52 protein-coding genes (1 of these 52 running past the window's edge) are annotated in these 55,700 nt (G+C 73.0%); 21 read left to right on the top strand and 31 right to left on the bottom strand.

The genetic code is table 11. From position 1 onward, the window contains the following. Positions 1-303, bottom strand: partial view of a 4Fe-4S single cluster domain-containing protein gene (locus tag ABZZ04_RS00260; protein ID WP_356929946.1) — the 5' end (the start) only. 402 nt of this gene lie to the left of the window's left edge; the window shows 303 of its 705 coding nt (coding positions 1-303); its start codon is at positions 301-303; the stop codon falls past the left edge of the window. Positions 304-776: 473 nt separating this feature from the next. Between ABZZ04_RS00260 and ABZZ04_RS00255 the strand changes: the two genes are divergently transcribed. The 3 genes from ABZZ04_RS00255 to ABZZ04_RS00245 are packed head-to-tail and all read left to right on the top strand — an operon-like array spanning position 777 to position 4,136. After that, a complete protein-coding gene (locus ABZZ04_RS00255) occupies positions 777-1,499 on the top strand; it encodes a hypothetical protein (protein WP_356929945.1) in 723 nt (240 codons plus the stop codon). Next, the gene (locus ABZZ04_RS00250) at positions 1,496-2,437 is read left to right on the top strand and encodes a hypothetical protein (protein WP_356929944.1); all 942 of its coding nucleotides are present in this window, start codon (positions 1,496-1,498) and stop codon (positions 2,435-2,437) included. Before ABZZ04_RS00255 ends, ABZZ04_RS00250 begins: the two co-directional genes overlap by 4 nt. Beyond that, a complete protein-coding gene (locus tag ABZZ04_RS00245; RefSeq protein WP_356929943.1) occupies positions 2,412-4,136 on the top strand; it encodes a hypothetical protein in 1,725 nt (574 codons plus the stop codon). Before ABZZ04_RS00250 ends, ABZZ04_RS00245 begins: the two co-directional genes overlap by 26 nt. A gap of 78 nt (positions 4,137-4,214) precedes the next feature. Here the strand turns inward: ABZZ04_RS00245 and ABZZ04_RS00240 are convergent, their stop codons facing one another. The 3 genes from ABZZ04_RS00240 to ABZZ04_RS00230 form a co-directional block, all read right to left on the bottom strand. Then, positions 4,215-4,640: a universal stress protein gene (locus ABZZ04_RS00240; RefSeq protein WP_148831992.1), complete on the bottom strand. Its 426-nt coding sequence runs from the start codon at positions 4,638-4,640 to the stop codon at positions 4,215-4,217. Positions 4,641-4,856: 216 nt separating this feature from the next. Then, positions 4,857-5,528 carry an FMN reductase gene (locus tag ABZZ04_RS00235; RefSeq protein WP_356929942.1) on the bottom strand — a complete coding sequence of 224 codons (672 nt, stop codon included), beginning with the start codon at positions 5,526-5,528 and terminating at the stop codon, positions 4,857-4,859. Between the two features lie 5 nt (positions 5,529-5,533). Next, positions 5,534-6,625 carry an LLM class flavin-dependent oxidoreductase gene (locus ABZZ04_RS00230; protein WP_356929941.1) on the bottom strand — a complete coding sequence of 364 codons (1,092 nt, stop codon included), beginning with the start codon at positions 6,623-6,625 and terminating at the stop codon, positions 5,534-5,536. A 175-nt stretch (positions 6,626-6,800) separates the two neighbouring features. On the opposite strand from ABZZ04_RS00230, the gene ABZZ04_RS00225 reads away from it, so the two are divergent. The 4 genes from ABZZ04_RS00225 to trpS all read left to right on the top strand — a co-directional run bounded on the left by ABZZ04_RS00225 (position 6,801) and on the right by trpS (position 10,477). After that, the gene (locus tag ABZZ04_RS00225; protein ID WP_283852667.1) at positions 6,801-6,941 is read left to right on the top strand and encodes a DUF6126 family protein; all 141 of its coding nucleotides are present in this window, start codon (positions 6,801-6,803) and stop codon (positions 6,939-6,941) included. A gap of 23 nt (positions 6,942-6,964) precedes the next feature. Continuing rightward, on the top strand, positions 6,965-8,623 hold the full coding sequence (locus tag ABZZ04_RS00220) for a hypothetical protein (RefSeq protein WP_356929940.1): 1,659 nt from the start codon (positions 6,965-6,967) through the stop codon (positions 8,621-8,623). Positions 8,624-8,741: 118 nt separating this feature from the next. Next, positions 8,742-9,152, top strand: coding sequence for a VOC family protein (locus ABZZ04_RS00215; RefSeq protein WP_356929939.1), 411 nt, complete (start codon positions 8,742-8,744; stop codon positions 9,150-9,152). 239 nt (positions 9,153-9,391) lie between these two features. Continuing rightward, positions 9,392-10,477: a tryptophan--tRNA ligase gene (trpS, locus tag ABZZ04_RS00210; RefSeq protein ID WP_356929938.1), complete on the top strand. Its 1,086-nt coding sequence runs from the start codon at positions 9,392-9,394 to the stop codon at positions 10,475-10,477. A 31-nt stretch (positions 10,478-10,508) separates the two neighbouring features. Here trpS and ABZZ04_RS00205 read toward each other — a convergent pair whose 3' ends face one another. The 5 genes from ABZZ04_RS00205 to ABZZ04_RS00185 all read right to left on the bottom strand — a co-directional run bounded on the left by ABZZ04_RS00205 (position 10,509) and on the right by ABZZ04_RS00185 (position 21,660). After that, complete coding sequence (locus tag ABZZ04_RS00205; RefSeq protein WP_356929937.1) at positions 10,509-11,132, bottom strand: 3'-5' exonuclease; 624 nt, start codon at positions 11,130-11,132, stop codon at positions 10,509-10,511. Positions 11,133-11,273: 141 nt separating this feature from the next. Next, entirely contained in the window at positions 11,274-13,271 is a 1,998-nt protein-coding gene (locus ABZZ04_RS00200) for an NAD-binding protein (protein WP_356929936.1), read from the bottom strand. Between the two features lie 98 nt (positions 13,272-13,369). After that, positions 13,370-18,436, bottom strand: coding sequence for a DNA repair ATPase (locus tag ABZZ04_RS00195; RefSeq protein ID WP_356929935.1), 5,067 nt, complete (start codon positions 18,434-18,436; stop codon positions 13,370-13,372). Between the two features lie 198 nt (positions 18,437-18,634). Then, complete coding sequence (locus ABZZ04_RS00190; protein WP_356929934.1) at positions 18,635-20,827, bottom strand: flotillin family protein; 2,193 nt, start codon at positions 20,825-20,827, stop codon at positions 18,635-18,637. A 128-nt stretch (positions 20,828-20,955) separates the two neighbouring features. After that, entirely contained in the window at positions 20,956-21,660 is a 705-nt protein-coding gene (locus tag ABZZ04_RS00185) for a hypothetical protein (protein WP_356929933.1), read from the bottom strand. Positions 21,661-21,943: 283 nt separating this feature from the next. Here ABZZ04_RS00185 and ABZZ04_RS00180 point away from each other — a divergent pair, with 283 nt between their 5' ends. After that, a complete protein-coding gene (locus tag ABZZ04_RS00180) occupies positions 21,944-23,014 on the top strand; it encodes a helix-turn-helix domain-containing protein (RefSeq protein WP_356929932.1) in 1,071 nt (356 codons plus the stop codon). A 194-nt stretch (positions 23,015-23,208) separates the two neighbouring features. Here the strand turns inward: ABZZ04_RS00180 and ABZZ04_RS00175 are convergent, their stop codons facing one another. From ABZZ04_RS00175 to ABZZ04_RS00165, 3 genes are all read right to left on the bottom strand, one after another. After that, on the bottom strand, positions 23,209-24,387 hold the full coding sequence (locus ABZZ04_RS00175; RefSeq protein ID WP_356929931.1) for a GDSL-type esterase/lipase family protein: 1,179 nt from the start codon (positions 24,385-24,387) through the stop codon (positions 23,209-23,211). 157 nt (positions 24,388-24,544) lie between these two features. Then, entirely contained in the window at positions 24,545-25,114 is a 570-nt protein-coding gene (locus tag ABZZ04_RS00170; RefSeq protein WP_356929930.1) for a WHG domain-containing protein, read from the bottom strand. 409 nt (positions 25,115-25,523) lie between these two features. Then, positions 25,524-25,979, bottom strand: a complete 456-nt coding sequence (locus tag ABZZ04_RS00165; RefSeq protein ID WP_148832043.1) for a TerB family tellurite resistance protein — start codon at positions 25,977-25,979, stop codon at positions 25,524-25,526. A gap of 339 nt (positions 25,980-26,318) precedes the next feature. On the opposite strand from ABZZ04_RS00165, the gene ABZZ04_RS00160 reads away from it, so the two are divergent. Beyond that, a complete protein-coding gene (locus ABZZ04_RS00160; protein ID WP_356930236.1) occupies positions 26,319-26,771 on the top strand; it encodes a BlaI/MecI/CopY family transcriptional regulator in 453 nt (150 codons plus the stop codon). A gap of 7 nt (positions 26,772-26,778) precedes the next feature. Continuing rightward, entirely contained in the window at positions 26,779-27,729 is a 951-nt protein-coding gene (locus ABZZ04_RS00155) for a M56 family metallopeptidase (RefSeq protein ID WP_356929929.1), read from the top strand. 126 nt (positions 27,730-27,855) lie between these two features. On the opposite strand, the gene ABZZ04_RS00150 is transcribed toward ABZZ04_RS00155, so the two are convergent. The 5 genes from ABZZ04_RS00150 to ABZZ04_RS00130 all read right to left on the bottom strand — a co-directional run bounded on the left by ABZZ04_RS00150 (position 27,856) and on the right by ABZZ04_RS00130 (position 32,688). Continuing rightward, the gene (locus ABZZ04_RS00150; RefSeq protein WP_356929928.1) at positions 27,856-29,178 is read right to left on the bottom strand and encodes a cation:proton antiporter; all 1,323 of its coding nucleotides are present in this window, start codon (positions 29,176-29,178) and stop codon (positions 27,856-27,858) included. A gap of 2 nt (positions 29,179-29,180) precedes the next feature. Continuing rightward, positions 29,181-29,651, bottom strand: coding sequence for a TrkA C-terminal domain-containing protein (locus ABZZ04_RS00145; RefSeq protein ID WP_148832046.1), 471 nt, complete (start codon positions 29,649-29,651; stop codon positions 29,181-29,183). Between the two features lie 302 nt (positions 29,652-29,953). Beyond that, positions 29,954-31,411 (bottom strand): SPFH domain-containing protein, encoded by a 1,458-nt coding sequence (locus ABZZ04_RS00140; RefSeq protein ID WP_356930235.1) that lies wholly within the window; start codon positions 31,409-31,411, stop codon positions 29,954-29,956. A 157-nt stretch (positions 31,412-31,568) separates the two neighbouring features. Then, positions 31,569-32,078, bottom strand: coding sequence for an NfeD family protein (locus tag ABZZ04_RS00135; RefSeq protein ID WP_356929927.1), 510 nt, complete (start codon positions 32,076-32,078; stop codon positions 31,569-31,571). Between the two features lie 124 nt (positions 32,079-32,202). Further along, entirely contained in the window at positions 32,203-32,688 is a 486-nt protein-coding gene (locus ABZZ04_RS00130; RefSeq protein ID WP_356929926.1) for a peroxiredoxin, read from the bottom strand. A gap of 222 nt (positions 32,689-32,910) precedes the next feature. Here ABZZ04_RS00130 and ABZZ04_RS00125 point away from each other — a divergent pair, with 222 nt between their 5' ends. The 3 genes from ABZZ04_RS00125 to ABZZ04_RS00115 all read left to right on the top strand — a co-directional run bounded on the left by ABZZ04_RS00125 (position 32,911) and on the right by ABZZ04_RS00115 (position 35,934). Further along, positions 32,911-33,702, top strand: a complete 792-nt coding sequence (locus ABZZ04_RS00125; protein ID WP_356929925.1) for an alpha/beta hydrolase — start codon at positions 32,911-32,913, stop codon at positions 33,700-33,702. A gap of 94 nt (positions 33,703-33,796) precedes the next feature. After that, the gene (locus ABZZ04_RS00120; RefSeq protein WP_148832057.1) at positions 33,797-34,069 is read left to right on the top strand and encodes a DUF1876 domain-containing protein; all 273 of its coding nucleotides are present in this window, start codon (positions 33,797-33,799) and stop codon (positions 34,067-34,069) included. A gap of 164 nt (positions 34,070-34,233) precedes the next feature. Further along, on the top strand, positions 34,234-35,934 hold the full coding sequence (locus ABZZ04_RS00115) for a SpoIIE family protein phosphatase (protein WP_356929924.1): 1,701 nt from the start codon (positions 34,234-34,236) through the stop codon (positions 35,932-35,934). Positions 35,935-36,044: 110 nt separating this feature from the next. On the opposite strand, the gene ABZZ04_RS00110 is transcribed toward ABZZ04_RS00115, so the two are convergent. The 5 genes from ABZZ04_RS00110 to ABZZ04_RS00090 form a co-directional block, all read right to left on the bottom strand. Further along, on the bottom strand, positions 36,045-36,893 hold the full coding sequence (locus ABZZ04_RS00110; RefSeq protein ID WP_356929923.1) for a GNAT family N-acetyltransferase: 849 nt from the start codon (positions 36,891-36,893) through the stop codon (positions 36,045-36,047). A gap of 47 nt (positions 36,894-36,940) precedes the next feature. Continuing rightward, complete coding sequence (locus ABZZ04_RS00105; protein WP_356929922.1) at positions 36,941-38,275, bottom strand: MAB_1171c family putative transporter; 1,335 nt, start codon at positions 38,273-38,275, stop codon at positions 36,941-36,943. Positions 38,276-38,315: 40 nt separating this feature from the next. Next, positions 38,316-38,918, bottom strand: coding sequence for a toxin (locus tag ABZZ04_RS00100; RefSeq protein WP_356929921.1), 603 nt, complete (start codon positions 38,916-38,918; stop codon positions 38,316-38,318). A 9-nt stretch (positions 38,919-38,927) separates the two neighbouring features. Continuing rightward, positions 38,928-39,386, bottom strand: coding sequence for a hypothetical protein (locus ABZZ04_RS00095; protein ID WP_356929920.1), 459 nt, complete (start codon positions 39,384-39,386; stop codon positions 38,928-38,930). Between the two features lie 628 nt (positions 39,387-40,014). Further along, positions 40,015-40,902 carry an aminoglycoside phosphotransferase family protein gene (locus tag ABZZ04_RS00090; protein ID WP_356930234.1) on the bottom strand — a complete coding sequence of 296 codons (888 nt, stop codon included), beginning with the start codon at positions 40,900-40,902 and terminating at the stop codon, positions 40,015-40,017. 167 nt (positions 40,903-41,069) lie between these two features. On the opposite strand from ABZZ04_RS00090, the gene ABZZ04_RS00085 reads away from it, so the two are divergent. Together ABZZ04_RS00085 and ABZZ04_RS00080 are read left to right on the top strand one after the other, a co-directional pair. Next, a complete protein-coding gene (locus ABZZ04_RS00085) occupies positions 41,070-41,633 on the top strand; it encodes a VOC family protein (RefSeq protein ID WP_356929919.1) in 564 nt (187 codons plus the stop codon). Next, complete coding sequence (locus ABZZ04_RS00080; protein WP_356929918.1) at positions 41,617-42,453, top strand: MerR family transcriptional regulator; 837 nt, start codon at positions 41,617-41,619, stop codon at positions 42,451-42,453. Before ABZZ04_RS00085 ends, ABZZ04_RS00080 begins: the two co-directional genes overlap by 17 nt. A gap of 23 nt (positions 42,454-42,476) precedes the next feature. Here the strand turns inward: ABZZ04_RS00080 and ABZZ04_RS00075 are convergent, their stop codons facing one another. Next, positions 42,477-42,962, bottom strand: a complete 486-nt coding sequence (locus ABZZ04_RS00075) for an SgcJ/EcaC family oxidoreductase (protein WP_356929917.1) — start codon at positions 42,960-42,962, stop codon at positions 42,477-42,479. 20 nt (positions 42,963-42,982) lie between these two features. Then, entirely contained in the window at positions 42,983-43,495 is a 513-nt protein-coding gene (locus ABZZ04_RS00070; protein WP_356929916.1) for a hypothetical protein, read from the bottom strand. A gap of 109 nt (positions 43,496-43,604) precedes the next feature. Here ABZZ04_RS00070 and ABZZ04_RS00065 point away from each other — a divergent pair, with 109 nt between their 5' ends. Both ABZZ04_RS00065 and ABZZ04_RS00060 read left to right on the top strand, forming a co-directional pair. Beyond that, positions 43,605-44,069 (top strand): MarR family transcriptional regulator, encoded by a 465-nt coding sequence (locus ABZZ04_RS00065; protein WP_356929915.1) that lies wholly within the window; start codon positions 43,605-43,607, stop codon positions 44,067-44,069. A 177-nt stretch (positions 44,070-44,246) separates the two neighbouring features. Then, positions 44,247-44,825 carry a hypothetical protein gene (locus tag ABZZ04_RS00060; protein WP_356929914.1) on the top strand — a complete coding sequence of 193 codons (579 nt, stop codon included), beginning with the start codon at positions 44,247-44,249 and terminating at the stop codon, positions 44,823-44,825. A gap of 52 nt (positions 44,826-44,877) precedes the next feature. Here ABZZ04_RS00060 and ABZZ04_RS00055 read toward each other — a convergent pair whose 3' ends face one another. Both ABZZ04_RS00055 and ABZZ04_RS00050 read right to left on the bottom strand, forming a co-directional pair. After that, positions 44,878-45,786 (bottom strand): alpha/beta hydrolase, encoded by a 909-nt coding sequence (locus tag ABZZ04_RS00055; RefSeq protein WP_356929913.1) that lies wholly within the window; start codon positions 45,784-45,786, stop codon positions 44,878-44,880. Then, on the bottom strand, positions 45,783-46,457 hold the full coding sequence (locus ABZZ04_RS00050; RefSeq protein ID WP_356929912.1) for a TetR/AcrR family transcriptional regulator: 675 nt from the start codon (positions 46,455-46,457) through the stop codon (positions 45,783-45,785). Before ABZZ04_RS00050 ends, ABZZ04_RS00055 begins: the two co-directional genes overlap by 4 nt. 46 nt (positions 46,458-46,503) lie before the next feature. Between ABZZ04_RS00050 and ABZZ04_RS00045 the strand changes: the two genes are divergently transcribed. Continuing rightward, positions 46,504-47,916 carry an amidase gene (locus tag ABZZ04_RS00045; protein WP_356929911.1) on the top strand — a complete coding sequence of 471 codons (1,413 nt, stop codon included), beginning with the start codon at positions 46,504-46,506 and terminating at the stop codon, positions 47,914-47,916. A 49-nt stretch (positions 47,917-47,965) separates the two neighbouring features. On the opposite strand, the gene ABZZ04_RS00040 is transcribed toward ABZZ04_RS00045, so the two are convergent. Then, complete coding sequence (locus ABZZ04_RS00040) at positions 47,966-49,009, bottom strand: SGNH/GDSL hydrolase family protein (protein WP_356929910.1); 1,044 nt, start codon at positions 49,007-49,009, stop codon at positions 47,966-47,968. A gap of 294 nt (positions 49,010-49,303) precedes the next feature. Further along, on the bottom strand, positions 49,304-49,654 hold the full coding sequence (locus tag ABZZ04_RS00035; protein WP_356929909.1) for a winged helix-turn-helix transcriptional regulator: 351 nt from the start codon (positions 49,652-49,654) through the stop codon (positions 49,304-49,306). Between the two features lie 65 nt (positions 49,655-49,719). Here ABZZ04_RS00035 and ABZZ04_RS00030 point away from each other — a divergent pair, with 65 nt between their 5' ends. Then, positions 49,720-50,625: an NAD(P)-binding domain-containing protein gene (locus ABZZ04_RS00030; protein WP_356929908.1), complete on the top strand. Its 906-nt coding sequence runs from the start codon at positions 49,720-49,722 to the stop codon at positions 50,623-50,625. 14 nt (positions 50,626-50,639) lie between these two features. Here the strand turns inward: ABZZ04_RS00030 and ABZZ04_RS00025 are convergent, their stop codons facing one another. Further along, positions 50,640-51,284: a hypothetical protein gene (locus ABZZ04_RS00025; protein WP_356929907.1), complete on the bottom strand. Its 645-nt coding sequence runs from the start codon at positions 51,282-51,284 to the stop codon at positions 50,640-50,642. 325 nt (positions 51,285-51,609) lie between these two features. Here ABZZ04_RS00025 and ABZZ04_RS00020 point away from each other — a divergent pair, with 325 nt between their 5' ends. Then, positions 51,610-52,242: a hypothetical protein gene (locus tag ABZZ04_RS00020; protein WP_356929906.1), complete on the top strand. Its 633-nt coding sequence runs from the start codon at positions 51,610-51,612 to the stop codon at positions 52,240-52,242. Between the two features lie 136 nt (positions 52,243-52,378). On the opposite strand, the gene ABZZ04_RS00015 is transcribed toward ABZZ04_RS00020, so the two are convergent. Continuing rightward, the gene (locus ABZZ04_RS00015; RefSeq protein ID WP_356929905.1) at positions 52,379-52,852 is read right to left on the bottom strand and encodes a hypothetical protein; all 474 of its coding nucleotides are present in this window, start codon (positions 52,850-52,852) and stop codon (positions 52,379-52,381) included. A gap of 375 nt (positions 52,853-53,227) precedes the next feature. Here ABZZ04_RS00015 and ABZZ04_RS00010 point away from each other — a divergent pair, with 375 nt between their 5' ends. Continuing rightward, on the top strand, positions 53,228-53,734 hold the full coding sequence (locus ABZZ04_RS00010) for a DUF6624 domain-containing protein (RefSeq protein ID WP_356929904.1): 507 nt from the start codon (positions 53,228-53,230) through the stop codon (positions 53,732-53,734). A gap of 534 nt (positions 53,735-54,268) precedes the next feature. Here the strand turns inward: ABZZ04_RS00010 and ABZZ04_RS00005 are convergent. Beyond that, positions 54,269-54,952: an alpha/beta hydrolase gene (locus ABZZ04_RS00005; protein ID WP_356929903.1), complete on the bottom strand. Its 684-nt coding sequence runs from the start codon at positions 54,950-54,952 to the stop codon at positions 54,269-54,271. Between the last annotated feature and the right edge of the window lie 748 nt (positions 54,953-55,700).

Genomic DNA, 55,700 nt, shown 5'->3' with positions numbered 1-55,700 from the left:
GCCGGGGCGGGTCAGTCCGGACCTCAACCGGGCGGCGCCCCGGAGCAGTTCGGCCAGGGCCGCGGGCTGGGCGAGCGGTTCGCCGCCGCTCACCGTCAGACCCGCGGCGCCCCGGCCCAGTGCGTCCCGCCACAGCTCCAACAGCCGTTCCACGTCCATGGGTTCACCGCCCCGCGGGTCCCAGGTGTGCCGCGACATGCAGCCGGGGCACGCCAGCGGGCAGCCCTGAAACCAGATGCCGAGGCGCCTGCCCGGTCCCAGCGTCTCCAGCGGGAAGTGCGTCCCGCCGACCTCGACCCGCATCGGCCCTCCCCCTTCCCGCCGGGCCGCCCGCCCCGGCGCCGCCGAGCGGGCCCGGGAACGCCGGCGGATGCCGTCGGACGCCGGCGGGCACCCGGCGGATGCCGCCGGGCGCCGTCGGCGTCCCCCGTCAACGAGTATCCGGCGGACGGGCCGGGCGCGGCCCATTTCTCCCGGTTGTTCTCCGGGCGTTTCCGGGTGCCGTCCGGTCGTTTTCCGGGCCTGTTCCGGATGCATTCCGGGAAATGCCCGCCGGGCCGAATGCGCAGGTGAAAGGCCGGTAATTTCTATTGTCCGGCCGGTTGCGGTCCGTTCTCCCGATCCTGCCCCGGGCCCTTCCGGCGATGCGCCGGAAGGGGCGGAACGGCGGGGGCCGCGGCCGGGTCGTGCCGTTCGGAAGGGGCCGCCGCAGCGGTCCCGGACGGAGAAAAGGGCGGTTGCCGGGAGGTGATCGCGCGGGGGAAGGGGATTCCGCCATGAGAGCCGACACGAATGGTTTCATCAGTTCGGCCCGGTATGTCTGGAGCAACCGGGTCACGGCAATTCACGACCGACATCAGGGCCGCAGGGACGCGCCCGGTCTCCGGGACCGGATCGCCGCGCTGCCGCACCCGGACGACCTGCCGCACGACGTCACCGACCAGTTCCCGGAGCTGCTGACCCCGCACGTGCAGGGCATCCGGGCGAGCGCGTCGCGCGGGGCCGACCGACTGCGCTCGCGGCTGCTGCACGACGAGCGCGAACTGTGCGCGCGGATCCACTCCGAGTCGGTGCGGGTGGCCGCCCGGTACGAGGAGCTGCGGGATCCCGCGCCGGCCGCCCTCGCCCGGTACGGCGAACTCATCGGTGTGTGGCGGGCCTCGGCGGGGGTGTGCCGCTCCCGGGCCGCGGTTCTGACCCACGAGGCGAACCAGCGGCTCGCCCGTTACTGGACGGCCGTCCTGACGAGTGTTCATCCGCTGCCGGAGGAAGGGGAGTTCCCTTCCTGCGGTCCGCACTGGCTGCCCGGCCGCGTCGCTCTCGACGAGTCCTGGCAGCACACCGACGACTGGCTGCGGGGGGACGGCGGGCTGCTGCCCTCCCCGGCCGCGGACCGGGCCGGCCACCCGGTGACCCGCGCACTGGCCGTCCTCGACGCGGAGCCCGTGCGGGGGACCGGGAACGGCACCCCGGCGGGGGCGGGACGGGGGCACGGATGACCCGCCCGGACCCGGCCGCCGCCCCGGCGCGTGCCGCACGGCGTCCGGTGACCGCCGCCCCGGCGCGTGCCGCACGGCGTCCGGTGGCCGCCGACGCCTTCCAGGAGACCGCGAACCACCGCACGAACACGGAGAGAGCCATGAACGTGCCCCATCCGCCCGGTCGTCCGCACGTCGTCGCCGTGCCGCCGCGCCGGTCCGGCCGCTTCCGGCGCACCGCCCGCGCCCTGGCACTCGCGGCGTCGCTCGCGGTGTCGCTCGCGGCCGTCACCGGCTGCACCGCCTCCGCCGAGGCCCTCCGCACGCCGTGCGGGCTGGTCATCGACGGATCGGGCTCCGGGGCGGCCGGCGGCCGGGGCTTCGACGCCGAGGCCAAGCTCAAGTCCACGCTGGTCCCCTTCCTGACCGACCGGAGCTGCGGCACCCTCGCGTTCGCCCCGGTGACCCGTTCCTCGCAGACCTCCTCCTGCCGGGTCGGGGACGTGGACCTCGACCCGCCGGCCGACGAGACCACCGACCGCGACAGCCTGCGCAGGTCGACGCGGGTCGTGGCGATCAAGAGCGCGCTCACCATGCTCGAGTGCGCCCGTACCCAGGGCGGTTCGGACGTGCTCGGCGCCCTGGCGCGGATCGGTGGGGCCATGCCGTCCGGCAAGGAGGCGCCGAGCCTGCTGGTGGTGAGCGACTTCGAGCAGGCCGACAAGGAGTTCACGCTCCGGGTGGGCGAGATCGCGACGGACGAGAGCCGTGAACGGGCCGTCGACACCCTGCTCGGCGCCAGGGGCGTGCCGGGGATCGCCGGGATGGACGTCTACCCCGTCGGCTACGGCATGCGCCACGACGCCAGGCCGAGCGAGTACCGGCCGTTCGACGCGTTCTGGACCGAGATCCTGAGCAGGAGGGCGAAGGCGCATGTCCACGACGACTACCGGAAGTGACCCCGAGGAGCCGCGCCGACGGCGGGCCAGGGTTCCGGGGCCGCTGCGCGGGAGGGACGGGCGCCGGGGCGCGGACCGCCGGGTCACGGCACCGGACGAGGGGCCCGAGCGCCGCCCGCTGGTCCTGACGGACCGGGAGCAGCGGCGGCTGATCGAGCAGGCCCGCAAACGCGGGGCCAAGGAGGCGGTGAGCAGGAAGCGGCTCCTGGTGCGCGGCCGGACCGTCCGGTCGGGGGCGTTCGACCCCTGGGTGCTGGGCAGTGCGGGCCTGGCGTCCTACTTCGCCGAACTCGCCTCCGTGCGCGACACGCTCCGGGCGCAGCTGTGGGAGCAGGCGGCGGACCGGGAGAAGCTGGAGCTGCTGCGGGACGCGCGCGCCAGGTCGGACGTGGAGGCGGCCGAGGTGGAGAGCCGCCTGCAGGACGACCTGCTGCGGGAGGCCGACGAGCAGGTCCGGTCCTCCTGGCGCGAGCTGAACCGGCTCGCGGCCCGTGCGGTGCGGTGGGACCGGTTCCGCGACGGGGTCCGGGAGCAGATCGAACGCCGCTGGATCAGGGCCCGGTTCCCGGACGCGGAGTTCCCCGGCGACGACGAGGGGGCCGCCCGCCCGGCGGGGGAACCGGCCGGGGCCCGCCCCGGGGAGGACCCCGCCTGGCGGGACGGGCACGATCCCGCGGCCGGACCCGCGCCCGCGCCGGTTCCGGACGACGGCGCGGCCGACGACGACTGGCAGTCGCTCGACCCCGCCGGGGACACGGACCCCGGCCGACCCGTCCACGGCCGGGGCCCCGCCCCGGTCGGGGAGCGGGGGCCGGAGCTCCTCGGCGGCACGGTCCCGCCGCCCGGCCGGGAACCGGGCTGGGAGGGCATGCCGAACCGTCCGGGCCTGCCCGCGTGGCTGATCTGGGCGATGCTCCTGGTCATCGCGGCGGTCGAGATACCGATCTACTGGGTCGCCTTCCAGCCCTTCCACGGCACGGGCAGCAATGAGAGCGACTTCCTGTCCGGCACCCTGGCGATCTCCACCGCCGTGCTGATGGTGCTGCTGCCGCACCTGGCGGGGCGGACCCTGCGCAACCGTGCGGCGACCGGTTCCCTCAAGGCCGCCGCCCTTCCGGCCCTGGCCCTGCTGGGGGTCTGGGGGTTCTCCGGCTGGACCCTGGGCGATCTGCGGGCCAGGCTGGTGCTCAGGCGCCCCGACTCCATCGAGACGCCGGCGGACGTCAAGGACTTCGAAGGCGCGGGGGACCTCGCCCAGTCGCCGACGCTGGCGGACAGCCTCCATCTGTCCGCGGACACCATCACCTGGATGTTCGTGGCGCTGCTCTTCCTGTCCGGGGGCGTCGGCTTCCTGCTGGGGCTGCTCAAGGAGCACCCGTACCTGGACGCGTACCGCTCGGCCCTGGAACGCCGGGCCGATCGGGTCAGGCGGCGGGAGGAGGCCCGGATCGCCGTGGACCGCGCCCGCTCGCTCACGCAGACGGCACAGGAGCGTGCGGCCCGGCGCAGGGAGGCGGTGGACGCCCGGGTGCGGGCCACCGAGGAGCTGTACGAGGCGGCGGCCCACGCCTTCCTGGAGGGGGTGGTGGAGCGGTCGAGCGATCCCGCGGTGACCGAGGCGGCGATGCAGCTCTCCCGGACCTGGCCCCTGCTGCCGACGCCCTCCTCGCCACCGCCCTCGGTCAGCCGGAACGCGTGAGCACGGGCCCGCCGGGCGGGTACGGGGAAGGGGGCCGCCCGCCGGGCGGCCCCCTTCCCTCACATCACACGGGTCGTGTCACGCGTCGCGCACGACCGTCACCGGGCAGGTCGCGTGCTGGGTGACGTGCAGGCTGACCGAGCCGAGCAGGGTCGCCTTGAAGCCGCTGTAGCCGCGCGCGCCGACGACCAGCAGGTTCGCGCCCTTCGAGCGGTCCAGCAGGGCCTGGGCCGGGTTGCCGATCACAATGATCTTGCTGATCGCCGCCGCGCCCTCGGCACCCAGGGCCTCCTCCAGCGCCTCGTTGAGGGACACGGTCGCCAGGGCCTGCGGGTCGAAGTCCTCCGGCATGCCCGGCATCATCGACGCCCAGCTCGTCGCGGGGTACTCCCAGCTGTTGACGGCCTCCACCGTGTCACCGGTCAGCTCCGCCTGGCGCACGGCCCAGTGCAGTGCCTTGATCGACGACTCGGAGCCGTCAACGCCCACCACGATCCTGCCCATCACTGCCTCCAGCTCGGTTCGGCTCAGTGCGCAGAGGCGTCGTACGGAAAGAAAGTCGTACGACGCATCTTTCGCCCCAACTCTAATCAAACCGGGCAGAGCTGCCGGTGGTGGGGTCCCCGTGGCCGGGCCGGTCGGGTTACCGGCCCGGCCACGGGGGTGTCGGCCGGGCCGGGCCGGGCGGGGGGGGGCACGGCCCGGCCACGGGGGGTGCGGTCAGTCCAGGCGGAGGTCGGCGAGCTGCTGCTCGAAGGGCACGACCTCGTCGTCGAGCCCGAGCGTCCGCGACGCCCCGGACCGGGCCCGGCCGCCCGTGATCATGGCCGCGAGCTCGTTGCCCGCCCGCCGGATGCGGGACGGCAGGCCGTCGGTGTACTCGTCGCCGGACGATCCCCAGTCCTCCGACGCCGCGTACACGGACGTCGGGGCGACGGTGGCCCGCAGGTAGGCGAAGAGCGGGCGCATCGCGTGCTCCAGGACCAGCGAGTGGCGGGCGGTGCCGCCGGTCGCCGCGACGACGACGGGCCTGCCGGTCAGCGCCGTGTTGTCGATCAGGTCGAAGAACGACTTGAACAGTCCGCTGTACGAGGCGGTGAAGACGGGCGAGACGGCGATCAGGCCGTCCGCCTGCGTCACCTCCTTGATCGCCTCGTCCAGGGCGGCCGGCGGGAAGCCGGTGACCAGGTGGTTGGCGATGTCGACGGCCAGGTCGCGCAGCTCGATCACGCGGACCTCGACGGCGCGGTCCTGCTCGGTCAGCAGCCGCTCGCGGGCGGCGCCGGCCAGCCGCTCGGCCAGCAGCCGGGTCGAGGAGGGGCTGCTCAGGCCCGCCGACACGGCGACGATCCGCAGCGGCTCGGTGGCGAACGCGGTGGGCTCGGTGGACACGGTGGTCAGACCTCCTTCGTGGCGGTGCGGGCGGCGACGACGGCCGGGTGTACGGGGGCGGCGTCCGGGACCCCGGCCGGCCGCAGGTTGGCGAACTCCTTGCGCAGCACCGGGACGACCTCCTCGCCCAGGATGTCGAGCTGCTCCAGGACCGTCTTCAGCGGCAGTCCCGCGTGGTCCATCAGGAACAGCTGGCGCTGGTAGTCGCCGACGGCGTCCCGGAAGGACAGGGTCCGCTCGATGACCTCCTGCGGGGAGCCGACGGTCAGCGGCGTCTGCCGGGAGAAGTCCTCCAGGGAGGGGCCGTGGCCGTAGACCGGCGCGTTGTCGAAGTACGGGCGGAACTCCCGTACCGCGTCCTGCGAGTTCTTCCGCATGAACACCTGGCCGCCGAGGCCGACGATGGCCTGCTCGGCGGTGCCGTGCCCGTAGTGGGCGTAGCGCTGCCGGTACAGGTTCACCATCTTCTTCGTGTGCTCGATGGGCCAGAAGATGTTGTTGTGGAAGAAGCCGTCGCCGTAGTACGCGGCCTGCTCGGCGATCTCCGGCGAGCGGATCGAGCCGTGCCAGACGAACGGCGGGACGCCGTCCAGCGGGCGCGGGGTCGCGGTGAAGGACTGCAGCGGCGTGCGGAACTTGCCCTCCCAGTCGACGACGTCCTCGCGCCACAGCTTGTGCAGCAGGGCGTAGTTCTCGATGGCGAGCGGGATGCCCTGACGGATGTCCTTGCCGAACCAGGGGTAGACCGGTCCGGTGTTGCCGCGGCCCATCATCAGGTCGACGCGGCCGTCCGCGAGGTGCTGGAGCGTCGCGTAGTCCTCGGCGATCTTCACCGGGTCGTTGGTGGTGATCAGCGTGGTGGACGTGGAGAGGATCAGCTTCTCGGTGCGGGCGGCGATGTAGCCGAGCGTGGTGGTCGGGGAGGACGGGACGAACGGCGGGTTGTGGTGCTCGCCGGTCGCGAAGACGTCCAGGCCGACCTCCTCGGCCTTCTGTGCGATGGCGAGAGTGGCCTTGATCCGCTCGTTCTCGGTCGGGGTCCTGCCGGTCGTCGGGTCGGTGGTGACGTCTCCGACGGTGAAGATGCCGAACTCCATGGCCCGCCTCCAGAAACCTAGTTTGGTTGAACGTTGAACTATGTGGACACACCCTACAACGGAGTGCCCCCCTGACCTATTCCACGGTCCGTGGAGGGGTTCCGCCCCCGCGCGTACCCTGGTCGGTACGCGCGGGCCGAGGAGACCGGACCCGGGCCCGGACGGAGGCGGCACTGTGGGCGAGAGCAGCGGCGGGAGCGAGCGCTGGAAGGAGCGCGGCGTCGCGCTGCGCGTCTTCGTCTACGTCTTCGCCACGCACCTTTTCGCGGGCTTCGTCTGGATCCTGTTCTACGTCGGCGAGCACGCCAAGAAGTGAGGCGGGCGGAACGGGGCGGGGACGTGGACGGCGCCGATACGGAAGGCACCTGCACGGACGGTATCTGCACGGACGGTACCTGTACGGACGACACCGGTACGGGCGGCGCCCGCGCGCGGGACACCGGCGCGGACGGTGCCGCGGGGGCGCGCCTGGACGCGCTGCTCGCGGCGGACGACATCTGGAGCGCCCTGTTCGCGCTGGCCGAGGAGGCGCCGGCCGGGCTGCCCGACGCGATCGGGGTCCGCTACGGCCGGGCGTCGAAGACCGAGCGGCGGTACCTCTCCTGGCTGCTCGGGGCCCTCGGCGAGCAGGCCGTACCGGTGTTCCTGCGCCTGCTGGGCACGATCGGCGGGGACGACGCACGGGAACTGCTGGGCACGGCGGTGCAGCGGCGGCTGGGACTCCCGTCGGCCGAACTGCACCGGCTCGCCGGGGAGCTCGGCGCGATGGAACCCCTGGTCGACGCGATGGGACTGTCCGGGGACCCCGGCTTCGTGCCGTTCCTCGACGGGCTGCTGGACGACGAGCGCCTGCGCGGACGCGCGGCCCTGGCGCTGGGACGGCTCGGGGCGCGGGAGCGGACGGTGGCGATCGCCCGGCGCCTGCCCGGTCTGACGGGCCTGGAGCACGGCGCCTTCGTCGTGGCCCTGGAGCTGCTGGGCGACCCCGCGGCGATCCCCCACCTCCTGCGGGAGCTGGCGGAGGGCCGGGTCCCGGGCTGGGACGCGCACCACGCCCTGGTCGCCCTGACCGGCCAGGACCCGCTGCTCCCCCTGACTCCCCCGGACGGCGACCACGACGAGGCCCTGCGCCGCGCCTGGGCGCAGCGGTCGCCGGAGCGCCGCCGCGCCCCGTCGATCGGCCCCCTCGCCCTCGACTCGCCGCGCCGTGCGCGCTTCACGCTCGACGACGGCCGGGGCCGCGTCCGGATCGACTACGACCCGCCCGCCCCCGGCTCCTCCTGGCCCCGCTGGGACAAGTCGCTGCGGATCGACGGGGAGCGGGTCTACCACGTCGGTTCGGACTGCGGCACCTGCGAGACGACCCTGTGCCTGCTCGGCTGGCCGCCCCGGACGGCCCGGACGGGCGCGGACCGCCTGCGCGCCGCGCTGGCCGACGTGGACGACCTGGGCGCCGGTGTCCTCGACGCGGTGGCCCCGATCGTCGAGGAGCTCCCGTCCGGCCACTACCGCGCCCACCTGCTCGACCTCGACCTGGAGCGGGTGACCGACCCGGCCGCCTCCTGGACGACCCGGCGCCACGGGCTGCGGGCGGACGACGAGCGGTACGGCGGGGACCCCTCCGAGGACTGGCCGGGCGCCGGCCACTTCCAGCTGCGCGACCGCGTCCCCGGCGAGGTCCCGACGTACGGGGTGCTGCTCCCGTCCCAGCCCCTGGACGCGCTCGACGCGGACACGGTGGCCCGGCACGCCTCGGCGATCGCGGCGGGCCGCCGCCCCACCGCCCTGGCCCTGGGCTGGGTCGAGGACAACTACGTCGAGGCCGAGTACCCCGAGCGCTTCCTGGTCGCCGCCGTCCTGGACGGCCACCACCGGCTCGCCGCCCACGCGGCGGCCGGCGTGCCCGCCAGGGTCCTGCTCCTGGCCAGGGCGGAGGACAACCGGGGCCCGGACGGGGACTGGAGCAAGGCGTTCGACGAGGTGCTGGGACGGTTGTAGGACGGCCGGCGCAGGAGCGGGTCCGCCCCGGGCCCGATGCGACCCGGCACCACGCCCGTCTACGCTGCGGTCGCCGGTACGCAGAAGGGCGCACCGCCGACCGCAGAGGAGCCCCGCCGTGCCGTTCGCCGGACAGGCCCACGTCCGCATCGCCAGGCCGTCGCGGGACCTGGCCGCCGCCGAACGCTTCTGGGCGGACGGCCTCGGGCTCACGGTCCTGTTCCGCGCCGAGGCGGGCCGGGCCCCCGGCACGCACGACCTCCTGATGGTCGGTCACCCCGACGCGTCCTGGCACCTCGAACTCGTCCACGGCGGCGACCACCCCGTCGAGCCGCGCCCCACCGACGAGGACCTGCTCGTCCTGTACCTCGACGGACCGGTGCCGGAGGAGACGGTGGAACGCCTGCTGGCCCACGGCGGCACCCGCGTCCCCTCGCCGAACCCGTACTGGAACGAGTGGGGCGTCACCGTCGAGGACCCGGACGGCTACCGGCTCGTCCTCTGCCGACGCGGCTGGTCCAACGCCTGACGGCGCCACCGGGCGACGAAAGACCGGTGTCCCGCGCCGTCGGGCGGGTTACGCTTTGCCCATGACTTCTGCACCGTGCCGGAACTGGTGGCGCTCCTTCTAGGAGCGGCCGCCTCCCCTCTGCACGGAATCAGGGCCGTTCGAAACGGACGGCCCTTTTCTCTGCCCTCGTACGGGTGCGGATGCCGATCCCGGCGGGCCGTCCTCCACGCAACCAGCACCGCGAGGAGACAGACCCCATGAACACCGCCCCCGCCCCCGCCCCCGCCGTCGAGTCCGTGTCCGCCGCCGCCGGGTCCGCCCGGCGGCGCAGCGCCGAGCTGGAGGAGGAGATCCGGCGGGCCCCGGACCGGTTCCGGGTGATGACCGGGGACCGGCCCACCGGGCCGCTGCACCTCGGGCACTACTTCGGCACCCTCCACAACCGCGTCCGGCTCCAGGACCTCGGGGTGGACGTCTTCGTGATCATCGCCGACTACCAGGTGCTCACCGACCGGGACGTCGCCGACCGGCTCACCGGGCACATGGAGGCGATGCTGCTGGACTACCTGGCCGTCGGCATCGACCCGGAGCGCTCGACGGTCTTCAACCACAGCGCAGTGCCCGCGCTGAACCAGCTGATGCTGCCCTTCCTCAGCCTCGTCTCCGTCGCCGAGCTGAACCGCAACCCCACCGTCAAGGACGAGATCGCGCACTCCCGGCAGTCCACGGTCAGCGGGCTGATGTTCACCTACCCCGTGCACCAGGCCGCCGACATCCTGTTCTGCAAGGGGAACCTGGTGCCGGTCGGGCAGGACCAGCTGCCGCACCTCGAAGTGACCCGGACCGTCGCCCGCCGCTTCAACGAGCGGTACGGGGCGGTGTTCCCCGAACCGGACGCGCTGCTCTCCGCCGCGCCGCTGCTCCTGGGCACCGACGGCACCAAGATGAGCAAGAGCCGGGGCAACTCCGTCGCGCTCGGCGCCACCGCCGACGAGACGGCCCGGCTGATCAAGGGGGCGAGGACGGACGCCGAGCGGCACATCACGTACGAACCGGAGACCCGGCCCGGGGTGTCGTCGCTCGTGCTGCTGGCGGCGCTCTGCCTGGACCGCGACCCGCACGCGGTGGCGGAGGAGATCGGCGGGGGCGGCGCGGCGGCCCTCAAGCGGACGGTGACCGAGGCCGTCAACACCAGGATGGCGCCGATCCGGGCCCGGCGGGCCGAGTACGCGCGGGACATGGGGTACGTGCGGTCGGTGCTCCGGGCCGGGAACGAGCGTGCCCGCGAGATCGCCGGGGCGACGCTGGACGAGGTGCGCGGGGCCATGGGCGGCGTGCTCTGATCCGGGGCGTGCCGCACGGGTGGCCCGGTCGTCAGGCGGTGGGCTCCCCCGGCCAGGCGTCCCGGGCCGCGAGGTCCAGGATCAGGGCCGCGATGTTCCAGGCGTCGTCCGCGCCGCTGTGGTGACGGCCCTCCAGGGGGAGGCCCGCGATCTCCAGGGCCCGTGCCATGCCGGGGCGCTTGCGCAGGCCGTGGGCGGCGGTGAAGGGGATCTTGGCGTTGGTGTGGCGGTGGCCGAACGGATACCGGGTGCCGGTGGCCCGGCACTGGCGGGTGAACTGGTTGCGGTCGTAGTCGCCCCAGCTCGCCCAGGGCCGGGACCCCGCGTGGTGCTCGGCCGCCAGCAGCCGGCATGCCTCCGCGAAGGAGATTCCCGTGTCCACCTCCGCCTGGGTGAGGCCGGTCAGTTCGGTGCAGAAGTCGCCGACCGTGGACCGGGCGGGCCGGACCAGGATGCGGTGGCGGGCGACCCTTCCCGGGATTCCCGGCTTCCTCGACCCCTTCCGCACGGGGGAGGCCCCGGCCGCCGCGCCCAGGTCGACGACGGTGAGCCCGATCTCGATGATCTCGCTGACCGCGCCGGGCGGCGGCTGCCCGTCCCAGCAGGTCGCCTCGATGTCGATCACGTTGAGGAGGTCGGGGGCGTCGGTGTCCATGGGGGGAGGGTAGGGGGACGGGCGGACGCCGGGCACCCGGATTTCCGCCGCCCGCCCGGCCTTCCGGCCTTCCGGCCGCCCGGTTTTCGCGGGCCCGGCTCGTCCCCGGCCCGTTCCCGGCCCGTCCTCGGCAGGGCCTCGTCACGGCCTCGTCGGTGCCACCGGGCGGCGTCGGCGGAGCAGTTCGGCCAGGCCGCGGCGGGTCGCGGCGATCACCACGCGGTCCTGGGGGCGCAGCACGTACCCGGGGTGCAGGTCCCAGACCAGGCCGGACGGGCGGTCCGGGTGGCCGGGGGAGGGTGTGGCCAGGTCCGGGAGGCGGTCCTCGGGCGGGGTGGCGTCCAGGGCGAGGACCCGCCAGGCACCGGCCCGGAACGCCTGCTCCACCGTGCGGCCCTCCAGTTGCGAATGGCCCGCCACCTCGATCGCCGCGAACAGCATCACCTTCCGCTCGACCGGGATCGCGCCCAGGATCTGGCGCCCCATCATGGCGACCGCGAAGGACGGGGCGGCCAGGTGGGAGACGGACCGGGACCGGGTCACGGCCTGCGGGTGGGCGGTGCGCAGGGTGCGGTAGACGGCGGTGGCGAACTCGTCGTCGTACAGGCGCAGCGCCACGCGCAGGTCGTGCTTGACCGAGCGGGCGTACAGCGCGGCCTCCAGATTGGTGATGTCGGCGCTGGTCAGGGCGAGGAGCGCGCGGGCGCGCTGGATCTTCGCCGCCTCCAGGACGCCCTCCTGGGTGACGTCGCCCAGGACCACCGGCACGTGCAGCCGCCGGGCCACGGGGATGCCGCGCGCGTCCGGGTCGTCCTCCACGCACACCACCGGGATGTTGAGCTCGCGCAGCCGGACGAGGACCCTGGTGCCGATCTTGCCGAGGCCGAGCAGCACCACGTGGTTGGACAGGCCGCGCGGCGGGCGGCGCAGGGAGGACGCAGTGCGGATCGAGCCGAACGCCTCCAGCACGCCCGCCACGAGCAGCGGCAGCAGCATCAACCCGGCGATCCCGGACAGGATTTGGATGAGCTGGCGGGCCGTCGGTTCGCCGACCGCCGGGTCGCCCATCGCGAACAGGTCGAGCAGCGTGAGGTACGCGGCGTGCAGCGGGTCGTCGCCGGTGGAGAGCGTCGAGGCGACGGCGAGGCCCACCACGGCCAGGCCGACGCCCAGCGCCGACCAGCGCAGCCGCCGTGAGAAGACCTGGCTCAGCGGCGCCCCCCGGCCGCCCATCCGGGACGGCGGCCCGGACGGGCCCGCCTGGCTGACCGCCTCCAGGACCACCGTGCCCCGGTCCGTCGCGGCGGACAACTGCCGCTCGTCCGGAAGGAGTTGGGGCCCCTCGGCGCCGCTGCTGTCGGAGCCCTCGGCGCCCGCCGGGTCATGGGTGGTGGAGGAGAGCAGCGCGAGGGTGCACAGCCCGGGGTCGGCGATCTGCCCCTCGCCGGGCGGGGTGCGTTCGGCGGCGCGCAGCAGCAGGCCCTCCGCCTGGATGACCTTGCTGGAGCCGGTGAGGACGGTCGCGGCGAGGGCGGGGGCCGCGGTGTCGGCGTCGGACAGGACGGTGGTGGAGGCGTCCAGGGCGGCCCGGTCCAGGCCGGGCACGGCGAGGGCGGCGGCCTGGTCGAGCAGGGCCTCCAGGTGCTGGCCCAGCTTGCGGTTGTAGAGCCGGATGACCAGCCGGAGGCGGGGGTTGATGCGGCGTGCGGTCAGCGCGGCGCGGATGTTGCGCTCGTCGTCCTCGTAGACCAGCGCCAGCGCGGCGGCCGATCCGACACCGGCCTCCTCCAGCGCCTCGTCGGACGGCTCCGCCGCCTCCGTGATGCGGACGGCCTCGACACCGGCGTTGGTGTCGTCGCCGAGGGCGTCGGCCCCGCCCCCGCCGGTGCCGCCGGTCCGGTTCATCGCCGAGGACATCCGGCCGAACAGCGCCGCCGCCAGGGTCCGTCCGGTCAGCGGCAGTTCGGGCCTGCGGTCGTCGCGGCCGGGCGGCAGGACGAGGGTGACCCGCTCCCCGTACACGTAGCGCAGCTCGACGGCGAGCCGCCGGGCCAGCGCGTCGTCGCCGCAGACGACCATGTGTCCGCTGAACGGGGAACGTTGGGGCTGCTGGGGAAGCTGGGGCACGTGTCCCAGCATGCCTTGCTCCTCTCCTCCGTGGGTGGCCGGTGAGTGTCGGACCAGGGCCTTTCGTTCGGACGAGCCGGCATGATCCGGACGAAAGGCATCGGCAGCCGTCAGCGGTTCTCCGGCGGCGGTTCGGCATGCGGCGCCGCGTGCCGGGGCTGCGGGTTGGTGAGCAGATGGCGCGGGTCGGCGACCCGGACGATGGCCGACTCGACCGCCGCGATCCGGTCCGCGAGCAGGCCCAGCGCGGCGACGGCCCGGGTCATGGGGTCGCCGTCCGGCCCGCCGAGCGCCTGCGCGCGCACGTAGGAGGCGGTGATCTCCGCCCAGCGCGCGGACTGCCCGGCGGTGAGCCGGCCGCGCAGCGCGGCCAGTTTGAGCAGGTTCGACTCGGCGCCCGAGGTCAGTGTCTGGGCCTCGCCCGCGTAGTGGTCGTCGATGACTGCGTCGAGCTCCGCCGCGTTCATCACCGGCACGATCCGCGCCGCGATCTTGTTCATGTCGCGGTAGGAGCCCTGGAGCCGGAACGGCGGTTCGGTGCGCGTCGCGTCCGTCTGCGCCGCCGACGCGATGTACGCGGCGTTCACGGCCAGCACCGTCTCCCGGGCGGTCAGCAGATGGCGCAGGACGGCGACGATCCGTTCCACGTCGGCGGGCGGGTAGGGGTGTTCGAGCCGGTCCGCGCGAGCCGAGGAGTCGTCGGAGGCCAGCCGTACGAGCAGGGCGAGGTCCTCGCGGGAGCGCCCGGCGAGCGGGGCGAGCACCGGGTTGGCGGTCAGCGCGTTCTCCACGAAGCTCAGCGCGAAGACGTCCTCGCGCCCGCTCAGCACCTCGCCGAGGTTCCAGACGTCGGCCCGGTTGGCGAGCATGTCGGGGATGCGGAACCTGGCCCCCGACTCCGTGTACGGGTTGCCCGCCATGCACACCGCGAACCGCTTGCCCCGCAGGTCGTGGCTGCGCGGTTCGCCGTCCCTGACGCCCTCGATGCGGCGGGTGGCGTCGCAGAGCGGGATGAACTTCTGGAGCAGTTCGGGCGAGGTGTGCTGGATGTCGTCGAGGTAGAGCAGGGTGTTGTTGCCGGACTCCAGCGCGAAGTTGATCTTCTCGATCTCCTGGCGGGCGGTCGCGGTGCGGGCCTGGGCCGGGTCGAGCGAGGTCACGTCGTGGCCGAGGTTGGGCCCGCTGATCTTGACGAGGACCAGGCCGAGCCGGTCGGCGACGTACTCCATCAGCGTCGTCTTGCCGTAGCCGGGCGGCGAGACGAGCAGCAGCAGGCCCTGCGAGTCGGTGCGCCGGTCCGCGTCCGCGGTGCCGATCTGCTTGGCGAGGCTGTCGCCGATCAGCGGCAGGTACACCTCGTCCAGCAGCCGGTTGCGGACGAACGCCGACATGACGCGCGGCCGGAGGTCGTCCAGCCGCAGCCGGGACCGCTCGGCGTCCACCAGGGCGGTGCGCCGGCGCTGGTAGGCCCGGAAACCGGGGACGACCCGGGCGCGGAACCCGTCCGTGCGGGCGAGGAGTTCGTCGATGCGGACGGTCAGCGTGCCCCGGTCGATGCGCGGGTGGGTGCCGAGCAGGCCGTCCACCCGCTCGGTGAGCGGGGCCTCGCACTCGTACCGTTCGAGCACCGGTTCCGGGCAGAGCTCCACGGCGACCGACTCGGCCAAATCCCCCGCGTCGAGTCGGGTACCGCTCGCAGCGGCGTACGAGGTGAGCCAGCCCTCGACAAGTTGACGGCGGGCGTGGAGGTCGTCACCCAGCGCGGCCAGGTCCTCGTCGTAGGCCGAAGTGCCGGTCGTACGACGGAACTTGTCGAGAAACACGCGGACGGTGGCGCTGGTGACGAAACCGGCGGGGCCGCTTGTCAATTCTTCGAAGAGGTATTCGGCGACGGCCACCGGGTCGACCGTCCCGGCGCTCTCGGGTCCGGTCCCGTCGGACGCGATGCCGTCGTGCGTGGTGCCGTCGGTCCCGGTGTCGTCGCCCCAAGTGGCAGGTGCGGTCCAGGAGTTGTCGTCACGGATGGCGGCCGCCCACTCCCGCTGGAGGGCGGCGACGGCCGGGGCGAGGCCGAAAGTGTCGCGGGCGCGGGCGAGCGAGACCGCCCGCCGGGTCCACGAGCCGCGCCGGGCCTCGTCCGTGCCGTACGCCCAGAAGAGTTGCGCCGCCGCGCGCACGGCGGGCGGCCGGCGCAGCAGACCGGCCGCGGGGTGCAGCCGCAGCAGGGCGGCGAGGATCGCGGCGGCGTCCTCGTCGTGGACCCCGCGCTGATGGCCCTCGTCGTACGCGGCTGCGGCCGACTCCCTCACCAGCGCGGCGAGTTCGTCCGGGGACAGGGCGGCCAGGGCGTCCGCGCCCCGCTCGGCCAGGAGCCGGGCCGCCAGGTGCTCGCCCCGGTAGACGTGCGGGGACTCGGAGGGGAGGGTCTGCTCCCAGTACGGGCGGGTCTCCTCGAACCCGGGGTCGGTGACCGGCGCCCGGTAGTCGGTGCCGGTGAGCGCGAACGCGAGCCGGTCCCCGTGCGGGACGAGCGTGAGGTCGAAGGGCTGGGTGTTCACCGCGAACCGGTGCCGGCCCAGCCGGATCGTGGCGCCGCCGTCCGTGTACAGCTCGCTGCGGTCGCGCAGCGCCCGGCCGGCCTCCTGGCGGGCGGCCAGCAGCTGCCCGTCGAGTTCCTCCGCGCGCACCGGGTCGCCGAGTTCCCGCAGCTCGTCCGCGGTGCGGCGGACCTTGGCGACCATCGGGTCGGAGGCGAAGTAGGTGTGGACGGCGTCCGGGTCGGGCAGGGCCGACACCCGCCGGGAGACCGTCTCCAGGATGCGGGCCGCGGAGTCGGCCAGCCGTTCCGCCCGCCGGGCGCGGGCGTCCTGCAGGGTCTGCTTGCGGGCCGAGAACGCCTCGTGGACCTCGGTCCGCCGGTCGGCCAGCTCGGTGAGGAAGTCGTCGAACTCGGCGAACCGCGACTCCAGGTCCTCCAGCCGCACCAGCAGCCGGGCGAGCTGGTCGTCGCAGGCGTCCGGGGTGTCGGCGGCGGCGATCGCCCCCGTGACGGCCTGCCCGAGCAGCGCGAACTCGGCGGCGAACTCGGCGCGGCCCTCGCGGTCGAGCAGTTCGCGGCGGCGCGCGTCGAGCGTGGCGCGGGCCCGGTTGACCCCGCCGAGGACCTCCGCGATCCGCTCCAGGATGGAGGTCCGGACCGTGGCGTCGCCGATGTCGAGCCCGGCGACGACGTCCGTGACGGTGCCGAGCCCCTCCGTCGTCCGCGTCAGCCGGTCGCCGAGCGCCGCCGCGTCCGCGACGGTGGCGAGCGCGGACGCCTCGGCGGTGAGGCGGGCGATGTCCTCGTGGTAGCCGGCGAACGCGTCGTCCCGGGAGAGGAAGGAGACGGCGCGCCGGGCCACCGCCTCGATGTCGGCGGCGGTGTCGGCGGAGAGCTCCGCGACGCGTTCGGTGTCCGCGTACCGCATCTCGGCGAGGGTTGCCACGTGGCCGTGGGCGCGGCGCAGTTCGGTGAGCCGGTCCACCCACTCGGCGGCGGTGCGCGGGACCTCGCCGCGGCTGCGGCGGACGAGCGCGGTGATGTTCTCGGTGGCCTCGGCCAGTGCGTCGGCGGCCTGCCGGGTCAGCTCCCGCACCGTCTCGAACTCGGTCAGCACCTGCTCGGCGGTGGACCTGAGTTCGGCCAACGGGTCGGCGAGCGTGCCGAGTTCGGGGTCGGTGAGCCAGTGGTAGCGGTCGGTGGCGCGGACGCAGTCCGCGACCAGCCGGGCGTACACGGCGGCGGTCGGGGTGGTCTCGGTGGCGCCGTGGGCGAGGGCCAGGCAGTCGGAGATGCCACGCACCAGATCGGCGTTGCCGACCCGGGCCAGCGGCCCGTCGGAGGCGGGGCGGGAGGCGGCGTGGGTGTCGGAGACGTACGGGGTGTGCCAGCGCTGCACCTGGTGGACCCGGGCCGGTTCGTCGGCCGTGGGGGTGGTGCGCAGCAGGACGAGCGTGCCGTCGTCGAGCAGGGCGTGGCCGCGGCCCTGGAGCGGGGTGGCGACCTCCTGCCGGATCAGGTTGTACGGCAGGAGCAGGCTGCGGCCGTCGTCGGGGGAGCGGAAGACGTACAGGACGTCCTCGCCGTTCGGGGAGCGGACGGCGCCCTCGAAGAGCGGGGCGGAGAGCGGCTCGGCGATGTCGAAGGTCTTGGCGGTGCCGGTGGTGAGGTAGTAGCCGCCGGGGAAGATGATCCCCTGGTCCTCCGGCAGCCGGTGGCAGGCCGGGCCGATGCCGTCCAGCCGCAGCACGGTGCCGAGCAGCGAGTTGAAGACCAGGTGCCGCCAGGACTCCTCGTTGTACGGGCGGACCCGGAGCAGGACCAGCGGGCCGATCGTGGCGTGCTCCACCTCGGCGTCGGCGAGGGACTGGAGGGGTTCGGTGACCGGTTCCTCGTAGATGCCGTGCGGGGTGTCGGTGTCGTTCTCCGTCTTGACGGTGAGGGTGCCGCCGAGCGTGTCGACGAACAGCACGGCCCGCGAGCCGTCGCCGTCGCCGCCCACCGCGATGTGCGGGTGCCGGCCCGCCACGTGCGACTCGCGGCCCGCGACGGTCCAGGTGAAGTCGTGCGACGGCGGGAAGACGTGGTCGCGGTCGCCGCGCGCGTCGAGGAAGGCGCCCGGCGAACCGTCCGCGGCGAGCGCCCAGCGCAGCACCCGGATGCCGTCCGCGCTCTCGCCGGTGCGGAAGACGGCGAGCAGCTTCCCGTCCACCCGGCGCAGCCGCAGCAGCCGGGCGTCGCGGTAGTAGCGGTGCAGGGCGGTGAACTCGCGGACGAAGTCCTCGTCGGCCGGCGGCCCGCCCGCCACGGGGGCGTCCAGCTCGGGCCCGTACAGGGCGAGCACGTCGGACACCTCGGCGGTCCCGGTCGCGCCCGGCCCCCGCTCGAAGCCGAACAGCAGCCGACCGCCGACGGCCACCAGGTCGCGGGGGACCGACGCCTGCTCGGTGCGGATCTGCTCGGTGCCGGTGAGCCGGAGCTCGGTCGAGCCGAACTCCTCGGTGCGCCGGGCGTTGAGCGCCTCGGCGCGGCGGGCCAGTTCGGCGGCCCGGTCGCCCAGCCGGCGGCGCAGCACGTCGTACGTTCCCGCGTCCACGGGGCCGCCGGTGGGCGTCGCGGTCGTGGTGTCGGTGTCCATACGCGCGGCTCTTTCTGCGAGGTCTGCGAGGTCTGCGAGGTCTGCGAGGTCTGCGAGGTCTGCGAGGTCCGCGGGGCGGGCGGTTCCGGCGGCGGGGCGGTGGGACGGTTCCGGCGGCGGGCGGCGGGCCGTTCCGGACGGGGTGGCCCGGCCCGGGGCCTGTGCGGTGGACCCCGGGCCGGGCCGGTCGGGCGGTCGTTACCCGGCGACCGGCGTCCCGTTGTGGGCTGCGGCCCCGACCGGTGCGGAGGTTCCTGCCGGTACGGGCGTCTCGACCGGCGCCGCTTCGACGACCGCGGGCGCGTCGCCCGCCGCCAGGGCCCCGGTCACCGCGGAGACCGGCACATCGGCAAGACCCAACTCGCGTGCGGCGGACAGCAGTTGCTGCACCTGTCCCGGTGCGACGCCGGTCCCCGGGGCCCGCATCATCCGGGTCAGCAGCGCCGACACCGTCAGGTTGCGGACGTCGCCCGTCGAGACCGATCCGACCATCCGGGTCAGGTCCTCGGTGAACGACGAGGTGCCGTTCAGCCACGGACCGGCGAGGGCCTTCGCCGTGTCCGAGTTCTCCACGAACCCGTCGAGGCCCTTGCCCATCGAGACGGCCGAGACCAGCCGGTCGAAGAAGACCGACTCCCCGCCGACGATGTCGATGTCGGCGTTCTCCAGGCCGGTGGCCAGCACCGTCGCCTGGGCCTCGGCCACCTGCCGCTGCACGTCGAGCCCGGCCAGCCGGATCTCCTTCTCCGCGGCGAGCCGCAGCCGGTACTCCTCGTGACCGCGCGAGGCGTCGTCCAGCGCCGCCATCGCGGCGGCCTTCTCGGTGAGGCCCGCCGCCTCGGCCTTCAGCTTCTCGCCGATCATCGCGGCGTCGGCCACCGCCTGGGCCTGCGTGCCCTCCGCCTCGGCGAGGGCCTTGAGCCGGGCGCCCTCCGCCTCGGCCTTCAGCCGGGCGGACGTGGCCTCGGCCTCGGCGAGACCGGCCTTCTCGATGACGTCGGCCTCCGCCTCCCGCACCTGGACCTCCGCGAGGCCGGGCGCGGCGGACTCCGCCTGGATGCCCTCGGCCAGCCGCAGCTTGGCCTGCGCGTCCAGGTCCGCGGTCTTCAGCCGGGCCTCGGCGAGCGTCAGCTGCTCGGCGGCCAGGTGGGAGGCCGCGGCCTCGGCGGCCTCGGCCGCCTTGATGTCCTTGACCAGCTTCTCCTGGGCCTCCGCCTCGGCGGCGATGATGACCGACCTGCGGGTGCGCTCGGACTCCTCGACGGCCCGCAGCGTCTTGATGGACTCCTCCTGCTCGGCGACCGTGCGGTCCACCGCGATCCGCTCGCGGATCACGTCGGCGACCTCGCGGCGCTCGGCCTCGACCTCCTTCGTCGCGGCGATCCGGTCGAGCTCGGTCTGCCGCTCGCGCCCGATGACCTCCAGCAGGCGGTCCTTCTCGATGCGCTCGTTCTCCACCGCGATGACCCGCTCGCGGTTCTTCTGCGCGACGGCGATCTCCCGGGCCTGGTTCTCGCGCTGGATGCCGAGCTGCTCCTCGGTGCGGATGAACGCGGCCTGCGCGCCGAGCCGCTCCTCCTCCTGGACCTTGGCCGTGGCGGCCTCCTCGCGGGCCCGCAGCGTCTCGACCTCGCGGCGCTGCTTGATCTCGGCCTCGGCCTGCCGGCGCTCCAGCTCCAGGATGGTCTCGCGGGCGTCGACGTCCTGCCGGGTGATCTCCTTCTGCTCGGTGCGCTGGTACTCGTTGGTGCGCACGTGCTCGATCGCCGTCAGCTCGGTGATCTTGCGGATGCCCTGCGCGTCCAGGATGTTCGCGCCGTCGAGCTGCGTCATCGGCGTCTGTTCCAGGAAGTCGATCGCGGCGTCGTCGAGGTGGTAGCCGTTCAGGTCGGTCCCGATGACCCGGATGATCCGGTCCCGGAACTCTTCGCGCTTGGTGTACAGGTCGACGAAGTCCAGCTGCTTGCCGACGGTCTTCAGCGCCTCGGAGAACTTCGCGGCGAAGAATTCCTGGATCGCGACCTTGTCGCTGGCCCGCTCCGTGCCGATGGCCTGGGCGACCTTGATGACGTCCTCGACGGTCTTGTTGACCCGGACGAAGAACGTGATGTGGATGTCGGCGCGGATGTTGTCCTGGCAGATCAGCCCCTCGCGCCCGGTGCGGCGGATCTCGATGGTCTTCACCGAGATGTCCATGCTCTCGGCCTTGTGGAGCACCGGCAGGACGACGGCACCGGTGAAGGTGACGTCGACCTTCTTGGTCTTGGAGATGATCAGCGCCTTGCCCTGCTCGACCTTGCGGAAGAGCCGGGTGATGACGAAGAGCAGGGCGACGGCGATGAGCAGGACGACGGCTACGAGCACGCCGAAGCCCAAGGTGATGGCATCCATGACAGTCCTTGGCGGCTGGTGATGAAGAAGGCGGAGCGAAGGGGCCGGCGGCGCGACGGGGCGCCGGGCGGTTCACCGTGCGGCGGGTGCGACGGGATCCGGCGGGTGGTGCCGGGGGTCCGGTCGGGTCAGCCGGTGCGGCGTGGGGTGCGGCGCGCGCCCGTGCGCTGCGCCGTGCGTGGTCGTGATGGCGGCGGCGGTCCCGGGTCCAGGGCCTTGTCGTACGCCGAGACCCAGAAGAACTCTCCCGCGTCGTCGTACGCGTACAGCAGTCCCGCACTGCCCGAGGTGAGGGCGTCCGTACTGCCCGGGACGAGGGCCGCGCCGTCCGCCGGTCCGGCCAGCCTGACCTGGACGACGGCGGTGGATCCGTCGGCCGCCACGACCTCGGCCTGGCCGAAGTCGGAGCTGACGGAGCCGGTGCGGATGGTGCAGACCCGGCCGAGGAAGTCCTGCCGCGACGGCGGGGGCTCGTCCGGGAAGCGCCGGCGGAAGCAGCGCACGAAGCCCCGCGTCGCGATCCAGCCGACCAGCAGCGCCCCGGCGAACACGGCGCAGGCGAATCCGGCCCGGACGAGGCCGGTGGTGCCGCTGCGGTGCATCAGGACGGTGCCGGTGAGGCTGGTGAACCAGCCGACGACGACCATCACGGACACCGTGACGGTGACCGGCACCCCGCCGATCCCGGCGAGGTCGGTGTCGAGGTCCCCGTCGAAGGAGTGGTGGTCCGCGGCCCCGGCCAGTACCAGGAGCCAGAAGAAGACGACGACGACCAGGGCGGCGCCGAACGGAACGGTCGGAAAGGAAGTCGCCGCGCTCAGGAACTCCCGCATCGTTCCTCCCCCTGCTGTTCTTCCGGCTGCTGTTCTTCCGGTTCGGGCGGGCGGCGGTCCCGGCTGTCGCGGGCAGCGCGAAACTGCGCCGCGACAGCTGGGATTTCCCCCGATTTCCCCCGTGTTCCCCCGTTGTGGTGCTGACGGAATCGTGTCATTCGGGGGGCCGGTGTCGCACTGCCGGAGTCCGGCAATCTTTACTCGTCCTTGATGCCGGGCACCGGCATCACCCGATATGCGTTGAGCGATTGTCAAAGTCGCGTCAGGACTGGAGGAGAAGCGCGTGGCGGAGCCGGAGATCCCCGAGGAGTGCCTGGGGGACTACGTCCACATCCTGACCGATGCCGCCGCCACCGGCCGCCGTCTCACCCGGGACGAGCTGGACGACCGCCGTCGGCTGGGCCGGGAGGCCGCCGAGGCCGGGTACCAGCTGCGCGCCCTGGTCGGCATGCACCTCGCGGCGACCCGCACCTCCTGGCCGCTGGGCGTCACGGCCGACGCGACGGCCACCGAAACGGTGCTGGCCGTGGTCGAGCAGGCCGTCGACGCCTTCGCCGAGGGCTTCGAGCGGGCCCAGCGGATGACGGTGCGGCGGGAGGAGGCGGCGCGCCGCGAGTTCATCGACGACCTGCTGTACGGGCGCAGCGACCTGGGCCGGCTCGCCGAGCGGGCCACCCGGTTCGGGCTGCGGCTCTCGCGCGCCCATGCGGTCGCGGTGGCCACGGGCCCGGATGCGTACACGGAGACCGACTCCGTGCCGCGCACGGTCGAGGCGGCGCTGCTCACCCGGTTCAGCGGCCGGAAGATCCTGATCACGACGAAGGACGGGCGGCTGGTCTGCATCGCGCCGGGCAGCCAGCCCGACGTCCTGCGGTACTTCGCCAAGCAGGCGCACGCGGCGACGGACGGCGGCCGGGTCGCGATCGGCCGCCCGCACAAGGGCCCCGGCGGCGTCGTCCACTCGTACGACGAGGCGCTCGACGCCCTAGACCTCGCGGACCGGATGGACCTGGAGGACCCGGTGCTGCACTCGGCGGACCTGCTGGTCTACCCGGTGCTGACCCGCGACCGGCAGGCGATGGCGGATCTGGTGCGCAACGAGCTGGGCCCGCTCCAGCAGGCCCGCGGCGGCGCCGTGCCCCTGCTGAAGACGCTCGCCGTCTATTTCGACGCGGGCTGCGTGGCCGCCGAGACGGCCCGTCGGCTGTCGCTGAGCGTCCGGGCGCTCACCTACCGCCTGGAGCGGATACACCAGCTGACCGGGTCCGACCCGTCCGACCCGATGCACCGCTACACCTTGCAGACGGCGGTCATCGGGGCCCGGCTGCTGGACTGGCCCGCCAAGGAGCTGTGACGGCGGGACCGCGACGGCGGGACCGGCCCCGCACCCGGACCTGGACCCGCACCCGCACCCGGACCCGGACCCGGCCCCGGACCCGGACCCGGACCCGGACCCGGCCCCGGACCCGGACCCGGACCCGGCCCCGGACCCGGACCCGGACCCGGCCCCGGACCCGGACCCGGCCCCGGACCCGGACCCGCCGCCCGTCAGCCGGCCTCGGTGGCGAAGGGGCCGTCCGGGCCGAACGCGAGCCGTGCGAAGTTCTCGCCGATGCGGCGGTGTCCTTCGGGGCCGGGGTGGATCCCGTCGGGCAGCGGGAACTCGGCGTGGTCCTGCTCGCCGTACAGGTCGCGGCCGTCGATGTGGTGCAGGTTCGGATCGTCGGCCGCCCGCTGCTCGACGATCCGGGCGAGCACGTCGCGGATGACGCCGAGGGTCAGGCGCCCGGCGGCGCGCTCGGCCGGGTCGCCCGTCGCCCTGAACTTCAGGGTGCCGTCGGAGAAGTCGGGCGCGAGCGGGCCGGGGGTGTCCTCCTGGACCGGGCACAGGACGGGGGACACGACCAGCAGCGGCGTGGTCGGGTGCCCCTCGCGGACGGTGTCGAGGAAGCCGTGCACCGCGGGGCCGAAGGCGCGCAGGCGCATCGCGTCGGCGTTGACGATGTTGATGCCGATCTTGAGGCTGATCAGGTCCGCGGGGGTGTCCCGCACGGCGCGTGCGGTGAACGGGTCGAGCAGGGCGCCGCCGCCGAATCCCAGGTTGATCAGCTCCACCCCGCCCCGGGCCGCGGCCAGGGCCGGCCAGACGGCGGTCGGACTGGTGGCGTTGGAGCCGTGGCTGATGGAGCTGCCGTGGTGCAGCCACACCCGGCGCCCGCGGTCCGGCACCGGTTCGACGGGGGCGTCGGTGCGCAGGGCGACCAGTTCGGTGATCTCGTTGTGCGGGAGCCAGATCTCGACGTCCTTGTCCCGGGCCGGCAGGCCGGTGAACCGGGCGGTGCCGACCGGCCCCTCGGTCAGTTCGGAGGTCTGGGCGACCATGTCGGTGATCGTGCGGACGTTGCCGCCGGTCACCGTGGCCCGGTCGGTGGGACGGCCGTCGACCAGCAGGTCGTACACGCCGTCCGCCGGGGGCGGGAAGCCCCGGTGGGCGCGCTTGGTGGGCAGCGTGTCCAGCTCGATGGCGGTGGCCCGGGTGCGCAGGACCAGTCGCACGCCGGACGGCTGGGCCTCGGCCATGGCCAGCTGCTCGTCGGGGATCTGGCGGCGCGCCGCGGCGGGCAGCCGGTGCGGGAGCAGGCCGCGCGCGGTCGGCTCCAGGTCGAGGAAGCCGCGCAGGAGGTCCGCGGTGATGGGCGTGGTGGTCCAGCCGTGTTCGGTGCTCATGGTTCTGTCCAGCCTGTCGATCAAGGCGTACGAGGTGTTGCACGAGGCGTACGAGGCGTACGAGGCGTACGAGGCATACGAGGCGTACGAGTGGTCCGGGCGCGCCGGTGCACGGCACGGCGCGACGGCCGTCTCCGGTGGAGCGGTTGCCCGCCGGTCAGGACGTGCCCCGGCTCCGCAGCAGGGCGTCGAGGGAGTCCAGGGTCCAGAGCCAGGACTCCTGCGAGTCGACGGCGGTGTGGCTGAAGCCGCCGGCCAGCTCCAGGCTGATGTAGCCGTGGAAGACGCTGCCCAGCATCCGGACCGCGTGCGTCTGGTCCGGTTCCGACAGGTCGTAGCCGCGCAGGATGGCGCGCGTCATCTGCGCGTGCCGGACGCCGGCGCTGACGGCCGCCGTCTCGGGGTCGAGCCTGAGCCGGGCGGCGTCGTAGCGACCGGGGTGCTCCCGGGCGTAGTCGCGGAAGGCGTTCGCGAAGGCGGCCAGGGCGTCCTTGCCCGCCCGCCCGGCGAGGTCGGCGGAGACCCGGTCGGCCAGCTCCTCCAGTGCGAACAGGGCGATCCTGGTCTTGAGGTCGTGCGAGCTCTTCACGTGCGAGTACAGGCTCGCGACCTTGACGTCGAACCGTCGGGCGAGTGCCGAGACGGTCACCTGGTCGAAGCCCACCTCGTCGGCGAGCTCCGCGCCCGCCCGTGTCAGGCGCTCCGGGGTCAGTCCCACTCGAACCATAATGCTTCTCCTGTTCGGCGAAAGCCATTATGGAGTTGCCTAAAGGTTTTAGGCAACTTGATCTGTGCGCGCGTGAAGCCACCGGCCGGACGGGAGCCCGTGGGCGGCGGCTGCGGGTGAGGCGGCGGCACGGCGGGGAGAGGGGGTGCGGCGTGGCGGGAGCGGGAGGGCGGCCGGCGGGAGCGGGAGGGCGGCGCGGCGGCCCGGTGCTCCGGCGCCCGCACGGGAAACGGGCGCCGGGCCGGGAAGCGAGTGGCCGGGGGTGCGCAGGGGGAGTTGTGCACCCCCGGCCTGCCGGGAGCGGACCGGTGGTCGGTCGGTCCGCGGGGGTCCCGGCGGTTCGGGGGACCGGTCGGCCGGTCCATGAACGGCCCCGGAGGGCGTACGACCGTCGGTCGCGGGCGGGGTCCTACAGGTCGAACTCGTGCGGCGGGAGGTCGAGCGCGAAGCACGCCTCCCGTACGACGGCCTGCTCCGACTTGTCGAAGTCGCCGTCGGCGCCGCCGATGACGATGCCGATCTGGATGACGGCGCGCGCCTCGGCCGGCTTCTTCTTCGCCTTGGCGATCTCCTGGAGCACGCTGACCTTGCCGAAGGCGAAGTCGGCCGTGAGCTTGTTCACGTAGTCGTTGAAGCGGCGCTGGAGGTCGTCCGCCGGGAAGTTCCGCAGAACGTCGTTGCTGGTGATCAGGGCGGCGACGCGCTGGCGCTCGGACGGGTCGATGGAACCGTCGGCGGCGGCGACCAGGGCGCACATGGCCATGCTCGCGTCGCGGAACGCCCCGCTCTTGAGGTCGTTCTTCTTCGCTTCCAGCTGCGACTGCATCGACGAAGCGGATTCCTTGATCCGATCCCACAGTGCCATGACGTCTCCATACGTTGCGTGTGTTGCCGGAGTGGGTTCCAATTCTACAGACGTGTAGAAGTTAGCAGCAGAGGCGTCCCCCGCGTGCCGGAACCGGTGGTAAGTAGGATGCTGCGACGCCGCGGCGGGCGCGGCAGCGCAGAAGGGCGGACCCCGATGGACTCGGCCAGGCCCGGCCGGCGGCACCCGGACAACGAACCACCCCGCGACGGAGTGCCCGCCGCCCCGGAATCGCTCCACGACCCGCACGAACGGGTGGACCCGGACCCGGACCCCGAAACCGGCATCGACACGGGCATCGGCACCAGCACCGGCTCCGGCATCGACACGGGCTCCGGCATCGGCTCCGAGGCCGGAGCCGGCCCGGACCACGGCGCGGTCCCGGCCGGTGGCCGGCTCCGCAGGCGCGGGCAGGGCGAGCTGGAGGCCCAGGTGCTCGCCGTGCTGCGTTCGGCCGGTGGTCCCGCGACGGCGGGCTGGGTCCAGGAACACCTGGACGGCGACCTCGCCTACACCACCGTCATCACGATCCTCTCCCGCCTCTACGCGAAGAAGGCCGTGACCCGGTCCCGCGAGGGCCGTTCCTACACCTGGACGTCCGCCTCCGACGAGGCAGGTCTCGCGGCCCTGCGGATGCGGCGCGTCCTGGACGGCGAACGGGACCGGGACGCCGTGCTCGCGCGTTTCGTCTCGGCGCTCTCCCCCGGTGACGAGGAGCGGCTGCGCGAACTGCTGGCGCGGGCGGACGCCCCGGACGGCCCCGGTCGCCGCCGTGACACGGAGGGTCTGTAACCGACCGATGGGTGTCTTCGTCTGTCTGCCGCTCGTACTGCCGCTGACCGCGCTGCCGATCGCGCGCCTCGCCGAACAGCATCTGCACCCCCGCAGCGCGACCCGGCTGCTCGCCGTCGTCGGCACGCTGCTCGCCCTGTGCAGCACGCTGTGCCTCGGGCTGCTGGTGGTGGTGGGCACCGCGCAGCTCCCGGGCAATCCGCTGCCGGACAGCTGGTCGGACCCGGAGGTGCGGGACGCGATCCCGTACGAGGTGAATGCGGGCATCGTCGCGATCGGCGCGCTGGCGGCGGTGCTCGTGGCGTGCGGGTGGACGGTCTGCCGCCACGTGCTGCTGCGCGTCCGTGCGGTACGGGCCCTGGCCGCCGCCCCGTCCGTCGTCTCGGGCGACGTCGCGCTGCTCCCGGACTCCGAGCCGTACGCCTACGCACTGCCCGGCGGTCCGGGCCGGGTCGTCGTCTCGACCGCGATGGCCGAGTGCCTGGACGCCGACGAGTACCGGGCCCTGATCGCCCACGAGCGGGCGCATCTGGCCGCCCGGCACCACCGCTACCTGCTGGCCGTCCAGCTCGCGGCGCGCGCCAATCCGTTCCTGCTGCCGCTGCGCACGGCGGTGTCGTTCAGCACCGAGCGGTGGGCGGACGAGGAGGCCGCGCGAGTGGTCGGCGACCGGCGGGTGGTGGCGGTCGCGGTGGGCAGGGCGGCGCTCTTCTCGCACCGCGCCCCGGCCGCCCCGGTGGGCTTCCCGGCCTTCGCGTCCCCGGCGGCGGGCCCCGTACCGCGCCGGGTGGCGGCGCTCCTGGCCCCCGTTCCGTCGGCCCGGCTGTGGCCGCCGTCCTCCGCCCACGCCTCCTTCGCGGCCCTCGTCGCGGGGGCCGGCACGGCGGCCTCGGCGCTGTCGTCCCTCAACGCGACGGTGACGCTGGTGGGAATCCTGCACGCGGCGACCCCGCTGTAGACACCACGCCGAGGACACCACGCCGAGGACATCCCGCCGCAGGCGTCCCGTACGGCGGCGGACACGCAGACGGGGGCGCGACCGGTTCGGTCGCGCCCCCGTCCGTCACCCGTACGGTGTCCGGCCTCAGTCCGTGGACGAGGCCAACTGCTCCTTCACGGGCTGCCCTTCCACGGACTGCTCCTGCGTGGCCTGTGCGGCCTGCGCGGGTTGTGCGGCCTGTGCGGCCGGGTCCTGCGCGGCGGGTGCCGGACGGGTCGCGGGGCCGCCGCCCTTGCCGGTGTCGTCGCCCCGGCCGCGCCACGACTGGACGCGTGCCGCGATCGGCTGGGTCCAGCGGGCGGTGAGCGGTCCGACGATGACGAGGATGAGGACGTACGCGGTGGCGATGGGGCCGATGCGGGGCTCGGTCGCCACGGCCAGACCGGCGATGACGATGGAGAACTCGCCGCGCGCAACGAGCGTCCCGCCGGCCCGCCACCGCCCGCGCTCGCCGATCCCGGCGCGCCGGGCCGCGTACCAACCGGTGCCGATCTTGGTGAAGACGGTCACGACGGCCAGCAGCGCCGCCGGCAGCAGCACCGGCGGGATCTCGGCCGGGTCGGTGGAGAGCCCGAAGAAGACGAAGAAGACGGCGGCGAACAGGTCCCGCAGCGGGGTCAGCAGCTTGCGCGCGCCCTCGGCGACCTCACCGGAGAGCGCGATGCCGACCAGGAATGCGCCGACCGCGGCGGACACCTGGAGCTCCTGGGCCACACCGGCGACCAGGACGGTCAGGCCGAGGACCACCAGGAGCAGCATCTCCGGGTTGTCGGAGGACACGGCCCGGCTGATCAACCGCCCGTGCCGCAGTGCCAGGTAGAGCACGAAGCCGACGGTGCCGAGCGCGATGAGCAGTGCGATGCTGCCCCCGGCGAGGCCCACGCCCGCGAGCATCGCGGTGAGCAGCGGGAGGTAGACGGCCATCGACAGGTCCTCGATGACGAGGACGCCGAGGATGACGGGCGTCTCCCGGTTGCCGAGCCGTCCCAGGTCGGTGAGGACCTTCGCGATGACGCCGGACGAGGAGATCCAGGTGACCCCGGCCAGTGCGACGGCCCCCACGGGCCCCCAGCCGAGCAGCAGCGCCGCCACCGCGCCCGGCGTCGCGTTGAGCACGAAGTCCACGGCGCCGGACGGGTACTGGGTCTTGAGACTGGTGACCAGTTCCGACGCGCTGTACTCCAGTCCGAGCAGGAGCAGCAGCAGGATGACGCCGATCTCGGCGCCGACGGCGGTGAATTCCTCACTGGCTCCCAGCGGGAGGAGGCCGCCGTCGCCGAAGGCGAGGCCGGCCAGCAGGTAGAGCGGGATCGGCGAGAGACCTATCCGTCCGGCGAATCGGCCGATGAGCCCGAGGCCCAGAATGACGGAGCCGAGCTCCACCAGCAGTGCGGTCGTGTCGTGCACGGTCAGCCCTCCGAGATGATGTCGGCGAGCGCGTCGACGCCCTCACGAGTACCGACGACGACGAGTGTGTCCCCGATGGCCAGCCGGAACTCCGGGCCGGGCGACGGGTGTGCGCTGTGCGTCCGCAGGACGGCGACGATCGAGGCGCCGGTCCGGGTCCGGGCCTTGGTGTCGGCGAGCAGCCGACCGCCGTACGGGGAACGCGTCCCGAGCGGGATGTGCTCGGTGACCAGATCTATGCCCTCGGTCCGCACGGCGTCGATGGGTGCGGCGTCGATGAGGTGGGCCAGGCCGGTGGCCTCCTGCGGGGTCAGGGGTACCGAGAGGAGGCATGAATCGGGGTCGTCCTGGTCGTAGAAGCCGATGAACCGACGCCCGTCGTGGTGGACGACGACGGAGATGTGCTGGCCCGACTCGGTCGTGTAGTCGTACTGCACACCGACTCCGGGCAGCGTGGTGCGGTGGGTTCCCATGGCTTCCTCCCGAGAGGTACGGCTGTTTTCGGACATGCTTGGTGATCTCTTTATCGGCGCATTACCTTATCCGGAGACTTTTGCGGGCTCCGTACCCCGCCACGGAGCGGGACCCGACCGGGTGGCACACCGCCCCGTTCCGCCCCGCCCCGCCTCGCCCCGTTCCGCCCTGCCCGGCCCCGCTCCGGACCACGCCCCGTCGCCCTCCCGTCGAAGGTGCCGCCCGGACATGAAGGTGTCCGGACATGAAGGTGCCCGGCCGGTGGAACATCGGCCGGGCACCTTCATGGCGTGGGGCCGGATCAGTCGGTGATCTCGATCTTTCCGTCGGACGCGGCGCCCTTCGCGCCCTGCGCGGGCACTTCGGCCGGGGCCGCCGGGGCGGACTCGGACCTGCCGGCCTTGAGGTTCTTCAGCAGCCCGGCGATGTCGACGCCCGTGGTGGAGCTGAGGAGCTCCATGCCCTGGGCGACGTTGTCCGTGACGGTGCGCGACAGCTGGCTCGCGCCGTCCGTCGAGATCACGGTCATCTTGTCCACGGCGCTGAGCGGCTCGGACGCCTTGGCGACGACCTGCGGCAGCACCTCGACCAGCATCTGGAGCACGGCCGCCTCGCCGTACCGGTCGAAGGCGTCCGCCTTCTTGTGCATGGCCTCGGCCTCGGCGGTACCCCGCGCGGCGATGGCCGCGGCCTCCGCCTCACCCTCGATGCGCACGGCCTCGGCGAGGGCCGAACGCTGGAGCTTCTCGCCCTCACCGGTGAGCCGGGCGCGCTCGGCGGCCGCCTCGGCCTCCTTGACCTGGGCGATCCGGCGGGCCTCCGCCTCCTGCTCGGCCTGGTAGCGGGCGGCGTCGGCGGGCTTGCGGATCTTGGTGTCCAGCTCGCGGTCGGTCAGGGCGGCCTGCCGCTCCGCCACCTTCTCCTGCTCGCTGAGGATGTCCTGCTGACGGGCGGCCTCGGCGAGCGGGCCCGCCGCGTTGGCCTGGGCGGCGGCCTCGTCCGTCTGGGCCTTGATCTCGGCCTGCTTCAGGTAGAGGGTCCGCTGCGCGATCGCGATCTCCTCCTCCGCCTTGAGCCGGGCCTGCTCGGCCGCACGCCGGGCGACCGCCTCGGCGATGTCCGCCTCCTGCTTGGCGCGGGCGGCCTCCGGACGGCCGAGGTCCTCCAGGTACGAGCCCTCGGTGGTGATGTCCTGGATCTGGAAGGCGTCCAGGATCAGGCCCTGGCCGGAGAGGCTGGCCTCGGCCTCCTCCGCGACCTGGCTGGCGAACGCCGCACGGTCGCGGATGATGTCCTCGACCGACATCCGGCCGACGATGGCGCGCAGCGCGCCGGAGAGCACTTCCTGGGTGAAGCGGACGATGCCGTCCTGCTGCTGGAGGAAGCGCTGGGCCGCGGCCCGGATCGTCTCCTCGCTGCCGCCCACCTTGACGATCGCGACGCCGTCCAGGTTGGACTTGACGCCGCGCAGGGTCACGGCGCCGCGCACGGCCACCGGGATCTGCCGGCTGGACAGGTCCAGGGTGAACTTCTGCTGGACGAACGGGACCACGAAGACACCGCCGCCGACGACGACCTTCTGGCCGCTGTTGTCGATGCTGGTGCGGCCGGTCACCGGGTCCGTCGACTTCTTGCCGCGGCGGCCGGTGATGATGAACGCCTCGCTGGGCCCGGCGACCTTGTAGCGGGTGATGACGGCGAGCGCGAGGATCACCAGGAGCACGACGACTCCGATGACTGCGATCACGACTGGGCTCATGGACATGTCCCCCCTGCCTCCCTGTGGGGGCGGCAGTTCGATTCGGGCGGTGCGGGCGCGGTTCGGCGCGGCGCATCGCGGGTGTATCGGTTGATCGGTCGGTGCGGGCGCGGTCCGGCGCGGCGCACCGAGGGTGTGTCGATCGGTCGGTGGACGGTCAGCGCTCGACGGGACGGACCGCGACGGAGGTGGTCGACAGCGCGGCCTCCACCCAGATCTCGGTGCCCCGTTCGATCGGAGCCGAACTCTTCGCGGACAACTTCACGGTCTGGCCCCCGAGTCGCAGCAGGACCTCGCCGTAGCCGTCGGCCGGGATGGCCGTGACGACCGAGCCCGACGTGCCGACCAGGTCGTCCCCACGTGGTGTGGAGTCGGTCTGGTCCCGCATCAGGACCTTGCTGAACTTCCAGGTCAGCAGGGCCGCGACGATTCCGGCCAGACCTCCGGCGACGATCGCGGCGACCGTGCCGAGTCCGGTGGTGCCGAGCACGATCGCTCCTCCGAAACCGAGCATCGAGAGAAATCCGGCGATGACCGGCAGGGACAGGAGCCCGTCGAAGAAGCCGCCCAGGACGCCCCCGAAGAGCCCTTCGAGGATTCCGTCGAAGATCAGGGACAGGACGAGCAGGGCGATTCCCGCGATGCCGAGACCGAGGAACAGGGTCACGCGGTCACCTCCCCCGAACTGCGAACTCTCCCGGACGTTTCTGTCGAATCTGTCGAATCTGTCGAACTGGATGGATGGTCCCATACGGCACCGGCTGCGGACACTGCCGGAACCCGGCAGATTTTTACGGGGATTTGATGCCGGAAAGTTGCTCGGTCAGTGTGTCCAGGGACCGGTACGTGGCCCCGAGCAGCGCGACGTGTTTCCAGCGCAGCACCCCGTCGGGACCGATCAGGAAGACCGCGCGGCGCACCCCGATCCCCGGCGCGGCGACCCCGTACGCACGGGCCGCCTCCCGGTCGGTGTCCGCGAGCAGCGGCATCCGCAGCCCGTGTCCCCGGGCGAAGGACTCGTGGCTGTCCACACCCTGTGGACTGATCCCCCAGACCTCCGCGTCGAGCGCCTCGAATTCTTCCAGCCCCGATGAGTACGAGCAGAGTTGCCTGGTGCACACGGCCGTGTTGTCGCCCGGGTAGAACGCGAGGACGACGGCACGACCGCGCGCGGCGGAGAGTCCGAAGTCGCGTCGCTCGAAGGCCCCTTCGACGAGCACCCCGCCCGGCAGTGTGAAGTCCGGTGCGGGAAGCCCGAGTTGCGGTGACGATGCCACGTGTTCCTCCGTGGTCCGGTACTGCGGAAGTCTTCCGGTCCATGCTCTGTAGAGCACGCCCGGCACGGATTCGGTTCCCGCGCCGGGACCGGTTTCCGGTACGGGTTCGTTCTCCGGTACGGGACCGGTTCCCGACCCGTGCTCGTTGTCCGGTACGGAACCGGTTCCCGCATCATCGCCGAAGGCGCACCGGGCGGGACCGAGGCACACCAGGAGGTACACATGACAGGCCCCCGACCGCCGTCCGCGGCCGTGCTCCTGTTGCACGGCGGCGCGGAGACGGGACTGGCCCCGCCGCCGCCCGGTCCGCTGAACCTGCCCGCCGTGCGGATGCTCCCCTTCGCACGGGTCATCGCCTCGGCCACGGGCGGCCCCGCCGCCGATGTCCTCGTACGCACCGCCCGGTACGCCCACCGCGGCTGGAACGGCTCCCGCGAGGACCCGCTCCACGACGCGGTGCGGGCGCTGGACGTGCTGCGCCGCGAGGCCGGGGAGGTCCCGGTGGTCCTGGTCGGCCACTCGATGGGTGCCCGCGCCGCCCTCCGCGCCGCCGGTCATCCGCTGGTGCGCGCGGTGGTCGGTCTCGCCCCGTGGTGCCCGGCCGACGACCCGGTCGGCCAGCTCGCCGACCGCGACGTGGTCCTGCTGCACAGCACCCGGGACCGGGTCACCAGCCCCCGGGCCTCCCAGGACCTCACGGCCCGCGCCCGCCGGGCCGGTGCCCGCACCTGCCTGGTCGCGATCCGGAACAGCGACCACGCGATGCTCCGGCGCGCCGGGGCGTGGCACGCGCTGACCGGCCGGATCGTCACCGGTCTGCTGGACCTGGGCCCGCTGCCCGGCCGGGTCGAGGCGGCGCTGCGGCTCCCGGCCGACGCCCCGGGAACCCGCGGCACCCTCGACCTGGACCGACTGGACCGACTGGACGGACCAGGCGGACCGGACGGACCGGACCGACCGCCCCACCCGGACCGACCGCCCCACCCGGACCGGCCGGACCGGCCGGGGCGGTGAGCATCCCGGGTCATGTGAGTCACCCCTGTCACGGGGGCGCCGCCGTGGTGCAGCCGCCGGGGAACGGGAGCACCCTGGTAGGGAGGTGATCGTCATGAGGACAACTGCCGGGTGGCACGTGGACATGGAATTCGAGGAGGACACCCACCGGACCCGTGCGGCCGCCCTGGTGCGGCTTCCGGACGGCAACGAGGTGCGGGCCCACGGATATGCGAGCCGCCACCCCTCCGACAAGGACCAGCCCAGGGTCGGTGAGGAGATCGCGGGGGCCAGAGCCCTCAACGAACTGGCGATGAAGATGCTGACGAAGGCGCACGACGAGATCGACGAGGCGTCCGGCCGGACCTCGCACCCCCTCAGCACCTGAGCGGTTCCGCGCGGCCCGTACGCCCGGGGCCGGGCCCGTGCCCGGCCCCGTCCGGTGTGCGGGTGCGCGGGGACACGGCCCGTTCAGCGGATGCGCGGCGGGATCCGGCGCCCGACGATGGAGGGCCGGGCAGCGGGTGGTCCGCGCCCGCCCAGGAGGTTGACGTGCAGGCCGATGCGTACGCCGACGATCCGCCGCCCCTCGGCCCCGAGGTGCTGGCGGCCCTGGTCGGCGGGACCACGGCCGGGGTGGGGGTGCTCGACACGGGGCTGCGCTTCCTCTACGTCAACCCGGCTCTCGAACGGATCAACGGCATCCCGGCCGCGGAACACATCGGGCGCACCGTCACCGAGGTCCTCCCGCTGGTCGACGCCGGCGAGGACATGATGCTGGCCGTGCTCGCCGACGGCAGACCCCGTGAGATCACCTCCAGCGGGTTCACCCCGGCGACCGGCGGGGTCCGGCGGTACTGGCACGGGGCGTTCCACCGGCTGGAGACCGGCGGCCGGGTCGTGGGCCTGGCCGGGATCGTGCTGGAGGTCGTGTCCTCCGACCAGGGGTGGCGCGAACTGGAGCAGGCCCGGCGTCACATCGACCTGCTCGACACCGCCGCCGCCCGGATCGGCACCACCCTCGACATGGACACCACCTGCGCCGAGCTCGTCGACCTCGTCGTGCCGGGGCTGGCGGACCTCGCGACGGTCGAGGTGTTCCCGCCGGACGTCGCCGCCCCGGTCCGCCCCGCCCCGCCCGGTGTGCTGCGGCTGCGCCGGGCGGCGCTGACCGCCGTGCCCGCCCTCCGCGACGAGCTGTGCGGGTTCGGGCTGGCCGACGAGTACATCGACTACCAGGAGGGCGCCGCCGTGCAGCGCTGCCTGGCGTCCAACCTGCCGGTGGTGGAGAACCTCACCGGCGACGAACAGCTGATGCGTTCCGCGCCCGCCCCCGAACGGGTCGCCGCCTACCGCGCCCTCGGGATGCACTCGGCGGTCATCGTGCCCGTCTCCGTGCGCGGCGGGCCGCTCGGCATCCTCGGCCTGATCCGGTCCGGGGACTCACCGGTCTTCACCGACGAGGACGTGGTGGTCGCCCGGGAGCTCGCCGGCCGGGCCGCCGTCGACCTCGATCACGCCCGCCGGTACGCCCACGAGCACACCATCGCCCTGGAGCTCCAGCGTTCCCTGCTGTCCGAGCCGCGCCCGCCGCACCCGCACATCGAGATCGCCACCCGGTACCTGCCGGCCGACCGGAGCGTGCTGGTCGGCGGCGACTGGTTCGACGTCATCCCGCTGCGGGACGGGCGCCACCTGAAGGCGATGGGCGACGTGATGGGCCACGGGGTGGAGGCGGCCGTCGCGATGAGCCACTACCGCTCGCTGCTGCGGATGTTCGCCGACGACGAGCTGCCGCCGCACCGCATCCTGGAACGGCTGGACCGGATGGTCGAGCGGTCCGGCCTGGACCGGGCGGCGACCTGCCTGCTGGCCGTCGTCGACCGGTTCGGCGGGGCGTGCGAGATGGCGAGCGCCGGGCACCTGCCGCCGGTGCTGATCGATCCGCTGTCGGGGGCCAGGGTGTGCGCCGAGATGGCGGTGGGGCCGCCGCTGGGCACCGGCTTCGGCGGCTACCGCTCGACGCTGGTGGAGTTCGACCCCGGTTCGGTGCTGTTCCTGTACACCGACGGGCTGGTGGAGCGGCGCGGCGAGGACATCGACACCTCGATCGCCCGCCTGGAGGACCTGACGATGCCCAGGAGCGGCAGCCTCGACGACCTGCTGGACGAGGTGCTCGAGCGGTTCGGGCCGGGCGCCGAGGACGACATAGCGGTCCTGGCCTCGCGCACCCGCCCCCGCGCGCCCCTGTGACCTGCCGAAAACCGGGCACCGAACACCAAATGCCGAACACCAAACGCCGGACACCGGACACCGGACACCGGACACCGGAAGGACTCCCCGTACCGCCGTACCGCCCCGGCTCAGCCCAGTTCCAGGCTGGTGATGCCGAACAGCCCGTCGTGGTCGATGTCCGGCGCGGGGCCGGTGTACATCCGGGCGGTCTCGAACGTCGGGGTGAGGCCCAGCTGTTCCGCCAGCCGCACGGCCGCCGGGTTGGCGTCGGGCACGTCGATGGCCACCGGTGTGCCGGGATCGGTCGCTGCCAGGGCGCTGACCAGGGCCCCGGCCACCTCGGGCGACTCGGCGTACACCGGGCCGATGCGGGACGAGGTGCGGCACGGGCGCATCACGGCCAGCCCCCGCAGCTCCCCGTCCCGGACGGCGGCGAGCGAGGTGCGACCGGGGCCGGCGATCCACGGGGCGAGGAAGCCGTCCCGGGCGGCGGGGAAGAACCGGCGGTCGTAGTCGGCGATCCGGTCGAAGGGGACGGCGCGGGCGTCGACGAGGGCGGTGCCGGCCGGGGCGGTCAGTCCGGTCGGCGGCAGGCCCTCGTGGCGCATGTTCGTCCAGACCGGACGGAAGCCGGACTTGCGGTAGTTGGGCTGCTGGGCCACCACCCCGTCGAGGCCGACGTTGCGCCCCTCCAGCCGGGCCATGCCGGCCTGCCAGGTCTGCAACCCGTAGCCCTGGCCGCGCAGTTCGGGGCGGGTCAGGTAGAAGCCGAGGAAGCCGGAGCCGGTGCCGTAGCGGACCACGGAGATGCAGGAGACCGGTTCGCCGTCGAGCCGGCCGAACAGGAAGCCGCGCGGATCGGCGGCGAAGAAGGCGTGGCGGTCGGTGAGGCCGGGATTCCAGCTCTCCTCGTGGGCCCATTCGGCCTGGAGGGTGAGGTCGTCGGCGCTCGCGGTGGTGATCTCGAAGTTCGGCACGGGGCACCCGTACCCACCGGATGCCCCGTTCAACGGTGGTTTTTCCGTCATCCACCGGTGTGCGGCGGTTGCGCGGAACCGGCCCGGGTGCCGGCCTCGCGGGCGGCACCGGCGTCGGCACCGGCCTCGCGGGCGGCGTCGGCCGTGGCCTGCTCCAGCACCCGCGCCGCCCGGTCCGCCGTGACGGTCCGGTGGGCGGCGGCCACCCGCACCAGCCAGGCGACCTCGCCTTCCTGGTCGGTGGCGTGCTGGGTGTCCACCGCGGCGGCGGTCGTGGCGCCCGCGCCGTTGTTCCTGGCGGTGAGCGCCGCCTTGATCCAGTACGCCTCGGCGAGCGGACCGGCCTTCTCGGCGTCCGCGGCGCCGTCCGCCGCGGCGGCGGCCTTCGCGGCCGGGAGCAGGGTGTCGGGGACGTAGTGGCGCAGCTTCTCGACCGCGTCCGCGATGTCGGCGGCCCAGCGGTCGATGCGCAGGTCGGCCGGGGTGTCGAAGCGGGTGAGTTCTCGGATCAGCGGGGCGGGCGGGTCGAAGGGCTGCTCGGGGAAGGCGGTCATCAACTCGTACCAGAGGCCGTGCAGTTTGACCTGGGCCCGCCACAGCTTCGCGCGGCGCTGCCCCTTGCTGAACGCGGGGATGGAGGCCCCCACGGCGAAGAAGGCGAACAGCACCACCTGCGCGGCCTCGGTGACCTCGTCGAAGCGCAGCGCGAAGGAGTCGCTGGGGGTGTCCAGGACACTGATCCACAGGAACAGGGTCCGGCTGACGGTGTAGCCGACCCCGATGAACATGGCGAACGTCATCATGCCGAGCCCCACCCGCAGATGGCGCAGCCGGGCCCCGGCGGTGGCCAGCGCCCACTGGTACGCGCAGACGGCGGACGCGGCGCCCAGGTAGAGGTAGAACACGCTCATGTACAGCGTGGCCCCCCACTGGCCGGCGTGGTCGGCGACGAAGCGGTCCGAGGGGACGGAGCGGTCGACGACGGTGAAGAACAGCACCGTCAGCAGGATCAGCGTGGCGATCGACGCCTTGGCCGCCACCTGCTGGATGGCGCGGGCGAACCGCACGTGGCGCGGGACGGTCCCGCCGTCGGGGTACTGGCCGTAGATGGCGACGATGTAGCTGAGGATGGCCAGGATCGCGACGGTCGCCGTGTAGTGCTTGATCAGGACGGCGAGGTCGGTGACGGCACTGTCGTTGAGCGCGATGCGCACGGCCTGGGTCTTGGTCCACAGGGCGGCGGCGAAGCCCGCGTAGCAGCCCCACAGGGCCCGGCGGCGCTTGTCCTCCTCGTCGCCCCACAGGGCGGCGGGCATGCGCCAGACGGCGACGGCCGTCATCAGGACGGCTATGAGGTAGCCGGCGAGGTCGAGCGGGGTCACGGCGGGTCCTTGGGGTGGGGGGCGAGGGGGACGGGCGGTTTCAGGAACGGCGGAACAGGCCGCGGCGGCGGCTGGCGACGGGGCGCGAGAGGGAGTTGGCCAGGCGCCCCACCATGTCGTCGCTCGACACGTCCCGGGCCATGCGGGGGATGAGGGAGGCGCCGAACTCGGCCATGCGCTCGTCGTGGGTGTCGTACTGCGCGCGGGCCTGCACGGTGCCGTCCCCCGACCGGATCGCGTCGGCGATGGTGTCGGCGACCGGCGGCGCGGGCGTGGGCTCACCGCCCAGGACCCGGGTGATCAGCGAGGTGTCGAAGACCGGCAGCAGCCGCCTGAGCTGCTCGGCGTCGAGGGAGGTGCCGTGGTCGAACCACTCGTGGCACAGCTCGTGCAGGATGACGTGCTGGGTCTGGTACTCGGTCGGCCGGCGGCGGTAGAGCACGAAACTCGTCCCGCCGGTCTTCAGCCGCAGCCCGCAGGCGGCGTTGACGCGGGCCAGCCGGTCGGGCATCTCGTGCAGCACGATGGTGCGGCCCCGGGCCGCCTCCATGTTCGCCACCAGTGCGTCGATGGAGAAGGGCGCGGGTATGGGCAGGTCGGCCAGCCCGGCCTCGCACTCCTTCCGTAGTTCGCGCATGGACATGTGAGAGGTCTACCCCTCCGGCTCGCCGGGGGCGCCGCCGCCGGTCGCGTCCTGCCTGCCCCGGGCGTCCTCCAGCAGGGAGAGGGCGAACTGCAGCAGCTCCGGCGGGAGTCCGTCCTCGTCGAGACCCCGGCCGGCGACCCCGCTGATCTCCCCGGTGCGCCGCTTGGCGAGGAACTGGAGCCCGGCGACGACGTCGTCGACGACCTCGGACTCCTCCTTGAAGAACCGCCAGTCCACGCCGAAGCCCAGACCGAGCGCCTTGAGGATGTCCTCGGACGGCTGCGTCACCTTCCCCGCGAGTATGTTGGAGAAGTAGCTGTGCGAGAGGGAACCGCCGCGTTCCTTGACCAGGTCGGCGAAGACCCGGCCCGAGACCTTCTGTCCGGGGAACGTCTTCTCGACCATGTACTCGACCTTTTGCTGCAGTGTCCGCAGCTCCGGTGTGCGTTCCTCGACGCTGTCCATCCGGCTCCCCACGTATCCGTTCCCCGCCCGACCAGCGGTGCTCGGTCGTCGTTTCGGTCAACGGGATTGCACTGTAACGAATCGTGTGACGGGGCCCCCGGCGCGGTGGGCGGTACGGGAACGGGCTTGCGTAAACACGCAACGTCACTGTTAACTCGAAAAAACACGGGCAGGGGACCGCGAGGGGAGTGTCCTGCCCGTGAAGTCGTCCTGCCCTGTGCGAAATTCCGTCGGACAAGACGGACAAGGTGTGCATATGAGGGCAGTTGAAGATGCAGCCCTTCACGACGGGGGATGCGTGAAGGGCTGCTCGTCCATTATGGCCGCTGGTCAAGTCGGCATCAACTGACCTGCCGGTCAGTCGGATGCGTGTCGCCGGGTTCCGGCCCCGCCCGGACCGCCGTACGCCACCCCGGACCGCGGGGACGGGGAGAGCCGCTCGCGCGCCCGTTCCGGGGCGGGGTCGGGTGTGCGCCCGGTCCGTCACGGCGACTGTGGGTACGGCTCCGCCGCCGTCACCGGCCTGCCGGATGGTTGTGGTGCCGTTGGGATCGCGCCAGATATTGACCCGATGTGGTCGGTGGGCGAGGTGGTCGGCCTCCAGAGGGGCGGAGAGCACCGGCTGTGCTCACCGGGCCAGCGCGAGCAGTTCGTCGATCGCCGGTTCCGCACTGCCGTCACCGGAGTCGTCACCGAGGTGGGCGATGGCCGCGAACGGCGCGATCACCCGGCTCCAGGCGTGGAGCCGGTCGCCGTCGAGACCGCACGCCGCCGCCACGCGCGCGCAGCGGGCCCCGACGCCCTCCGCCCCGGCACCGGCCACGACGTGGTCCACGGCGTCGAAACACGGATCGCCGACACACGCCTTCGGGTCGATGGCCATGAGGCCGCGCCCGGCGCCGCCGTCGAGCACGTTGCCCAGGTGCAGATCGCCGTGGAGCAGCACGGTCGTCGTCTGCGTGTCCAGCAGCCGTTCGCACCGCCGGATGGCCCTGTTCCACACGGCGGTGTCCATCCGCGCGCCGATCGCGGGCTCGGACAGCCGCCTGCCGACCCGGGCGAAGGACTCCTCGCACCGCTCGCGCAGCACACGCGTCGGCGCCGAGGGCAGGGCGACCCCGTGCAGGGCGGCGAGCAGGCCCGACCACTGCTCCGGGAGCGAAGTGGCGGGCAGGTGCTCCGCCGGCGTTCCGGGCACGATCTCCTCCAGAACCATCGCGCCCGCCTCCTCGTCGAAGGCCAGCACGGAGGGCACCCGGCCCGAGGCGGCGAACCACTCCAGCATCCCGACCTGTTCGGCCAGCAGGGCCCGCTCCGGACTGATCTTCAGCACCGTGGGCGTGCCGTCGGGCCAACTGCACCGCAGCGTGACCGACGAGGCGCCGTCCGGGAGGGGGCCGCCGAGCGAAAGTCCCCACCGGGACACCAGCCGTGCGACGAGATCCGGGGCGTCGGCGCACCAGTCGGCGACCCGGGGGCCGAATCGGCGCACCAGCCGCGCGGTGACGTGCTCCACATCCACCGGCAGTCGTTCCATACGGGCCAGTCTGTCGATCGTGTGATCCCTGTCCACCGCTTTTCCGCTGCTTCTCCAGCGCTCTCCCGCCGCCTTCCCTCGGTTCTCCTGCGGCTTTCGGGATCCGGCTTGACCCTCACGTTGCGTGAGGCCGGAGGGTGGTGCCCATGAGCGACTACTACAACGCGTTCGAGATCAGCCCCGTCCCCGACCCCGGCCCGGACGCGGTTCCGCCGGAGCCTTTCCACGGCATCTACGGGATGCCCGCGTTCGCGACGATCCCCACGAACGACCTCGCGGTGTCGGTGGACTTCTGGGTCCGCGGGCTCGGGTTCTTCGAACTGTTCAGCATCCCCGGCACCCTCGTGCATCTGCGCCGGTGGGCGTTCCAGGACGTGCTCCTCGTCGCGGAGGAGAGCGTTCCGGAGCAGGCGCCGGCGATGAGCTTCAGCTTCTCGTACGTGCTCGGCCAGATCGATTCCGTGGTCGCGGACTGCCGGGCGCTGCGCCCGGACTCGGTCGACGGCCCGCGGGACACCCCCTGGAACACGCGTGACGTGACGGTGATCACCCCCGAGAACGCGCGGATCGTCGTCACCGCGGCGAAGCCCTTCGACCCGGCGAGCCAGGAGGCGCGGAACCTTGAGGCCATCGGGATCACTCCGCCGGATCCGGACAGCGACCGGACCGACAACGCCGACAACGCCGACAACAATGAGGGGCATGCCTGACGCAGACGAAGCGGAAGCCGCAGCCGGGGCCGGGGCCGACGGCCTGACCGTGGGCCAGGTCTCGGCGCGCCTGGGTGTGACCGTCCGCGCGCTGCACCACTGGGACGAGATCGGCCTGGCCCGCCCTTCGATGCGCACGGCCGCCGGATACCGGCTCTACACCGCCGGTGATCTGGAACGCCTGCACCGCATCGTGGTCTACCGCGAGGTCGGTCTCGGCCTGGACCGGATCCGGGGCGTCCTGGACGACTCGACCGCCGACGTGCCCGGCGCGCTGCGTGCGCAGCGCGCCCAGGTCGCCGAGCGGATCGAACGCCTCCAGCGGCTCGGTGCCGGACTGGACCGGATGATCGAGGCCCACGAGCGCGGCCTGCTGCTGACCGTCGAGCAGCAGGTCGCGATCTTCGGCCCCCGGTGGGACCCGGACGGGCCCGCCGAGGCCCGCAACCGCTACGGGGACACCACGCAGTGGCGGCAATACGCCGAACTCTCCGCCTCGCGCGGTCCGGAGGAGTGGCAGGCGGTCGCCGAAGCCGTCGCCGGCCTCGACCGCGCCCTCGCGGACGCGATGGACGCCGGGGTCGCCCCCGGCAGCCCGGAGGCGAACCGGCTCGCCGAGCGGCACCGCGAGGTCTTCGCCTCGTACTTCCCCCTCACCAGGCGGATGCAGGTCTGCCTGGGCCGCATGTACGAGGCTGATCCGGGATTCGCCGCCCACTACGACGGCATCCGGACCGGCCTCGCCGCCTGGTTCCGGCAGGTCGTCGACGCCGACGCGCGCGCCCACGGCATCGACCCCGACACCGCGACCTGGGAGTAGGGCGCGGCGAGTGCCCCGTGGGCTCAACCGCCCGCGGGTACGGGTCTGGTGGCGGGCTGGAGCCTGAAGGAGACGGCTTCGAGCAGGCCCTTGCGCCGGGTCTTCTGCACGGCGGCGATCCGCCAGCCCCGCCGGTCGGTGCGGACGAGGGTGTACGTGGCGATCTTGCCGAGCCTGCGGGGCGGCTTCCTGGAGACCTCGCCGCGGGTGACGACGACGGCGGTGTCGGGGCCGTGGGTGCGGATGTCGCGGACGTCCAGGTGGAGTTCGGTGCCCTTGAGGAAGGTGTCGAAGAGGGCCTGGTGCGCCCGCCCGATCTCCTGTCCGCCGCGGTAGACGGTGCCGGTGAACGTGACGTCGGTGGCGTCGTCGGTGAAGCAGTCCCCGTAGGCGGTGCCGTCGCCGCGGTTCCAGGCGGCGCGCGCCCGGTCCAGCAGGGCCCGGACCTCGGTGGTGTCGGTGTCGGTGATGGCGGTGGTCTCGGTGGGGCCGGTGGTCTCGGTGTTCATGGGACGGGGCCTCTCGCTCGTCACTTCTCGGCCCGGGGCCTGGTGTCGGGGTCGAACAGGAAGGAGACGCGCTCCATGACCTTCTGGCGCCGGGTGTTGTGGAAGGCCGCGATGCGCCACGGGCCGTCGTCCTGGCGGACCAGGGTGTAGGTGGCGTCCTCGGTGAACACGGCGCCGTAGGCGTCCGCGTCGCCGCGGCCCCAGGCCGCGGTCATGTCCGCCAGCGTCGAGCACACCTGCCGGTGGGCGCCGGCCGGGGCGTCCGTCGGGGTGACGGCCATGCAGTCGGGGTTGCCGGTGTTGTGCACCGTGGCGGTGCTGCTGAGCCACAGGTACCCGCCGCCGGCGGCCAGGGCGAGGGTCAGGGCGCCGATCCCCAGAACGCGTTTGACCGTACGGCGGCGGGGCCGCCCGGTCGTGGCGGGTTCGGGTCCGGGTCCGGGTCCGGAGTCCGCCGGGGCGGGGCCGAGGCTTGTCGGGATGGACCCGGAGTCCGGTGCGGCGGGTTCGGGGGCGGCGGTCTCGGTGCTCATCTGGATTCCCTCCCGTGGTACCTTCGCGAGCGAAGCTACTTTTCCGAAGAAGCTTCTTCTTTTGAGAAGTCTCTTCGTTGAGGAAGAGATTAGGGAGCGGAGGATCGCCGTGTCAACACCCCACCCGCAGCCGGACGCGAGCCGGGTCTACCGCCGGTATCTGAGCGCGGTCCTGCTGCACGCCCACGCCAGTGCCCGGGCCTGCGGTCTGGGCGCGACGGACCTGTACGCGCTGAACGTCCTGGAGCTGGCCGGTTCGATGACCCCGGGCGAGCTGGGCACGCGCGTCGGCCTGACCACCGGCCCCACCACCCGGCTCGTCGACCGGCTGGAGGAGGCCGGGTACGTGCGCCGCGTCCCCTCGCCCGACGACCGCCGCAAGGTGATCATCGAACCGATCGACCGGCCCGCGGAGCTCGACCGCGTCATGGCCGACGCCCGCCGGCGGATCGGCGAACTGATCGGCGACTACTCCCCCGAGCAGCGCGCCACCCTCTTCGACTACTTCACCCGCGCCGCCGACGCGTACCAGGAAACCGCCGAGGACCTGCGGGCCGGCGGCACGGCCGGCTGAACCGCCGCTGCCGCTGCCGCTGCCGTTGCGGCTGCCGTCGTCGTCGCCGGGGCGGGCGCACCGCGACGCCCGTCCGGTTCGGTCGTCCGGTCGACTGTCCGGTCGGTCGGCCGCCTTCCCCCGCTGCCCGTCCGTGGGCAGGATGGGGAACCGGTGGGCGACGTCGGGGGGAACCGGATGGCCGAGCAGTACCCGAGCCCGGACGCACGGGTCCGGTCGAACCGGTCGTTGATGCTGCTGGCGGGGACCGTGCAGGGCGTGGCGGCGCTCGGGGCGGCGCCCTTCGCGTGGCTGGTCATGGACGTGGGGCGGGTGTGGGTGGTCCTGCTCGCCGCCGTCTGGGCGCCGCTCGGCAGCCTGGTGGCCGTGATGATCTTCCTGCTGGCATTCCGCAGGCTGCCCCCGGTGCACCCGGGGGAACGGACGGCCACCGTCACCGGCACCACCGTCGTCCCCACCACCGAGAACGGCGACGAACTGGTCGCCGTCGAGGTGGACACCGGTATCGAGCGGTTCACCTCCCTGATCGCCGACCGGGTGCACGAGGACCATCTCGCACGGTTCGCGACCGGTACCCGGTGGCAGGTCCTGGAGTTCGTCGGCGACCGCAGCCGGGTCGTCCTGGCCTCGGCCCACGACGACGTGCTGCGCACCGGTTACGACCTCGGCGGGCTGCGGATCGGCGCGGAGTCCGCGGGCGGCACCGGCTACGGCTCGGAGCTGCTCGCCATCGGCTTCCGGGACCGGAAGAACTGACAGGTCGCGGTCCTGAAGAGCCCCGCGGCCCCCGAGCCGCCCCGCGCACCGCTCAGATCAGTTCCCGCAGGAGCGGTTCCGGGTCCGCGAGCAGGAAGAGGTGGCCGCCGTCGGGGACGGTGCGCAGTTCGGCGCCCGGGATCTGTGCGTGGGCCCAACGGGCCACCTCCACCGGGACGTTGCCGTCCGCCTCGCCGTGCAGGAAGAGGGTCGGTACGGAGACCGAGCCCAGCGGGTCCGGCAGCGGGCGGGCGTAGCCGGCGAGGTCGGTGATGGCCGCGTCCACGCCCTGGCGCTGTCCCTCGGTCGTGTCCAGGTCGGACAGCGCCCGGAAGGCGGGGGTGGTCATGATCAGCCGGTCGGAGCGGGGCCAGGCGTCGAGGTTCGGCTCGCTCCTGGTCTTCTTGAAGACGCCCTTCCCCGCAAGCATCTGCCGGGCGAGCGCCGGGGCCCGGACGGCGATCAGGTTCAGCAGCTTGACCAGCGGGATCCGGCGCGCGTACGTCTTGCGGGGAGCCCCGGGAACGGCGGCGCAGGCGAGGATCAGCCTCGTCACCCGCCCGGGGAGCCGCTGGGCCGCCGAGAGCGCGTACCCGCCGCCGCCCGAGATCGCGACGAGCGCGGCCCGCTCCTGGCCGAGGTGGTCGAGCAGGGCCACGAAGTCGTCGTTCCAGCGGTGGAAGCCGCGACCGGGTACGGGGTCGGTCTCGCCGTACCCCGGACGGTCCGGGAAGACCAGGTGCAGGCCCGCGTCCGTCGCCGCCTGTCGCAGGGCGAGGCCCTCGTAGCGGCTGCCGGGGGTCCCGTGGAGCACGATCACGGGCGGGGCGGCGGGGTCGCCGTACGAGCAGTACGCGATACGGCGCCCGCCCGGGGCCGCCACGTGGTGCGTCTCGGGCAGGTCCGTCTCCGTCCCCGCCAGGTTCGTCGGGTCCTTCGGGTCCGCCGGGGAGGGGGTCATCTCTGCTCCTCGTGGGATGCGTGGGATGCGTGGGGCACAGGGGCTGCGGCTGAGGCTGCGGCGGCGATTCCGCCGATGACGAAGTCGAGGCCGAAGGCGAACCGGCGGTCGTAGTCGTGGTGTTCCGCGAACAGCGACGCGGCCCGGCGCTCCGGCGGGAGCTGGTGCAGTTCCAGGTCGCCGCGGCCGAGCCGGATCGCCACGTGGCCGGTGACGAAGTCGTGCAGGGTGCCGTACGCGTACACGGCGGCCTCCTCGTCGAGCCCGGCACTGCGCAGCGCCGCCACGACCCGGTGCGCGGCGTCGTCGGCGCCGGGGCCCACCAGTGAGGCGCGACGGTGCGCTTCGAGGACGACGGGGTGCCGCATGAGCAGGTCGTGCAGCGCGTTCGCGAACAGCCGGACGGTGCCGAGCCAGTCGTCCGGCCATTCCACCGACCGGGTCGCCTCTCCGACGACCCGGGACACCAGCGCGTGCTGGAGCGCGTCGATGCCGCCCGTCGCGCGGTGGATCGCCATGGGGGACACGCCCAGCCGGTCCGCCAGCGCGCGGAAGCTCACGGCGTCGAGCCCCTGGTCGTCGGAGAGTTCGGTCGCCGCGTCCAGGATCGCGTCGAGCGTCACCGCCCGGGGACGGCCGTTCTTCGGGTTGCTTGCCTTTTCGGCCACCATGCCCGCACCATATCGATACGCGTAACGAAACTTCAATGGGGTGCGCATGACGGAGTTGCACGAGCTCACGGCTTTGGAGCTGGCCGCCGCCTACGCGTGCGGCGACACGAGTCCCACCGAAGTCGTGGACCACCTGCTGGCCCGGATCGGGGGCGGCGACCGGGTGGGGGCGTTCACCACCGTGTCGGCCGACCGGGCCCGCGCCGCGGCCGTCGGGGCCGAACGGGTCCTGCGGTCGGCGGACCGTGCCGGTCTGCCGCGCCTGTTCGGCGTCCCCACCGCGGTCAAGGACCTGGAGGCCACCGCGGGCGTACGCACCACGCTGGGTTCCGCGCTGTTCCGCGACTGGGTTCCGGAGCACAACGACGAGATCGTCGACGTCATGGCCGATGCCGGGCTGATCAGCCTGGGCAAGACGACCGTTCCCGAGTTCGGGGCCGCCTGCTACACCGAGCCCGAGGTGGCCGCCCCGGCGCGCAGCCCGTTCGACCTCCGCCGCAGCGCGGCGGGCAGCAGCGGCGGGGCGGCGGCCGCGGTCGGGGCCCGGCTGGTGCCGATCGCACAGGGAAGTGACACCGCCGGTTCGGTGCGCTCGCCCGCGAGCGCCTGCGGTGTGGTCGGGCTCAAGCCCAGCCGCGGACTCGTCACCGCGGGCCCGGCGGGCAACGACGGGATGGGGCTCTCGGTGCGGGGGCCGATCGCCCGCACCGTGCGCGACACCGCGGCGTTCCTCGACGTCCTGGCCGACCGCACCGGGGCCGGTACCGTGCATCCGCCCCGGGTCGACAACTACGAGCGCGCGTGCGACGCACCCGTGCCGCGGCTCCGGATCGCGCTCGCCCAGGGCTCGGTCTCGGGCGCTCCCGTGGATCCCGAGGTCGCCGGGGCCGCGGAGCTCACCGCCCGTACGCTGGCCGGGCTCGGGCACGAGGTGTTCGTCCGGGACCAGGCGCCGGACCCCGAGCTGACCGAGGGTTTCCGGGCGATGTTCACGGCACTGGTCGCGTCGAGGGTCATGGCCCTCGACGCGACGTCCCTGCGGCCGATCGTCCGCCATCTCCGCTCCAGGGCACAGGAGTTGACCTCTGGCGAGCTGGCCGCCTCGATCGGTGTGGTCCAGGCCCGCGCCCGTGCCTGGGCGCTCGGCCACGCCGACGCGGACGTGGTGATCACCCCGACCGTGACGGGCCCGCCGACGTTCGTCGGTCAGCTCCGCAACGACGCGGACCCGGCGGCGGAACTGGCCGCGATGACCGCGTTCACGGGCAACACCGTCCTGGCGAACGCCACCGGCTTCCCGGCCATCAGCCTTCCGTTGGGCTGGAGTTCGCAGGGACTGCCGCTCGGGGTCTCGCTGACGGCCGGCTGGGGGCGCGAGGATCTGCTGCTCGGCGTATCGGCCTCGCTGGAGGAGGCCCTGCCGTGGTCCCACCGCTACGGCGAGCGGACCGGGGGCTGAGCGTCGGGCACCGCACCCCGGCTGCCCGGGGCCGGGGCGGGACGGGCGGTCAGCGTTCGAGGAGGGCGATGCGGATGGCTCGCTCCACGTGGGCGGCGGTGTTGGCGTGTCCTGCGGCGTTGGGGTGGACCAGGGTGACGTGCTTGCGGAGGAGACCGCAGTTCAGCAGCGTGCCGGGGAGCCTGGTGGGCCAGTAGTCCGCGGCGTCGCCGCAGAGCCCCTCGACCCACTTGGTGTCCGCGGGCCGGCAGGCGTCGTGGCCCACGCTGGAGCTGTAGACGTCGACGTAGCGGTCGCCGAAGAAGTTCGAGACCCGCTGGATCGTGCTGTTCAGCTGCTTGAGGACGTCGTCACGGAGCCAGTCGATGTCGGCGTGGGTGATCGGGCCGAGCTCGGTGAGGGACAGGCGGTTGCAGTCGGTGGCCTCGTCCGGCAGGACGGCCGGGTAACCGATCGTGATCACCTTGGCGTCGGGTGCGGACTGGTGCACGTTGGCCAGCATCTCGATGTACTCGTCCTGGACCCGGGCGAGCTTTTCCTGGATGCTCTCCTCGCCCTCGGGGGGATTGGTGTAGTACTCGCGGCAGGACTTGCCGGTCGCGCCCTGTTCGAGGCACTTGAGGAGAATGCCGCCGAAGGGCAGGCTGTTGCCGCCGACGCCGATGGTGACGATGTCGGTCCGGTCGTTCAGCCCGGCCCGCCGGGTCTGCGGGTCCACCGAGGGCCAGCCTTCGGCGGGGGGCTCGACCGGGCTGATCGGGGTCTGCTCGGCGGTGGCGATGTCGGCGATGGTCGCGTTGCCGCAGCTGACGTTGGTCAGGTGGACGGGCTTGCCCGGCGGGAACTCGTCGAGCTCCCGCTCGACGAGGCCGGGGTAGGCGTCGCTGGTGCGGTCGCAGCCGTCCCGCGAAGGATCGCCCAGCGGGGGCAGCGGGTCCCCGACGAAGCCACCGGCGGTGTACGAGTCACCCAGCGCGGCCCACTCGTACTGGTCGGCCGCACCGGCGGTGCCGGAGGGCACGAGCGCGGCCGCGGCCAGCACGAGCCCGACGGCCAGGGCCCGCGCGCGGAGGCGGGGGACAGGGTGTCGCATGGATTCTCCAAGGTCGGCGGAAGACACCCGGGCCGGAACGTGATGCCCGGGAGCAAGGCACTTCGGCCGAGATCATTCAGGCTGTCGGCCCGCCGCTCCGGCGAACCGGGCCGGTCATCCCTGATCGGGCTAAATGGTCAGATCATCCATGCCACCGGATGCCGCCGAGCGGGTGGGCGGACGGGCGGGCCGTCCGTCGGCACACCCACTTTTTTGTGGGTACTTGTCGCCGTGACCACGCCGGGAGAGCCTGGTGGTGACCGGGAACGAGAACGGGAAGGAGGAGGTCCGGGATCAGGACGCGGCGCGCTCGGCGGCGAGCCGGTCCAGACGGCGATGGCCCCAGTCGGACAGCGGAGCCAGCGCCAGTGAGAGTTCGAGACCGGACTCGGTCAGCGAGTAGACGGTCTTCGGCGGCACCACGTCGTACACCTCGCGGTGGACGAGTCCGTCCGACTCCATTTCGCGCAGGGCCTGGGTCAGCACCTTCTCACTGATCTGCGGGACCTTGCGGCGCAGCTCGCCGGGCCGGTGCGGGCCGGCCTCCAGCAGCCACAGCAGCAACGTCTTCCACTTGCCGTCGATGACGGCGACGGCCGCGGCCACCCCGCAGACATCGGGGTCGTCGACCCGGATGCGTGTCATCTCCCCGTTCCTTCCCCGGCTGTTCCGATCCTGCCTTTCCACCTTATGCACAAGGGAGTTCAGTCATGTCTTCTTCCCCCCAGCCCACGTCCGGACGTTCCGCGGCGGCCGTCACGGTGCTCGGGCTCGGCCCGATGGGCCGTGCGCTGGCAGGCGCGTTCGTGGCCGCGGGGGTGCGTACCACCGTGTGGAACCGCACCCCGGGCCGGGACCGCGAGCTGGTCGAGCGGGGGGCGATCGGGGCCGCGAGTGCCGCGGAGGCGGTCGCGGCGAGCCCGCTGACCGTGGTGTGCCTGGTGAACTACGACGCCACGGACTCGGTGCTGCGCCGGGACGCCGTCACGGCCGCGCTCAAGGGGCGCACCCTGGTGAACCTGACCGCCGACACCCCGGAGCGGTCCAGGGACACCGGGCGATGGGCCGGTGAGCACGGCATCCGCTACCTCGACGGCGCCATCATGACGCCGACGCCGACGATCGGAACTTCGGATGCGGTCCTGCTCTTCAGCGGCGACGAGGAGCTCCACCGCGAGCACCGGGAGGTGCTCGACGCCCTGGGCGGCAGCCACACCCACCTCGGCGAGGACATCGGCCGCGCCGCGGCCTACGACATCGCGCTGCTCGACATCTTCTGGACGTCGATGACCGGCTACATGCACGCGCTGGCCCTGGCGGGGGCGGAGGGCGTCTCGCCGCGTGAACTGGCCCCGTTCGCGCAGGGGATCGGCGCGATCCTGCCGGCGATCTTCCAGGGGACGGCCGACGACATCGAGGACGGCACCTACTCGGGCGAGGGCAATCCGCTGACCTCCGCGGTGTCGACGATGGCTCATGTCGTGCACGCCGCCGAGGCCCACGGCATCGACACCGGCGTGATGCGCGCCGCCGAGGGCCTGGCCCGCCGCGCGGTGGCGCTCGGCCACGGCGCGGACGGATTCTCCCGGATCGCGGAGATCCTGGCCCGCCGCTAGACACGTACCGGAAGTCACGAGGCGGCCTCGGGCGCGTGCATGCGGACGGTACTGGCAGAGCGCCTGCGCCAGTACGCGAAGCAGACCGCTGCCAGCAGTGGCCCCCACAGCAGGAGCGGGATGTAGGTGAGGTTGAAGAAGGCGAGTCGCCAGCCGTGCATCGACTCCGAGGGGGAGTCGCCCGGGAGCGGATCGCCCTGGATGGTGAGCCCGAACAGCGAGGTGGCGAAGGCGGTGGTCCACAGGACGGTCAGGATCGTGGCGCCGAGCGCGGCAGGCAGGACGGCGGCCGGGGTCGGCACTCTGCGGCCGCCCAGCAGCGGAATCCAGCGCGGGAAGACCTCTCCCCACGAGGCGATCAGCCCGATGGCGGTGAAGGCCAGCAGTTCGGAGAGGATCGACAGGGCGACGATGTACACCGGACCCGGCAACCACGACGGGAGCTGGCCCCTCCCGTGCGGGCCGTCGTCGCCGATGTGGAAGACGACGGTCATGATCCGCCACAGGCCGGAGGGAAGCACGGCGAAGGGGATGGCGTAGGCGGCGATCCGGGCCCACCGGGGGACCCCGGGCACCGGGGCGTGCGCGTTCCTCCACGCAGCGCGCAGCCGTCCGGGCGCGGTGGGCGCGGTGGACGCGGTGGCAGGGTGGGCAGTCATGCGTGCTCCTCGGACCGTTGGATGCCGCTCGCTTGAGCTGCCTCAACGATCACAGCCGCCCCTGCCCGATGCGTCACCCACCGGATCGGACCCCGCTCCGCTCCATGGGGGAGAGCGTCACCGGTCCGGTGGACCCTGGGGATGAGGATGGGCGTGCGGGGAGGGCGCGTTCTCCTTCGGGGCAGCCCTTGCCGATCGGAAACCCATGGGGCTCTCGTCCTGTCCGGGCACGGCTCATAAAGCCTGGACTCGCGGCGGGAAGCCATGAGTCCATGGGATTCGCGCGGGCCGGATCGGCTTGTCGGGGAAGCGGAGGAGGTTGTCCATGTCCAGGCGTCGCATACGGGTTCCGAGCGGCCGGCTGTGCGCGGGCGTCGGGGTCGGGGTCGCTGTGGGGCTGCTGACGCTGTGGCTGCTCATGCTCCTCGGGCGCGCCCTCTGCACCAGGAACGGCGGGTGGGGGTTCCTCCTGGTCGCGGGGGCCGGCATCGTCGTGGGCTGTGCCGTCGCGTTCGCGCGCAGGGGAGCAGGGATCGGGGCCTCGTGGGGACTGCTGGCCGCGATCGCGGCCATGTTCTTCTGCGCGACGCACATGGAGTACCTCGCCTCCAACACCCTGCACGACCGGGGCCGGGAGGTCTACGGCCTCATACAGAAGGAGACCGGCTACACCATGCCCAACCCGAGCGACGGCAGCCCCGGCGTGTACACCTACGCCGTCTCCTCCCCGGGAATCCCCCGGCAGCTCGACCTGTCCGTCACAGCAAGGGAGTTGGAGGTCGGCAAGGAGTACCTGATGACCATCGACCCGCAGAGCGAAGTGCGCCCTGCCCTCGGCCCGAGGCCCGGCACGGACGTCGCCGATCTCGTCTGGCAGATCATCTGCGCGGTCTTCGTCGTGTTCTTCTGGCTCGCCGCCGCCGTCGTGGGCTTCGAACCGGACGAATTCGTCTGGTGACGCGCATGGGCACGGGCGGCGAACCGTGGACGGTCGCCCTGGCCGGTCACCCCCTCACCTGGTCACCAGGTCGTCCCGGCGAGGGGGCGGCCCGCACGTCCGCTACGTCCTGGACGAGAACCCCATGAGCTTCTGATCAATGGGCCTCGGGGTCGGCGGAAGTCCTTTTGTAGCGACATTCGTAGGGGTAGGGATCCCCTCCGCCCGCGTGAACGGTCCCGTCCATCCGCAGTTCTCCATGCTCCAAAAAGAAGTGCAGGATCTGGATGTCGTTGTGGTTTTTGAAATTGAGTACCAGGTAGGGCGGCAGCCCGGGGTCCTTGTTGACCCCGTGCCATTCCCCGTCGGACGAACGGCGCGTCACCTTCGAGTCCGGCACGGGGCCGTCCCACTCGACCGGGAAGTCCTTGCCGGAAAACGTGTAGTCGTCACGCAGCCGGAGCATCGGCGATCCGCATTTCCGCTCCCCGTCCCATCGGCCGACCAATTGGGAATGGGTAACGGACTTCGGGGTGGCGACGGGTTTTTCCGCCTCGCAGGAGGACGGGGCGAGTGCCGTCACGGTGGCAGCCGCGAGACCTGCGCCGATGCGGAATATGTCGGATCTCACGCTACCTGCTTCCGGCCGTGTTCTGGGCGGCGCCCAGTATGCCGGTCGTCGGCCGCCGCCCCGTGACGGGGACCGCGGGAGATCACTCGGCGAGCGGCTGCTTCACGGCCAGGTCCTCGCTGCCGGTCCAGTACGTGACCTTGGGGTCGTTGTCGATGTTCACGAAACCCGCTCCGCCGGGCAGACCTGGGGAATGACACCCCGGAGCCCATGAGCGGCGCCGGAAACGGGGCGCTTCGGCTTTGGGGGTAGATCCATTATCCCCACGCGGGAAGGCGCCTGTCACCGTTCTCCGGAATGATCTTTACGTCCCATTTGTGCTCCTAGGCTTGCGGACGACGGAACCGAATCCCCGATCAGACCTGGGAGTTGAAAGTGGCGTACGACGTTGCCGCACTGGCCGCGGAGCTGACGGACATGGCCGCGGCCGATCACCGGACCGCGGTCTGCGCGAACAGCGACGACCCCGCCGAGCAGCTGGCCTGGCGGCGGCTGACCGCCCGGCACGGTGACCGGCTGGGCGAGATCATGGACGAGCACGGCTGGCCGACGGCGGAAACGGTCGGTGAGGAGGCCGCGAGCGCGGCGTGGCTGATCGCCCAGCACGCCGACCGGCAGCTCGACATCCAGCGGCGCGCCCTCCACCTGATGCGGCAGGCGGTGTCGGCGGGCGCGGCCGGTCCGCGCGAGCTGGCCTTCCTGCGCGACCGCACACTGGTCAACGAGGGCCGGAAGCAGATCTTCGGCACCCAGATCGCCGGTGTGAAGGACGGGGCACCCGTCCCGTGGCCCTGCGAGGAGCCCGAGCGCATGGACGAACTCCGTGCGGAGGTCGGCATCGAACCCTTCGACGAGTACGTCGCCAAGTTCGCGATGAACTGACCACTGGCGTCGCCCGGCCGTGTCCGGCGGATCACGGCCCGGGACTCACCGGCCACAGGCGTCGACCCGCCGGACGGGGCCGGGGCGTGCGCCCAGGCGGTGCGGAGGACGGGGCGCTCCGCCGTCCGGGCGGAGGGATCAGGCGTCGGCGCAGAGGCTTCCCCCATCGGCTGCGTACGAATGAACGCGTGGGCGACCTGTGGCTGCGCAGAGTCGCAGCGGCTGATGACGATCCAACTTCGTTCCACACGGGGGAACTTCATGTGGCACCTGTAGTCACGCCTTCTCGCAGCAGCGGCTTCGGCCGTCCTCGCCGTCGGCGGGCTCTCCGCGTGCTCGGCCCTAGACCGGAAGACGTTCGAGGACGACCCGTCGGGCAGGTACCGCCTGGATCTGTCGATGACGAACGGTGACTTGACGGTGGAGTCGGCGGGCCGGTGACCTTCCTCGGAGCGGCCGCATGGGTCCACCGGTTCCCGCCCGGTGGCCGGGCCTGTCCGGCAGCGGCCTGACGACCCGGCCTCCGTCACAGCACTACGAGTTCGCGGCCTCCGCCAGGACACGGGCGAGCTCGCGGGGGCGGGTGGCCATCGGCCAGTGGCCCGAGTCGAGGTCCACGTACTCGAGGTGGGTGGCGCGGGCGAGGTCGGGGCTCTCGCCGGTGGCGATCCACTCCTTGGCCTGGGCGGGGGTGAACTCGGGGCAGATGAGCACGACGGGGACGTCGAAGCGGCGCTCGTCGGTCAGGCGCACGACTCCCCGGGCGACCCCCTCGGGGACGGGGACGGCAGCGGACGCGAGGCGGTGCCGGGTCTCCTGGTCCAGGTCGGCGGAGTCCGCTCCCTCGAAGGGGCCCCAGCCCGGGAAGGGCATGGTGCCGCCCTCAATCGCGAAGTGATCGGCGTAAGCCCGCCCGTCGGGGGCGGGGAAGCCGCCGATCAGCGCGACCTTGGCCACCTTCTCCGGTCGCGCGTCGGCGGCCAGCCAGGCCAGGCTCGACGCGGCGGAGTGCCCCACCACCAGAGGCTTACCCGGCGCCGCGTCAACGGCGGCGAGTACTGCCGCCAGTTGGTCGTCGAGCGTCGCGGAGGCGGTGCCGTCGCCCTGGCCGGGGAGGGTGAGCGGCACGGGACGGTGGCCCAGCGCAGTGAGTTCGGGCACGACCTCGTCCCATGCGGATCCGTCGAACCACAGGCCGGCGATGAGCAGGATGTCCACGGATGTTCTCCCGGAGAAGAGTCGGATCTGGCCGCCGGCACGCTATCGGGAGGCTCTGACAACGGGCTCGGGCCACCCCGGCCCGGCGAACCTTCCCGGTCGCAGCGCTACTGGGCCCTGTCGGGTCGGTCGGGCGACTGGTCGGGGTCCGGGCTGTTGCAAGTCGCAGGAAACGGGCGTTCGTCGGCTGTGACGATCCGGTTGACGAGGGAGCGGATGCCGATCGGGTCCCAGCCGTCCTGCGGATCGCAGCGGCCGGGGCTTGAGCTTCGGGTGTCGGGGGCCGAGCGCCGGGGAGGGGGTGTTCACTCGTTCGGGGGTGTGGGGAGGGGCTCGGGGCCGGGGCTTGAGCTTCGGGATTCGAGGGGCGGGATTCGAGAGTCGGGGTTCGAGCTGTGTAGTTCAAGCGGTTGGTTTGTCGGGGGGTTTGGGAAACCCCCCTCCCCTCCCCGACCCGTAACGGCCAGCAAGTATGACTAATTGTGACCGAGTTGCGGCGGAGAGTCGTGGCTGTCTACGGTGCCGAACGTAATGACCCCGGACGCGGTGTTAGCAGCACCGGCCGGGGTCTGACCTCAAGATCGAGAAAGAGTCGATCCAGTGGCTGCTTCAGACCTTAGCTCTGCCCTGCGTGTGCCCGCATCCTCGCGCGTCCATCCGAAGGCCCGACCGGGTTACGGGAAGCGTTCCGTGCCGGAGCAACGTCCGCCGCTCGAAGGTGATTTCGCATTCCTGCCCGAGCGGGAAC

It is taken from the genome of Streptomyces sp. NPDC006435, from assembly GCF_040612315.1.
In the GTDB taxonomy this organism is placed as follows: Bacteria; Actinomycetota; Actinomycetes; order Streptomycetales; family Streptomycetaceae; genus Streptomyces.
Note: the sequence above shows the minus strand (reverse complement) of the source record. Positions and strands in the feature narration are given on the sequence as shown.

Coding starts and splice junctions, on each gene's coding strand:
- ABZZ04_RS00205 (WP_356929937.1), bottom strand. CDS start 11,132: ATGGACACCGACGCCCCCGACCTCCTCAACGTGATCGACATCGAGGCG.
- ABZZ04_RS00120 (WP_148832057.1), top strand. CDS start 33,797: ATGAGGACAACTGCCGGGTGGCACGTGGACATGGAATTCGAGGAGGAC.
- ABZZ04_RS00025 (WP_356929907.1), bottom strand. CDS start 51,284: ATGACTGCCCACCCTGCCACCGCGTCCACCGCGCCCACCGCGCCCGGA.
- ABZZ04_RS00145 (WP_148832046.1), bottom strand. CDS start 29,651: ATGGGAACCCACCGCACCACGCTGCCCGGAGTCGGTGTGCAGTACGAC.
- ABZZ04_RS00250 (WP_356929944.1), top strand. CDS start 1,496: ATGACCCGCCCGGACCCGGCCGCCGCCCCGGCGCGTGCCGCACGGCGT.
- ABZZ04_RS00240 (WP_148831992.1), bottom strand. CDS start 4,640: ATGGGCAGGATCGTGGTGGGCGTTGACGGCTCCGAGTCGTCGATCAAG.
- ABZZ04_RS00055 (WP_356929913.1), bottom strand. CDS start 45,786: ATGACCCCCTCCCCGGCGGACCCGAAGGACCCGACGAACCTGGCGGGG.
- ABZZ04_RS00100 (WP_356929921.1), bottom strand. CDS start 38,918: ATGTCCATGCGCGAACTACGGAAGGAGTGCGAGGCCGGGCTGGCCGAC.
- ABZZ04_RS00075 (WP_356929917.1), bottom strand. CDS start 42,962: ATGAACACCGAGACCACCGGCCCCACCGAGACCACCGCCATCACCGAC.
- ABZZ04_RS00125 (WP_356929925.1), top strand. CDS start 32,911: ATGACAGGCCCCCGACCGCCGTCCGCGGCCGTGCTCCTGTTGCACGGC.
- ABZZ04_RS00200 (WP_356929936.1), bottom strand. CDS start 13,271: ATGCTGGGACACGTGCCCCAGCTTCCCCAGCAGCCCCAACGTTCCCCG.
- ABZZ04_RS00170 (WP_356929930.1), bottom strand. CDS start 25,114: ATGGTTCGAGTGGGACTGACCCCGGAGCGCCTGACACGGGCGGGCGCG.
- ABZZ04_RS00245 (WP_356929943.1), top strand. CDS start 2,412: ATGTCCACGACGACTACCGGAAGTGACCCCGAGGAGCCGCGCCGACGG.
- ABZZ04_RS00190 (WP_356929934.1), bottom strand. CDS start 20,827: ATGGATGCCATCACCTTGGGCTTCGGCGTGCTCGTAGCCGTCGTCCTG.
- ABZZ04_RS00070 (WP_356929916.1), bottom strand. CDS start 43,495: ATGAGCACCGAGACCGCCGCCCCCGAACCCGCCGCACCGGACTCCGGG.
- ABZZ04_RS00185 (WP_356929933.1), bottom strand. CDS start 21,660: ATGCGGGAGTTCCTGAGCGCGGCGACTTCCTTTCCGACCGTTCCGTTC.
- ABZZ04_RS00040 (WP_356929910.1), bottom strand. CDS start 49,009: ATGCGACACCCTGTCCCCCGCCTCCGCGCGCGGGCCCTGGCCGTCGGG.
- ABZZ04_RS00195 (WP_356929935.1), bottom strand. CDS start 18,436: ATGGACACCGACACCACGACCGCGACGCCCACCGGCGGCCCCGTGGAC.
- ABZZ04_RS00060 (WP_356929914.1), top strand. CDS start 44,247: ATGGCCGAGCAGTACCCGAGCCCGGACGCACGGGTCCGGTCGAACCGG.
- ABZZ04_RS00020 (WP_356929906.1), top strand. CDS start 51,610: ATGTCCAGGCGTCGCATACGGGTTCCGAGCGGCCGGCTGTGCGCGGGC.
- ABZZ04_RS00045 (WP_356929911.1), top strand. CDS start 46,504: ATGACGGAGTTGCACGAGCTCACGGCTTTGGAGCTGGCCGCCGCCTAC.
- ABZZ04_RS00095 (WP_356929920.1), bottom strand. CDS start 39,386: ATGGACAGCGTCGAGGAACGCACACCGGAGCTGCGGACACTGCAGCAA.
- ABZZ04_RS00165 (WP_148832043.1), bottom strand. CDS start 25,979: ATGGCACTGTGGGATCGGATCAAGGAATCCGCTTCGTCGATGCAGTCG.
- ABZZ04_RS00080 (WP_356929918.1), top strand. CDS start 41,617: ATGAGGGGCATGCCTGACGCAGACGAAGCGGAAGCCGCAGCCGGGGCC.
- ABZZ04_RS00175 (WP_356929931.1), bottom strand. CDS start 24,387: ATGAGCACCGAACACGGCTGGACCACCACGCCCATCACCGCGGACCTC.
- trpS (WP_356929938.1), top strand. CDS start 9,392: ATGAACACCGCCCCCGCCCCCGCCCCCGCCGTCGAGTCCGTGTCCGCC.
- ABZZ04_RS00035 (WP_356929909.1), bottom strand. CDS start 49,654: ATGACACGCATCCGGGTCGACGACCCCGATGTCTGCGGGGTGGCCGCG.
- ABZZ04_RS00155 (WP_356929929.1), top strand. CDS start 26,779: ATGGGTGTCTTCGTCTGTCTGCCGCTCGTACTGCCGCTGACCGCGCTG.
- ABZZ04_RS00030 (WP_356929908.1), top strand. CDS start 49,720: ATGTCTTCTTCCCCCCAGCCCACGTCCGGACGTTCCGCGGCGGCCGTC.
- ABZZ04_RS00255 (WP_356929945.1), top strand. CDS start 777: ATGAGAGCCGACACGAATGGTTTCATCAGTTCGGCCCGGTATGTCTGG.
- ABZZ04_RS00050 (WP_356929912.1), bottom strand. CDS start 46,457: ATGGTGGCCGAAAAGGCAAGCAACCCGAAGAACGGCCGTCCCCGGGCG.
- ABZZ04_RS00140 (WP_356930235.1), bottom strand. CDS start 31,411: ATGAGCCCAGTCGTGATCGCAGTCATCGGAGTCGTCGTGCTCCTGGTG.
- ABZZ04_RS00230 (WP_356929941.1), bottom strand. CDS start 6,625: ATGGAGTTCGGCATCTTCACCGTCGGAGACGTCACCACCGACCCGACG.
- ABZZ04_RS00085 (WP_356929919.1), top strand. CDS start 41,070: ATGAGCGACTACTACAACGCGTTCGAGATCAGCCCCGTCCCCGACCCC.